The sequence below is a fragment of the Acidovorax sp. 99 genome (assembly GCF_003096455.1).
Lineage (GTDB): Bacteria > Pseudomonadota > Gammaproteobacteria > Burkholderiales > Burkholderiaceae_C > Acidovorax > Acidovorax delafieldii.
The window spans coordinates 505,422-559,395 of the sequence record NZ_QEKU01000001.1 but is presented as its reverse complement, the minus strand read 5'-3'; the positions used below and the strand labels follow the sequence as shown (position 1 = coordinate 559,395).

Annotated in this window: 55 protein-coding genes and 1 pseudogene (2 of these 56 only partly in view); 16 read left to right on the top strand and 40 right to left on the bottom strand. The window is 66.2% G+C overall.

From position 1 onward, the window contains the following. The 5 genes in view from C8C95_RS02750 to cyoA are tightly spaced (at most 8 nt apart) and all read right to left on the bottom strand, a layout consistent with a single transcriptional unit that may run on beyond the window. On the bottom strand, positions 1 to 520 hold the 5' portion of the coding sequence (locus C8C95_RS02750; RefSeq protein WP_116747562.1) for an SURF1 family protein. The gene continues 299 nt to the left of window position 1, outside the view; only the first 520 of its 819 coding nucleotides appear in the window; the start codon lies at positions 518 to 520; its stop codon lies off the left edge, out of view. Beyond that, positions 520 to 942 (bottom strand): cytochrome o ubiquinol oxidase subunit IV, encoded by a 423-nt coding sequence (gene cyoD / locus C8C95_RS02745; RefSeq protein WP_116747561.1) that lies wholly within the window; start codon positions 940 to 942, stop codon positions 520 to 522. Before cyoD ends, C8C95_RS02750 begins: the two co-directional genes overlap by 1 nt. Continuing rightward, positions 943 to 1,578 carry a cytochrome o ubiquinol oxidase subunit III gene (gene cyoC / locus C8C95_RS02740; protein WP_015015041.1) on the bottom strand — a complete coding sequence of 212 codons (636 nt, stop codon included), beginning with the start codon at positions 1,576 to 1,578 and terminating at the stop codon, positions 943 to 945. Next, a complete protein-coding gene (gene cyoB, locus C8C95_RS02735) occupies positions 1,571 to 3,574 on the bottom strand; it encodes a cytochrome o ubiquinol oxidase subunit I (protein WP_116747560.1) in 2,004 nt (667 codons plus the stop codon). The genes cyoC and cyoB overlap by 8 nt, the downstream gene beginning before the upstream one ends. A gap of 8 nt (positions 3,575 to 3,582) precedes the next feature. Beyond that, positions 3,583 to 4,641, bottom strand: a complete 1,059-nt coding sequence (gene cyoA, locus C8C95_RS02730; protein ID WP_116747559.1) for a ubiquinol oxidase subunit II — start codon at positions 4,639 to 4,641, stop codon at positions 3,583 to 3,585. A 261-nt stretch (positions 4,642 to 4,902) separates the two neighbouring features. On the opposite strand from cyoA, the gene C8C95_RS02725 reads away from it, so the two are divergent. After that, the gene (locus C8C95_RS02725) at positions 4,903 to 6,243 is read left to right on the top strand and encodes an MFS transporter (RefSeq protein WP_056065185.1); all 1,341 of its coding nucleotides are present in this window, start codon (positions 4,903 to 4,905) and stop codon (positions 6,241 to 6,243) included. Positions 6,244 to 6,521: 278 nt separating this feature from the next. Here C8C95_RS02725 and tolA read toward each other — a convergent pair whose 3' ends face one another. The 11 genes from tolA to C8C95_RS02670 form a co-directional block, all read right to left on the bottom strand. Continuing rightward, on the bottom strand, positions 6,522 to 7,493 hold the full coding sequence (tolA, locus tag C8C95_RS02720) for a cell envelope integrity protein TolA (RefSeq protein WP_116747558.1): 972 nt from the start codon (positions 7,491 to 7,493) through the stop codon (positions 6,522 to 6,524). 31 nt (positions 7,494 to 7,524) lie between these two features. After that, complete coding sequence (locus C8C95_RS02715; protein WP_116747557.1) at positions 7,525 to 7,947, bottom strand: ExbD/TolR family protein; 423 nt, start codon at positions 7,945 to 7,947, stop codon at positions 7,525 to 7,527. A gap of 15 nt (positions 7,948 to 7,962) precedes the next feature. Then, positions 7,963 to 8,676: a protein TolQ gene (gene tolQ / locus C8C95_RS02710; protein ID WP_015015035.1), complete on the bottom strand. Its 714-nt coding sequence runs from the start codon at positions 8,674 to 8,676 to the stop codon at positions 7,963 to 7,965. Then, complete coding sequence (gene ybgC, locus C8C95_RS02705; RefSeq protein WP_056065182.1) at positions 8,673 to 9,092, bottom strand: tol-pal system-associated acyl-CoA thioesterase; 420 nt, start codon at positions 9,090 to 9,092, stop codon at positions 8,673 to 8,675. Before ybgC ends, tolQ begins: the two co-directional genes overlap by 4 nt. Positions 9,093 to 9,112: 20 nt before the next feature. After that, a complete protein-coding gene (locus C8C95_RS02700; protein WP_116747556.1) occupies positions 9,113 to 10,297 on the bottom strand; it encodes a pyridoxal phosphate-dependent aminotransferase in 1,185 nt (394 codons plus the stop codon). Between the two features lie 119 nt (positions 10,298 to 10,416). Next, complete coding sequence (nusB, locus tag C8C95_RS02695) at positions 10,417 to 10,956, bottom strand: transcription antitermination factor NusB (protein ID WP_116747555.1); 540 nt, start codon at positions 10,954 to 10,956, stop codon at positions 10,417 to 10,419. After that, on the bottom strand, positions 10,953 to 11,417 hold the full coding sequence (gene ribH, locus C8C95_RS02690; RefSeq protein WP_015015031.1) for a 6,7-dimethyl-8-ribityllumazine synthase: 465 nt from the start codon (positions 11,415 to 11,417) through the stop codon (positions 10,953 to 10,955). The genes nusB and ribH overlap by 4 nt, the downstream gene beginning before the upstream one ends. A 19-nt stretch (positions 11,418 to 11,436) precedes the next feature. Then, positions 11,437 to 12,558 (bottom strand): bifunctional 3,4-dihydroxy-2-butanone-4-phosphate synthase/GTP cyclohydrolase II, encoded by a 1,122-nt coding sequence (gene ribBA, locus C8C95_RS02685; protein WP_116747554.1) that lies wholly within the window; start codon positions 12,556 to 12,558, stop codon positions 11,437 to 11,439. 226 nt (positions 12,559 to 12,784) lie between these two features. After that, the gene (locus tag C8C95_RS02680) at positions 12,785 to 13,081 is read right to left on the bottom strand and encodes a 2Fe-2S iron-sulfur cluster-binding protein (RefSeq protein ID WP_116747553.1); all 297 of its coding nucleotides are present in this window, start codon (positions 13,079 to 13,081) and stop codon (positions 12,785 to 12,787) included. Positions 13,082 to 13,093: 12 nt separating this feature from the next. Further along, complete coding sequence (locus C8C95_RS02675; RefSeq protein WP_116747552.1) at positions 13,094 to 13,732, bottom strand: DUF938 domain-containing protein; 639 nt, start codon at positions 13,730 to 13,732, stop codon at positions 13,094 to 13,096. Positions 13,733 to 14,298: 566 nt separating this feature from the next. Next, positions 14,299 to 14,580: a DUF427 domain-containing protein gene (locus C8C95_RS02670; protein ID WP_056064826.1), complete on the bottom strand. Its 282-nt coding sequence runs from the start codon at positions 14,578 to 14,580 to the stop codon at positions 14,299 to 14,301. A 317-nt stretch (positions 14,581 to 14,897) separates the two neighbouring features. Between C8C95_RS02670 and C8C95_RS02665 the strand changes: the two genes are divergently transcribed. Then, on the top strand, positions 14,898 to 15,806 hold the full coding sequence (locus C8C95_RS02665; RefSeq protein ID WP_116747551.1) for an SDR family oxidoreductase: 909 nt from the start codon (positions 14,898 to 14,900) through the stop codon (positions 15,804 to 15,806). A 71-nt stretch (positions 15,807 to 15,877) separates the two neighbouring features. Further along, positions 15,878 to 17,404 (top strand): glutamate--cysteine ligase, encoded by a 1,527-nt coding sequence (gshA, locus tag C8C95_RS02660; protein ID WP_116747550.1) that lies wholly within the window; start codon positions 15,878 to 15,880, stop codon positions 17,402 to 17,404. A gap of 95 nt (positions 17,405 to 17,499) precedes the next feature. Here gshA and C8C95_RS02655 read toward each other — a convergent pair whose 3' ends face one another. Together C8C95_RS02655 and C8C95_RS02650 are read right to left on the bottom strand one after the other, a co-directional pair. After that, positions 17,500 to 17,730 carry an oxidoreductase-like domain-containing protein gene (locus tag C8C95_RS02655; RefSeq protein ID WP_243415614.1) on the bottom strand — a complete coding sequence of 77 codons (231 nt, stop codon included), beginning with the start codon at positions 17,728 to 17,730 and terminating at the stop codon, positions 17,500 to 17,502. After that, positions 17,727 to 17,978, bottom strand: a complete 252-nt coding sequence (locus C8C95_RS02650) for a hypothetical protein (RefSeq protein ID WP_116747548.1) — start codon at positions 17,976 to 17,978, stop codon at positions 17,727 to 17,729. Before C8C95_RS02650 ends, C8C95_RS02655 begins: the two co-directional genes overlap by 4 nt. A 92-nt stretch (positions 17,979 to 18,070) precedes the next feature. Here C8C95_RS02650 and ylqF point away from each other — a divergent pair, with 92 nt between their 5' ends. Further along, entirely contained in the window at positions 18,071 to 19,042 is a 972-nt protein-coding gene (gene ylqF, locus C8C95_RS02645) for a ribosome biogenesis GTPase YlqF (protein ID WP_099730760.1), read from the top strand. A gap of 190 nt (positions 19,043 to 19,232) precedes the next feature. Further along, positions 19,233 to 21,509 carry a GGDEF domain-containing phosphodiesterase gene (locus C8C95_RS02640; RefSeq protein WP_056064812.1) on the top strand — a complete coding sequence of 759 codons (2,277 nt, stop codon included), beginning with the start codon at positions 19,233 to 19,235 and terminating at the stop codon, positions 21,507 to 21,509. A 142-nt stretch (positions 21,510 to 21,651) separates the two neighbouring features. On the opposite strand, the gene C8C95_RS23635 is transcribed toward C8C95_RS02640, so the two are convergent. After that, a complete protein-coding gene (locus C8C95_RS23635; RefSeq protein WP_165836506.1) occupies positions 21,652 to 21,795 on the bottom strand; it encodes a hypothetical protein in 144 nt (47 codons plus the stop codon). An 80-nt stretch (positions 21,796 to 21,875) separates the two neighbouring features. Then, positions 21,876 to 23,063, bottom strand: a complete 1,188-nt coding sequence (locus C8C95_RS02635) for an MFS transporter (protein WP_243415763.1) — start codon at positions 23,061 to 23,063, stop codon at positions 21,876 to 21,878. Positions 23,064 to 23,469: 406 nt separating this feature from the next. Between C8C95_RS02635 and C8C95_RS02630 the strand changes: the two genes are divergently transcribed. Further along, positions 23,470 to 24,492: an OmpA family protein gene (locus C8C95_RS02630; RefSeq protein ID WP_116747547.1), complete on the top strand. Its 1,023-nt coding sequence runs from the start codon at positions 23,470 to 23,472 to the stop codon at positions 24,490 to 24,492. A 384-nt stretch (positions 24,493 to 24,876) separates the two neighbouring features. On the opposite strand, the gene C8C95_RS02625 is transcribed toward C8C95_RS02630, so the two are convergent. Next, positions 24,877 to 28,005, bottom strand: coding sequence for a polymer-forming cytoskeletal protein (locus tag C8C95_RS02625; RefSeq protein WP_116747546.1), 3,129 nt, complete (start codon positions 28,003 to 28,005; stop codon positions 24,877 to 24,879). Positions 28,006 to 28,109: 104 nt separating this feature from the next. Between C8C95_RS02625 and C8C95_RS02620 the strand changes: the two genes are divergently transcribed. Then, complete coding sequence (locus C8C95_RS02620) at positions 28,110 to 29,045, top strand: succinylglutamate desuccinylase/aspartoacylase family protein (protein ID WP_116747545.1); 936 nt, start codon at positions 28,110 to 28,112, stop codon at positions 29,043 to 29,045. Positions 29,046 to 29,114: 69 nt separating this feature from the next. Here C8C95_RS02620 and C8C95_RS02615 read toward each other — a convergent pair whose 3' ends face one another. Continuing rightward, the gene (locus C8C95_RS02615; RefSeq protein ID WP_116747544.1) at positions 29,115 to 30,044 is read right to left on the bottom strand and encodes a DMT family transporter; all 930 of its coding nucleotides are present in this window, start codon (positions 30,042 to 30,044) and stop codon (positions 29,115 to 29,117) included. 212 nt (positions 30,045 to 30,256) lie between these two features. After that, a complete protein-coding gene (locus C8C95_RS02610) occupies positions 30,257 to 30,880 on the bottom strand; it encodes a hypothetical protein (protein WP_133246204.1) in 624 nt (207 codons plus the stop codon). A gap of 96 nt (positions 30,881 to 30,976) precedes the next feature. Between C8C95_RS02610 and C8C95_RS02605 the strand changes: the two are divergent. Next, a pseudogene (locus C8C95_RS02605) lies at positions 30,977 to 31,621 on the top strand (NAD(P)H-dependent oxidoreductase). 34 nt (positions 31,622 to 31,655) lie between these two features. Here the strand turns inward: C8C95_RS02605 and C8C95_RS02600 are convergent. Both C8C95_RS02600 and C8C95_RS02595 read right to left on the bottom strand, forming a co-directional pair. Beyond that, positions 31,656 to 32,606 carry a nitronate monooxygenase gene (locus C8C95_RS02600; protein WP_116747542.1) on the bottom strand — a complete coding sequence of 317 codons (951 nt, stop codon included), beginning with the start codon at positions 32,604 to 32,606 and terminating at the stop codon, positions 31,656 to 31,658. Positions 32,607 to 32,676: 70 nt separating this feature from the next. After that, complete coding sequence (locus C8C95_RS02595; protein WP_116750111.1) at positions 32,677 to 33,480, bottom strand: pseudouridine synthase; 804 nt, start codon at positions 33,478 to 33,480, stop codon at positions 32,677 to 32,679. 271 nt (positions 33,481 to 33,751) lie between these two features. Between C8C95_RS02595 and C8C95_RS02590 the strand changes: the two genes are divergently transcribed. Next, positions 33,752 to 34,087, top strand: a complete 336-nt coding sequence (locus C8C95_RS02590; protein WP_116747541.1) for an ankyrin repeat domain-containing protein — start codon at positions 33,752 to 33,754, stop codon at positions 34,085 to 34,087. A gap of 76 nt (positions 34,088 to 34,163) precedes the next feature. Here C8C95_RS02590 and C8C95_RS02585 read toward each other — a convergent pair whose 3' ends face one another. After that, entirely contained in the window at positions 34,164 to 34,643 is a 480-nt protein-coding gene (locus tag C8C95_RS02585; RefSeq protein WP_116747540.1) for a TerB family tellurite resistance protein, read from the bottom strand. A gap of 124 nt (positions 34,644 to 34,767) precedes the next feature. Between C8C95_RS02585 and C8C95_RS02580 the strand changes: the two genes are divergently transcribed. Next, a complete protein-coding gene (locus C8C95_RS02580) occupies positions 34,768 to 35,685 on the top strand; it encodes a DHHA1 domain-containing protein (protein ID WP_116747539.1) in 918 nt (305 codons plus the stop codon). A 98-nt stretch (positions 35,686 to 35,783) separates the two neighbouring features. Here C8C95_RS02580 and C8C95_RS02575 read toward each other — a convergent pair whose 3' ends face one another. From C8C95_RS02575 to C8C95_RS02560, 4 genes are all read right to left on the bottom strand, one after another. Then, a complete protein-coding gene (locus C8C95_RS02575) occupies positions 35,784 to 37,010 on the bottom strand; it encodes a DUF1501 domain-containing protein (RefSeq protein ID WP_243415613.1) in 1,227 nt (408 codons plus the stop codon). A gap of 11 nt (positions 37,011 to 37,021) precedes the next feature. Continuing rightward, on the bottom strand, positions 37,022 to 38,632 hold the full coding sequence (locus C8C95_RS02570; RefSeq protein WP_116747538.1) for a DUF1800 domain-containing protein: 1,611 nt from the start codon (positions 38,630 to 38,632) through the stop codon (positions 37,022 to 37,024). 175 nt (positions 38,633 to 38,807) lie between these two features. After that, positions 38,808 to 40,100: an MFS transporter gene (locus C8C95_RS02565; protein ID WP_116747537.1), complete on the bottom strand. Its 1,293-nt coding sequence runs from the start codon at positions 40,098 to 40,100 to the stop codon at positions 38,808 to 38,810. Positions 40,101 to 40,247: 147 nt separating this feature from the next. After that, on the bottom strand, positions 40,248 to 40,685 hold the full coding sequence (locus C8C95_RS02560) for a thermonuclease family protein (RefSeq protein ID WP_116747536.1): 438 nt from the start codon (positions 40,683 to 40,685) through the stop codon (positions 40,248 to 40,250). A 663-nt stretch (positions 40,686 to 41,348) separates the two neighbouring features. Between C8C95_RS02560 and C8C95_RS02550 the strand changes: the two genes are divergently transcribed. Then, a complete protein-coding gene (locus C8C95_RS02550) occupies positions 41,349 to 41,843 on the top strand; it encodes a DUF2242 domain-containing protein (protein ID WP_051022730.1) in 495 nt (164 codons plus the stop codon). 44 nt (positions 41,844 to 41,887) lie between these two features. Here C8C95_RS02550 and C8C95_RS02545 read toward each other — a convergent pair whose 3' ends face one another. Both C8C95_RS02545 and C8C95_RS02540 read right to left on the bottom strand, forming a co-directional pair. Continuing rightward, the gene (locus C8C95_RS02545; protein WP_116747534.1) at positions 41,888 to 42,442 is read right to left on the bottom strand and encodes a dihydrofolate reductase family protein; all 555 of its coding nucleotides are present in this window, start codon (positions 42,440 to 42,442) and stop codon (positions 41,888 to 41,890) included. 97 nt (positions 42,443 to 42,539) lie between these two features. Further along, positions 42,540 to 43,430, bottom strand: a complete 891-nt coding sequence (locus tag C8C95_RS02540; protein WP_116747533.1) for a LysR family transcriptional regulator — start codon at positions 43,428 to 43,430, stop codon at positions 42,540 to 42,542. Positions 43,431 to 43,571: 141 nt separating this feature from the next. On the opposite strand from C8C95_RS02540, the gene gstA reads away from it, so the two are divergent. Next, entirely contained in the window at positions 43,572 to 44,180 is a 609-nt protein-coding gene (gene gstA / locus C8C95_RS02535) for a glutathione transferase GstA (RefSeq protein WP_116747532.1), read from the top strand. Further along, positions 44,180 to 44,890, top strand: coding sequence for a glutathione S-transferase family protein (locus C8C95_RS02530; protein ID WP_116747531.1), 711 nt, complete (start codon positions 44,180 to 44,182; stop codon positions 44,888 to 44,890). The genes gstA and C8C95_RS02530 overlap by 1 nt, the downstream gene beginning before the upstream one ends. Positions 44,891 to 44,909: 19 nt before the next feature. Here the strand turns inward: C8C95_RS02530 and C8C95_RS02525 are convergent, their stop codons facing one another. Together C8C95_RS02525 and C8C95_RS02520 are read right to left on the bottom strand one after the other, a co-directional pair. Further along, entirely contained in the window at positions 44,910 to 45,446 is a 537-nt protein-coding gene (locus C8C95_RS02525) for a pseudouridine synthase (protein ID WP_116747530.1), read from the bottom strand. 88 nt (positions 45,447 to 45,534) lie between these two features. Continuing rightward, positions 45,535 to 46,476 (bottom strand): M23 family metallopeptidase, encoded by a 942-nt coding sequence (locus tag C8C95_RS02520; protein WP_116750109.1) that lies wholly within the window; start codon positions 46,474 to 46,476, stop codon positions 45,535 to 45,537. 174 nt (positions 46,477 to 46,650) lie between these two features. On the opposite strand from C8C95_RS02520, the gene C8C95_RS02515 reads away from it, so the two are divergent. Continuing rightward, positions 46,651 to 47,913, top strand: a complete 1,263-nt coding sequence (locus C8C95_RS02515; RefSeq protein ID WP_116747529.1) for a phospholipase D-like domain-containing protein — start codon at positions 46,651 to 46,653, stop codon at positions 47,911 to 47,913. Between the two features lie 152 nt (positions 47,914 to 48,065). On the opposite strand, the gene C8C95_RS02510 is transcribed toward C8C95_RS02515, so the two are convergent. Beyond that, positions 48,066 to 48,314, bottom strand: coding sequence for a hypothetical protein (locus tag C8C95_RS02510; RefSeq protein WP_056064732.1), 249 nt, complete (start codon positions 48,312 to 48,314; stop codon positions 48,066 to 48,068). Positions 48,315 to 48,667: 353 nt separating this feature from the next. Here C8C95_RS02510 and C8C95_RS02505 point away from each other — a divergent pair, with 353 nt between their 5' ends. Next, positions 48,668 to 49,453, top strand: coding sequence for a transporter substrate-binding domain-containing protein (locus C8C95_RS02505; RefSeq protein WP_207780560.1), 786 nt, complete (start codon positions 48,668 to 48,670; stop codon positions 49,451 to 49,453). A 42-nt stretch (positions 49,454 to 49,495) separates the two neighbouring features. On the opposite strand, the gene C8C95_RS02500 is transcribed toward C8C95_RS02505, so the two are convergent. The 5 genes from C8C95_RS02500 to C8C95_RS02480 form a co-directional block, all read right to left on the bottom strand. Further along, on the bottom strand, positions 49,496 to 49,969 hold the full coding sequence (locus C8C95_RS02500; RefSeq protein ID WP_116747528.1) for an SRPBCC family protein: 474 nt from the start codon (positions 49,967 to 49,969) through the stop codon (positions 49,496 to 49,498). Between the two features lie 166 nt (positions 49,970 to 50,135). Next, positions 50,136 to 50,453, bottom strand: coding sequence for a DUF2322 family protein (locus tag C8C95_RS02495; protein WP_116747527.1), 318 nt, complete (start codon positions 50,451 to 50,453; stop codon positions 50,136 to 50,138). 151 nt (positions 50,454 to 50,604) lie between these two features. Continuing rightward, entirely contained in the window at positions 50,605 to 50,934 is a 330-nt protein-coding gene (locus tag C8C95_RS02490) for a hypothetical protein (RefSeq protein ID WP_015014990.1), read from the bottom strand. Between the two features lie 37 nt (positions 50,935 to 50,971). Beyond that, the gene (locus C8C95_RS02485) at positions 50,972 to 51,970 is read right to left on the bottom strand and encodes an FHA domain-containing protein (RefSeq protein ID WP_116747526.1); all 999 of its coding nucleotides are present in this window, start codon (positions 51,968 to 51,970) and stop codon (positions 50,972 to 50,974) included. Next, positions 51,967 to 53,394, bottom strand: coding sequence for a serine protease (locus C8C95_RS02480; RefSeq protein WP_116747525.1), 1,428 nt, complete (start codon positions 53,392 to 53,394; stop codon positions 51,967 to 51,969). Before C8C95_RS02480 ends, C8C95_RS02485 begins: the two co-directional genes overlap by 4 nt. Before the next feature lie 224 nt (positions 53,395 to 53,618). On the opposite strand from C8C95_RS02480, the gene C8C95_RS02475 reads away from it, so the two are divergent. Then, positions 53,619 to 53,974 carry the beginning of a M14 family metallocarboxypeptidase gene (locus tag C8C95_RS02475; RefSeq protein WP_116747524.1) on the top strand. Its footprint extends 583 nt past the window's final position, so only the first 356 of its 939 coding nucleotides appear in the window; the start codon lies at positions 53,619 to 53,621; its stop codon lies beyond the right edge, outside the window.

Genomic DNA, 53,974 nt, shown 5'->3' with positions numbered 1-53,974 from the left:
AGTACCAGCGCTGTTGCGCCGGGTCGTTGGTGCGCAGAAAGCCGCCGCCCGGCTCTGGCATGCGCAACAGCCCCTGGACGGTGGCCGTGCCATCGGCGGGTGGCTGGGCCTCCAGCCATTGGGCGCGTTGCTCCTGGGGTACAAAGCCCCGGTTCACCAGCACCTGGGTACCGTCATCCCGTTGCAGGGCAGTCATTACCCAGAACCCCGCGCCCAGCTCGGTGACCGCCTGCGTCAGCACCGTTTTGCCGGGCAGCCAGTGGCCCTGAAAGACCACCGGCAGGTACTCATGCTGTGCGGCACGGATGTCAGACCATTGCTCCACAGGGGGCAAGGCGGCTGGTGCGGCGTGCACCCGTCGGTCTACTCTTTCGATGAGATCCAGCTTCCAGGCACGGCGCTGGACCTGCCAGGTGCCCAGCGACACAAAGCCCAGGAACAGGGCCATGCCCAGCACCAGCAGGACTGCGCGGCGCAACCCCCGGCGCGGCAGTGCCATGGTGGTGGGGGCTGCAGGCATCAGGGCGTGGAGTGTCCAGGCGCCTCGTGCGTGGGCGGCGTGGGCGTGGGGTGCTCGGGCATCATGTTGGCATTCATGTGGAACATCACCCACAAGGTCCCCGCGATGGCGATGGCTACGAACACCACGGTGAAGATGGTGGACAGCAGCGTCCAGCCGCCTTCGATCTTGCCGTTCATGTGCAGGAAGAACACCATGTGCACCAGGATCTGGATCACGGCGAAGCCGCCCAGCACCAGCACAGCCGTGTTGCGGTCCGCAATCACCTTGGCCATCACCAGCCAGAAGGGAATGGCCGTGAGGATGACGGACAGCACAAACCCCGTCACATAGCCCGAAAAGGTGCTGTGGGGGCCTGCGTCGTGGTGGTGATCGTCATGCCCATGCGCATCGTGCGCGTGTGTTGCGTGTTGTGCGCTCATTTACAGCACCCCCATCAGGTACACAAAGGTGAAAACGCCGATCCAGACCACGTCCAAGAAGTGCCAGAACATGGACAGGCACATCAGGCGGCGGTTGTTCTCGGGGATCAGGCCATGCTTGCCAATCTGGACCATCAGCACCACCAGCCAGATCAGGCCGAAGGTGACGTGCAGGCCGTGGGTACCCACCAGCGTGAAGAACGCCGACAGGAAGGCACTGCGCTGCGGGCCTGCGCCCTCGTGCAGCAGGTGGGAGAACTCATACAGCTCCAGGCCCAGGAAGCACAGGCCAAACACGCCCGTGACCGCCAGCCACAGCAGCGTGCCCTTCACGTCGCCCAGCTGCTTGCGCAGCATGGCAAAACCGAAGGTGATGGACGACAGCAGCAGAAAGGCGGTATTGATGGCCACCAGGGTCAGGTCGAACAGCTGCGCGCCGGTGGGGCCTGCGGCATAGCTGCGGCCCAGCACGCCGTAAGTGGCGAACAGCGCTGCAAAGATGAGGCAGTCGCTCATCAAGTACAGCCAGAAACCCAGGGCCGTGCCGTTTTCAGGATGGGGCTCGTGCGCGAGGTGGTACTCGCGCGGGGCCAGGGCGCCTGCTGCGGCGCCAGCGTGGATGCGGATATCAGACATGGCGGGCCAGTTGGAGTGTGCGGGCTTCTTCAGTGGAGATCACTTCGGATGCCGGGATGTAGAAGTCACGCTTGTAGTTGAACGTGTGGATGATGGCGGCCAGAACGACAGCCGCAAACGAGACGGCCGCCAGCAGCCACATGTGCCAGATCAGCGCAAAGCCGAACACCAGCGACAGCCCCGAGATCACCACGCCAGCGCCGGTGTTGGCCGGCATGTGGATGGGCTGGAAGCCCGCCAGAGGACGCTTGTACCCGTGCTTCTTCATGTCCCACCAGGCATCGATCTCGTGCACCACAGGGGTGAAGGCGAAGTTGTAGTTGGGCGGGGGCGACGAGGTGGCCCATTCCAGCGTGCGGCCGTCCCAGGGGTCGCCCGTCCAGTCGCGCAGCTGTTCGCGCTTGAGGAAGCTGACCACCAGCTGGACCAGGAAGCACCCAATGCCGGCGGCAATCATGGCCGCGCCGATGGCAGCGATCACGAACCAGATCTGCAGCGACTGGTCTTCAAAGTGGTTGGCACGGCGGGTGACGCCCATCAGGCCCAGCACATACAGCGGCGTGAATGCCACCCAGAAGCCCACCAGCCACAGCCAGAACGAGCGCACGCCCCAGGTGCGGTCCAGCTTGTAGCCAAACGCCTTGGGGAACCAGTAGTTGATGCCGGCAAACATGGCAAACACCACGCCGCCGATGATCACGTTGTGGAAGTGGGCGATCAGGAACAGGCTGTTGTGCAGCACGAAGTCGGCCGGGGGCACGGCCAGCAGCACGCCCGTCATGCCGCCGATGGCGAACGTGACCATGAACGCCACGGTCCACATCATGGGCAGCTCAAAGCGGATGCGGCCCTTGTACATGGTGAACAGCCAGTTGAAGATCTTCGCGCCCGTGGGGATCGAGATGATCATCGTCGTGATACCGAAGAAGGTGTTCACGCTCGCGCCCGAGCCCATGGTGAAGAAGTGGTGCAGCCACACCAGGTACGACAGGATGGTGATACACACGGTGGCGTACACCATGGAGGTGTAGCCGAACAGGCGCTTCTTGCTGAAGGTGGCGACCACTTCGGAGAACACGCCGAAGGCGGGCAGCACCAGGATGTAGACCTCAGGGTGGCCCCAGATCCAGATCAGGTTCACGTAGAGCATGGGGTTGCCGCCCAGCTCGTTGGTGAAGAAGTTGGTGCCGACATAGCGGTCCAGTGACATCAGCACCAGCGCGGCCGTGAGCACTGGGAACGACGCAACGATCAGTGCGTTGGTGCACAGGGCGGTCCAGGTGAACACGGGCATCTTCATCAGGCTCATGCCCGGCGCGCGCATCTTGATGATGGTCACGATCAGGTTGATGCCCGAGAGCGTCGTGCCCACCCCCGCTATCTGCAGCGCCCAGATGTAGTAGTCCAGGCCGGTGCTGGGGCTCTGCGCCCCCAGGTTGGACAGTGCCAGCCAGCCGGAGGTGGAGAACTCGCCCAGGAACAGCGACACCATCACCAGCACGGCGCCGGCCGTGGTCATCCAGAAGCTGAAGTTGTTCAGGAACGGGAACGACACGTCGCGCGCGCCGATCTGCAGCGGCACCAGGTAGTTCATCAGGCCGGTGACCAGCGGCATCGCCACGAAGAAGATCATGATCACGCCGTGGGCGGTGAAGATCTGGTCGTAGTGGTGCGGAGGCAGGTAACCCATGTTGTCGCCGAAGGCCATGGCCTGCTGCAGGCGCATCATCACGGCGTCGGCAAAGCCGCGCAGCAGCATCACCAGGCCCAGGATCATGTACATGATGCCGATGCGTTTGTGGTCAATGCTGCAGATCCAGTCGCGCCACAGGGGGCCCCACAGGCGGAACTTGGTGATGCCGGCCAGAACGACCAAGCCGCCCAACACCACGGCAATGAAGGTGGCCAGCACGATGGGCTCATGCGCCATCGGTACGACGTCCCAGCTCAGGCGGCCCAGCGCCCAGTGGGATGGAGAAAGGGTTTCGGAGGACATAGGAGTGCTCATTGACGGATGCTGGCGCCAGTCGTTGGTGCCGGTGCGTTGCGGGTTTCGAGTGCGGCCACCACCTGGGCGGCGTTTTGCACGGTGCAGACGTCCTGGGGCAGGTTCAGCCCTGCAGCGCGCATGTAAGCGTCGCCACCCAGGGCATCGATGGCCATCATGTGGTGCATGCACATCTTTCCGTCTTCGACGCAGCGGTTGAGCACCTTGTCGTACAGGCCTTCTTCCACCGAGGCAAAGCGCTGCACCGGATCACGTTCGCTGGGCTTGACCAGGTTCAGGTAGGTGCCCTTGTCGAGCGGCTTGCCTTCGGTCTTGGCTTTTTGCACCCACTGGGCAAAGTCTTCATTGCTCAGGCCGTGGAACTTGAACGTCATGCCCGAGAAGCCCGCGCCGCTGTAGTGCGACGACATGCCCTTGAACACGCCAGGCTTGTTGATCACCGCGTTCAGCTCGGTCTGCATGCCGGGCATGGCGTAGATCATGCCGGCCAGGTCGGGCACGTAAAACGCGTTCATGGTGGACGTGGCTGTCAGCTTGAACAGGATGGGGCGGTCCACCGGGGCGGCCACTTCATTGACGGTGGCGATGCCTTGCTCGGGGTAGAAGAACAGCCATTTCCAGTCCATGGCCACCACCTGCACTTCGAGCGGCTTCACATCGGCAGGCACGGCGCGCTGCGCGTCGATGCGGTCGAGAGGCCGGTAGGGGTCCAGCTTGTGGGTGCCGATCCAGGTGATGGCGCCCAGCGCAATGATGATCAGCAGCGGCACGGTCCAGATCACCAGCTCCAGAGTGGTGGAGTGGTGCCATTCCGGGTCGTACTCGGCCTCGGTGTTGCCCTGACGGTATTTCCAGGCAAACAGCAGGGTGAGCGCGATCACGGGCACGATGATGATCAGCATCAGCAGCGTGGCGGTGATGACCATCTGGCCTTGCTGGGCAGCGACGTCACCGGCAGGGTTGAGCACGACAGCCTTGCTGCAGCCTGCCAGGCTACCCAGCGCTGTCAGGGCGAGCAGCCAGGTGGGCCCACGAAGTTGGGGAAGTTTGAGCATGTGTAGAGCGCGATCAATGCGTTTCAGGGTAAACGCGGATAACGGGATGTGTGCGAATGTACTAGCGCTAGCTTTTTTGTCGATTGGACATTTTGTCCAAGGTCAAAAGCGCAGACTGTTTTTGCACCAATTTGGTGCAATTGAGGGCTTTGAAGGACATTTCCTGCAACCGGCATAGTGAAACCGCACTTGTGGCCCACAGAAGTTGCGTGTAGAACGGAACGGTCTAAGTTAGCTACACAACGTCAAGGAGCCATGTTCATGAGCAGCCCCGCCACTGCCACTTACCCCGCGGCCGGTTTTCACGAAAGCGCCGCATCTCTCTCGCGGGCTGATACGCATGAGGACGTCACCCCCAGCGAAATCGCTGTGGGCGTGATCATCGGACGCTCGTCCGAGTATTTCGACTTCTTCGTTTTCGGGATCGCCTGCGTTCTTGTCTTCCCGTCCTTCCTGTTTCCCTTCCTGTCGCGCCTGGACGGCACGCTGATGGCCTTTGCGCTGCTGGCCGTTGCCTTCGTGGTCCGCCCGGTGGGTACCGCCATCTCCATGGCCATCCAGCGGCGCTGGGGGCGGGGCACCAAGCTGACCATTGCGCTGTTCGTGCTGGGCGTCTGTACGGTGGGCATGGCCTTTTTGCCTGGCTACAAGGATGTGGGCACTACAGCCATCGTGGCGTTGCTGATCCTGCGTGTGGGCCAGGGCCTGGCGCTGGGCGGTTCGTGGGACGGCTTGCCGTCGCTGTTGGCCATGTCGGCCCCCAAGGAGCGCCGGGGCTGGTACGCCATGATCGGCCAGCTGGGCGCGCCTCTGGGCTTTGTGCTGGCTGCGGGCCTGTTTGCCTACCTGTACAGCAGCCTCACGGTGCAAGAGTTTCTGGCCTGGGGCTGGCGTTATCCGTTTTTTGTGGCCTTTGCCGTGAACGTGGTGGCCCTGTTTGCCCGCCTGCGTCTGGTGGTGGGGCAGTCGTATTCCGAACTGCTCAAGGACCGCGAGTTGCAGCCCGTGCCGGTGAGCCGCGTCATGCGTGATGAAGGCAGCAACGTGTTGCTGGGCGCCTTTGCGGCGCTGGCCAGCTTTGCACTGTTCCACCTGGTCACGGTTTTCCCGCTGTCATGGATCACGCTGTACTCCGACCAGCCTGTCACCCAGATCCTGGGCGTGCAGATCGTCGGCGCGTTCCTCGCGGCGGGCGCCATCATGGTGTCGGGCTGGCTGTCGGACCACTTGGGCCGCCGCAAGTTGCTGGGCGGCATGGCGGTGCTGATTGGCGTGTTCAGCTTCATGGCGCCGGTGTTGCTCAACACCGGCGAGGTGGGGAGCACCATGTTCCTGCTGCTGGGCTTTGTGCTGCTGGGCCTGTCGTACGGCCAGGCATCGGGCACGGTCACGGCCAACTTCTCGCCGCAGTACCGCTACACCGGCGCCGCCCTGTCGGCCGACCTGGCCTGGATCATTGGTGCAGCCTTCGCACCGCTGGTGGCCCTGTATCTGTCGTCGCAGTTCGGTCTGCTGGCAGTGACGGTGTACCTGCTGTCGGGTGTGGCCTGCACGCTGGGTGCGCTGAACCTGAACCGCCGCATGGAGCGGCGCGACCGCTGATTCATGCTGGCGAATTGCTATTGAATGTATAGCTTGCAGCGCATGTTCCACTAGCGCTACCAGCATAAAAGGCTCAAAAAGCGCCCGGTTCTGCCGGGCGCTTTGCTTTGGGGGCTTGCAAGGCACGACTCAGTCCATCGTACCGGGGCACACGGCCACAAGGGCTCAGACGCAGGCGGTCAGCGCTGCTGGGGCGTGGGATCGAGCAGCGCATCAGCAACGAGGCGAGGTCCCACGGCAGAAGTGCAAGCCCCGTGAGGGAGGGGCTTGGGTCCCGCTCAGTCCTGGGGCCTGAAGCCGATGGTGAGGGACGGCGGCACGCGCCCGTCCACATCGCGCGGCAGCGTCTCGGTCTTGTCCAGGGCCCGCAGCACCGCGTCGTCCCAGGCCTTGTTACCGCTGGACTGCACCAGGCGCTTGCCCACGATGGTGCCGTCGGGCGACAGCCGTACCTCGACCTCGGCACGCGGGTTGCCCGAGATAGCGTCCGGGTACACGATGTTGGGCTTGACCTTGGCCGCCACCTTGCCACCGTAGCTGCCGGAGGGGCCCGCGCTGCGCTGGGCCGTGCCTGTGGCGTTCTCGCCCCCTGTGGCCCCGGCCATGCCCTGGATGCGGCGCAGGTTGGCCTCACGCTGTTCAGCCAGTTGCTTGGCCTCGGTTTCTGCCTTGCGCTTGGCGGCCTCGTCGGCCTTGCGTTTGTCTTCCGCCAGCTTCTTCTGCTTGTCCTGCTCGACCTTTTTCTGTTCGGCCAGCTGCTTTTCGCGCTGTTCCTTTTCTTTGTCGCGTTCTTTTTGCAGGCGCTCTTTTTTCTCCTGCTCCAGGCGGTCGCGGCGTTCTTCTTCCTTGCGCTCACGCTCGCGCTTTTCACGCAGCTGCTGTTGCTCGCGGGCTTTCTTTTCCTGCTCCAGGCGCTTTTTCTCGCGCTCGATGGCGATGTCCGCCTCGCGCGTGTCGGGTGGCTCGGCCGCACGCACGGGGGGGGCGGGGGGCGGGGGAGGGGTGACCTGCTGCACAGGCGGTGGTGGCGGGGGCGGTGGGGGCTCCACAGCGCGCGGAGCAGCCTGGGTGGGCACGGCGGCCCACAACTCAGCTTCTACGGCGGGCTGGTCGGCCGTGTTCTTCCAGTTCACACCCCAGGTCAACGCGCCGATCAGCACTGCATGCACCAGCACCGCCAGCGTGATGGCGCGCAGGCGCGCCGGTGGACGGGGCGGGGCAAACTGGTCGCGGTCGGTGTGGGCGTGCATGGGCGTCTGAGCGGTGCCGGGCGGGTTCGGTTCAACCGCCTTGCTTGACCGACAGGCCTACGCGTTGCACGCCTGCCTTTTGCAGGGCGTCCATCGCCTTCACCACGGTTTCGTACTGCACGCCCTTGTCGGCGCTGATGACCACGGCGCTCTCGGGCCCCTGGCCCTTTTGCCAGCGGCTGGCGGCATCGCCAATCTCCCGCTGGTTCAGGCTGCGCGTGGCTTCGGGGGTCTTGAACTGCAGCGTGCCGTCCTTGTTGACGATGACCTGGGCCACCACCTTGGGCGGGTTCTTGCTCTTGCCCACGCTGGGCACATCGACCACGCCGGGGGTGAGCATGGGCGCCGTCACCATGAAGATGATGAGCAGCACCAGCATGACGTCAATGAACGGGACCATGTTGATCTCGTTGATGGTGCGGCGGCCTCGGCCGCGGGATGCCATGGCGGGCATGGGGCGCCTCCCGGATCAGTGGCCCGAGGCCGTGTGGCCTGTGGACGCGGGCTGGGCGCCCAGGTTGCGTTGCAGGATGTTGGAGAACTCTTCGATGAAGGTTTCCTGGTGCGTGGCCACGCGGTCAATGTCGCGCGCAAAGCGGTTGTAGGCGATCACGGCGGGGATGGCCGAGAACAGGCCGATGGCGGTGGCGACCAGCGCCTCGGCGATGCCTGGGGCCACGGTGGCGAGCGTGACCTGTTCCATGCCTGCAAAGCCGGTGAAGGCGTGCATGATGCCCCACACGGTGCCGAACAGGCCCACATACGGCGATACGGAGCCGACCGATGCCAGGAAGGACAGGCTGGACTCGACCACATCCATCTCACGCTGGAAGCTCGCACGCATGGCGCGGCGCGCGCCGTCCAGCAAGGTGCCCGGGTCGGTGATGCGGCGCTCGCGCAGTTTCTGGTACTCACGCATGCCGCTGGCAAAAATGCGTTCCATGGGGCCTGCCTGCTTGGCGTTCTGGGCGGCCGCTGCGTACAGGTCGTTGAGGCTGGTGCCCGACCAGAACTCGCGCTCGAAATCCTCGTTCAGTGTCTTCACGCGCTTCAAGGCAAACAGCTTGCGGAAGATGGCGGCCCAGCTGGCCACCGACACGCCCAGCAGCAGCAGCATCACGAGTTGCACCACCCAGCTGGCGTGCAGCACCAGGGAGATGATGGACATGTTTTGGGAATTCATGGTGTGAGTTGTTCCAGGAGGGTGCTTGGAATTCTGGCGGGGCGCAGGGTGGCGGCATCCACCCATCCGATGCGGATGGTGCCTTCGGTCAGCAAGGTCGGGGGCTGGTCGGTCATCTGCTCTGGTTTCAGGAGCGCCTGCTGCACTATTGTCAACGATGCGCGGCCACTGCTTTGCAGGGCGGCGGTAACAATCAGTTCATCGTCCAGCCGCGCAGGGCGGTGGTAGCGCAGCTGCGCGTCGGTTACGACAAACATGCCGCCGGTTTGTTCCCGCAACTGCTGTTGGCCCACACCCAACGAGCGCAGCCACTCGGTGCGCGCGCGCTCAAAGAACTTGAGGTAGTTGGCGTAGAACACGATGCCACCGGCATCGGTGTCTTCCCAGTAGATCCGGATCGGAAATTCAAACGCCATCGTGGGGTCGCTCGCCTTGGTCATCCGAGCAGCTTGCGCAGCCGCTCCACGGACTCCTGCAATTGCGCCATGGAGTTGGCGGTCGAGAAGCGGATGAACCGCTCGGGCTCGGCCGTTCCAAAGTCGCGCCCCGGTGTCACGGCGATGTGCGCGCGGCGCATCAGCTCAAACGCAAAGTCCCAGCTGCCGCTCACGCCCAGGCGCTGCGCGGCCTGCGTGCAGTCGGCCCAGGCATAGAAGGCGCCATCAGGCATCACGGGCACATTCAGACCCAGCGACTGCAGCGCGGGGATGAAGAAGTCGCGCCGCGCCTTGAACTCGGCACGGCGGCGTTCGTATTCGGCAATGCTCTCGGCCTCGAAGCAGGCCAGCGCTGCATGCTGCGACACGGTGCTGGCGCAGATGAACAGGTTCTGCGCCAGGCGTTCGACCACGGGCACCATGGCCTCGGGCACCACCATCCAGCCCAGGCGCCAGCCGGTCATGTTGAAGTATTTGCTGAAGCTGTTGATGCTGATGATGTTGTCGTCGATGGCGAGCGCGGTGTGCCCAAACTCTTCCTCGTACGACAGGCCCAGGTAGATCTCGTCGATCATCGTGATGCCTTCTTGCGACCGCACCACGTCATGGATGCGGCGCAGCTCATCGGGCGCTATCGAGGTACCAGTGGGGTTGGAGGGCGAGGCCAGCAGCACACCGCGCGTTTTTTCATTCCATGCCGCACGCACCTTGTCGGCGCTCAGCTGGTAGCGCTCTGCCGCCGTGGTGGGCAGCAGCACGGCCTTGCCTTCCGCAGCGCTCACAAAGTGGCGGTTGCAGGGGTAGCTCGGGTCGGGCATCAAAATTTCGTCGCCCGACTCGATGAGCGCCAGGCACGCCAGCTGCAGCGCGGCCGATGCACCGGCGGTGACCACGATGCGGCGCGCAGGCACGTTGACGCCAAAGCGGCTCTGGTACCAGCCGCTGATGCGCTCGCGCAGCGCATCCAGCCCCAGCGCGTTGGTGTACTGCGTGGCGCCGTTGTGCACGGCGCGGGCTGCGGCTTCCTGCACCAGGGGCGGGGCGGTGAAGTCGGGCTCGCCGATGTTCAAGAAGATCATCGGTTCGCGCGTGCCCGCCACCTCGCGGGCCAGGGCCTGCGCGGCCTTGGCGACCTCCATCACATAGAACGGTTCAATGCGCTCGGCGCGCGTGGAAAACTTCATGGAATGGCATCCTGCCCCGACCGGGCCCCTTGTGGACGTGGTGGCGTGAGGGCGTAGAGAGAAAAGAAACCAAGCCGCCCCGGTTCAACGGGCAGGGCGGCAGCGGGGCGGTGGCAGGGTCAGGCAGCGCCCGCGCCTGCGGCCTTGTCGGCCGCCACTTCCACGGCGCGCAGTTGGGGGGCCAGGCCGTTGAGCACGGCGTTCACGTACTTGTGGCCATCCGTGCCGCCAAATTCCTTGGCGAGTTCGATGCATTCGTTGAGCACCACGCGCCAGGGCACATACAGGCAGTTCTGGAACTCGTACACGCCGATCCACATGGTGGCGTGTTCGATGGGCGAGATCTCGGCCATCTTGCGGTCCAGCAACGGGGTGATCAGTGCGTCCATGCTGGCGGCGTGCTCGATGCAGCCGTGCAGCAGTGCGTCGTAATGCGCCGAGTCGGCCTTGTGAAAGCCCGCCAGGTCGCGCGTGAACGCGTCGATGGCCGTGGCGTCGTTGCCGCCCACCAGGTGCTGGTACAGCGCCTGCAACGCGAATTCGCGCGCGCGGCTGCGGTTGGACTTGGAGGCAGCCTTGCGTGTGCCGGTGCTCTTGAGGCCGGTGCGGCTCTGCTTGGGTGGGCGTGCCGACGATGGCGTAGGGGTGTTTTCGCTCATGACAGTTCGTCCAGCAGGTTGGCCATTTCCACCGCCACGCGGGCCGCGTCCACGCCCTTTTCTGTCTGGCGGGCGATGGCCTGTTCCATGTTTTCGGTGGTGATGATGGCGTTGGCAATCGGGATCTGGTAGTCCAGCGACAGGCGCGTCACGCCCGCGCCGGATTCGTTGGCCACCAGCTCGAAGTGGTAGGTCTCGCCGCGGATGATGCAGCCCAGCGCGATCAGCGCGTCGTATTCATCGCTCTCGGCCATGGCCTGCAGGGCCACGGGCACTTCGAGTGCGCCGGGCACCAGCACATGCTTGATATGCTTTTCTTGCACGCCCAGGGCCAGCAGCTCTGCGCGGCAGGCGGCGGCCAGGGTGTTGGTGATGCTCTCGTTGAACCGGGCCTGCACGATGCCGATGTGCAGCTTCTTGCCGTCCAGTTTGTCTGCGGTGCCTTTGTCTGCGCCAAACATAGTGATCCTGTTCCTGTCTTTATTCTTTGGGGATGAAGCCGGTGATTTCGAGGCCGTAGCCGGTCATGCTAGGCATGCGGCGCGGCTGGCCCATCAGGGCCATCTTGTGCACGCCGCATTCGCGCAGGATCTGCGCGCCCACGCCGTAGGTGCGCAGGTCCATGCGGCCGCGCTCGGGCGCCTGGGCGGAGCGGGCGGTGCCTTCAAACTGCGCCAGCAGCTGGGAGGCGCTTTCGCCACAATTGAGCAGTACGGCCACGCCCTTGCCTTGTTTGGCCAGGTATTGCAGGCTGGTGTCCAGGCCCCACGAGTGCATGGAGCGGTTGACTTCGAGCGCATCGAACACCGACAGCGGCTCGTGCACCCGCACGGGCACCACGTCGTCGGCGCTCCACTGGCCCTTGACCAGGGCCAGATGCACGGCCTGGCTGGGTTGGTCGCGGAAGGCGTGGGCGGTGAACTCGCCATAGGCGGTGTGCAGCGTGCGCGTCCCGACCTTTTCGACCAGCGACTCGTTGCGGCTGCGGTATTCGATGAGGTCGGCAATGGTGCCGATCTTGAGGCCATGCTCGGCGGCAAACAGCTGCAGATCGGGCAGGCGGGCCATGGTGCCGTCGTCCTTCATGATCTCGCAGATCACCGAGGCGGGGCTACAGCCCGCCATGGCGGCCAGGTCGCAACCGGCTTCGGTATGGCCTGCGCGCATCAGCACGCCGCCGTCCACTGCCTGCAGCGGGAAGATGTGCCCGGGCTGCACCAGGTCGCTGGGCTGGCTGTTGCGGTCCACGGCCACCTGCACGGTGCGGGCACGGTCGGCGGCCGAGATGCCGGTGGTCACACCCTCTGCCGCCTCGATGGAGACGGTGAACGCCGTGCTGTACACCGTGCCATTGCGCGCGGCCATGGGCGGCAGCTTGAGGAACTCGCAGCGCTCGCGCGTGAGCGTCAGGCAGATCAGGCCCCGGCCGAAGCGGGCCATGAAGTTGATGGCCTCGGGCGTGACATGGTCGGCAGCCAGGACGAGGTCGCCTTCGTTTTCGCGGTCTTCTTCATCCACCAGGATGACGATGCGCCCGGCGCGCATCTCGGCCACGATGTCCTCGACGGGCGAGATCGGCACGGGGGTGAGGGGGGTGTTCATGGAAGGTTGGGGCTTTCTGTGGGAGCCTCTGGCGGTGTGCCAGCTGGCGGTGTGCTGCAGCACAGGTTCCCGTGGCCGAAGGCAGCTGGTGTGCCTCCAAGAAACCGCCCCAAAGAACATGCGATGCGGCGCTGCCGCACGTCAAAGGGGCATCGTGCCCCAAAACCTTGGATTTTAGTGCACCGGGGCTGGTTGCGTGCCTGAAAGGCGCGGCCCCTGACGCAGATCAGATGGCGCTGCCCTGCAGCACCACGTCCGACGTGGGGTAGGCCACGCAGGGCAGCAAGCAGCCTTCTTCCTTTTCTTCGGCCGTGAGGCCTGGCCATTCGATGGCGTAGCGCACGGTGCCCTCGACCAGCTGGCCCAGGCAGGTGCGGCAGGTGCCATTGCGGCAGGAGCTGGGCCAGTCGATGCCGCCTTGCTCCATAGACAGCAGCAGCGGCTGCTCGGGCCAGGCGTCGCACTGGGTGCCGTCGGGCTCGACCTTGGCGATGAAGAAAGGGGCGGCGGTGGGTGTCGTCATGGGCGTGTCACTTCAGGGTTGGTGGGCGGCGTGGGTCCACACCAGCAGCAGGTTGTTGGCGGGCATGGCGTGCCGCGCGGCCAGTTGAAGGCCGGCGTGGGCAGCCACGGCCGTTACGTCTTCGATGCGGCGAATGCCCCAGGCGGCGTCTTGCGCGCGCAGGCTGGCGTCAAAGGCCAGGTTGCCCGGTGCGGTGGGCACGCCGTCTTCGAGGTAGGGGCCATACGTGACCAGGCGACCGCCCTGTGCCAGGTGCCGCGCCGCGCCCTGCATCAGCCCGGTGCAGCAGGCCCAGGGGGCGATGTGCAGCATGTTGGCGCAGTAGACCAGGTCAAACGATGCGGCGCCGAATGCCGGGCCCTCGCTGGGCCAGCGGTCGTGCAGCACGTCCAGCCGCCGTGGCGCCTGCACGTTGCGGGCACCGGCCTGCGCGGCCCAGCCGGTGATGGAGCCAAAGTGCGTGTCGTGCAGGTCGGTGGGCTGCCAGGTCCAGCCGGGCAGGGCGGCTGCAAAGTGCGCGGCGTGCTGCCCGGTGCCACTGGCAATCTCCAGCGCGGCGCCGGTGTTGGGCAGCAACGCCAGCAGCTGCGCCAGGATGGGTCCCTGGTTGCGCTCTGCGGCGGGACTGTGCTGAAGGTACGTGGTGGACACTGGTGGATGGAGTGTTTTTGGCCGCTAGAGCTAGTGGATCATGCGCTGGCAGCTATGAAATAAAGAGCGGCCAACCAAGGGCCGACGTGCACTGTACCGCAGACGATTTACCCATCCGTGCTGCCTGTTTTTTCAGCGGCACAAGAAGTTGCCTTGTAAATCAATGACTTAAGACTGTCATACAAGGCTTGTTCACAGTTATCCACAAGATTGTCCAGTGCGGGCAGGGATAACCGGGGGTTTGGATGCCTGTGAAGGGGTATCGGCCGCACGTGGCAAAGGACGTTCTGCAATTGCCTGTTTTTTGAGCAATGCAAGGATATTCCTTGCAAATCAACCACTTAAGCGTGCCATACAAGGCTTATCCAAGGTTATCCACACCATTGTCCAGTGTGCGCCGGGATAACCCATGCCATGATTTACCGGGTTGCCTAAAAATAGGGCAATGCAGTGCATTTCCTTGCAAATCAAGCACTTGGCGTTGTCATACAGGACTTGCCAAAACTTATCCACACGATTGTCCAGTGCGCGCAGGGATAACCTGCGCAGGGTGCTGGCAGGCCGTTTCAGGCCGTGACCTTCACACCCTTCCAGAACGCGACGCGGCCCTTGATCTCAGCGGCCTCGGGCTTGGGGTCGGCATAGAACCACGCAGCGTCGGTGTTCATCTCGCCGTTGACCAGCAGCGACAGGTAGCTGGCCTGGCCCTTCCAGGCGCAGGTGGTCTTGTGGTTGCTGAACGTGAAGTAGTCGCGGTGCAGCGCGCTTTCGGGAAAGTAGTGATTGCCTTCCACCACCACGGTGTCGTCGCTCTCGGCAACCACCACGCCGTTCCAGATTGCTTTCATGGGAGATCCTTGGGTAAAAATGGCCGATAGCGCAGGTGTTACATGCGCCAATAGCTATCAAAAAATGAGTTCAGGAGGGCTGCGCTGGCCGCTACCCCGGGGCTGGCGCAGGCACCCATTATTCCCAATGTGCCGCGTGGGCGTGTGCGGTGCTCGGCCTGCTTGGCGGGAGGTGGCGGAGCAGCCAGTCGCCTGTGCAACCTGCACGGGCTGCGCTGTGGCTTACAGTGCAGCGCGCGGCGCCAGCCCATTCGGGCAGGTGCCAGAGGTTTTTATTCCACTGACCGATTGACCAAGACAACAGGAGAACCTTCACTATGGGTATTGATTTCCAAGGCCGCGTGGCCATCGTGACGGGCGCGGGCGGCGGCCTGGGCCGCCAGCATGCTCTGGCGCTGGCCAAGCGCGGCGCCAAGGTGCTGGTCAACGACCTGGGCGGCGCGGTGGACGGCAGCGGCGGTACCGTGGGTGCGGCGCAGGCCGTGGTCGATGAGATTCGCGCTGCGGGCGGCGAGGCGCTGGCCAACGGCGCATCCGTCACCGACTTTGCCGCAGTCGAGGCCATGGTGCAGCAGGCCATCGACGCCTGGGGCCGGGTGGACATCCTGGTCAACAACGCCGGTATCCTGCGCGACAAGTCGTTCGCCAAGATGAGCATGGATGACTTCCGCCTAGTGGTGGATGTGCACCTGATGGGCGCCGCCAACTGCTGCAAGGCCGTGTGGCCGCACATGGTGGCCCAGCAATATGGCCGCATCGTGATGACCACTTCGTCCACCGGCCTGTATGGCAACTTTGGCCAGGCCAACTATGGCGCCGCCAAGCTGGCCCAGGTGGGGCTGATGCAGACCCTGGCCATCGAGGGCGCCAAGTACAACATCCATGTAAACGCCCTGGCCCCCACGGCCGCCACGCGCATGACCGAGGGCCTGATGCCCCAGGAAGTGCTGGACGCCTTGAAGCCCGAGGCCGTGGTGCCCGCCATGCTGGTGCTGGCGCACGAAAGCGCGCCCACGCGCTCCATCCTGTGTGCTGGTGCGGGCACGTTCGAAGCCGCCCACATCACCCTCACGCAGGGTATCCATCTGGGCATTGGCGCCGATGTGCCCGAGCAACTGGCGGCCCGCCTGGCCGAGGTGACGGAGCGGGCGGGCGAGCAAGTACCACAAAGTGGCGCAGCGCAGGGAACCAATGAGGTTGGACGCGCTTTGGCCGCAAGGGCTTGACACCCCTCTGGGCGGGCCAGCGCTCAACGTGCTAAGTTCCGGGCCGACAGAAGTTGGATCGGTATAAACATATGAGCAAACTGCACGAGAGACTGGCCGCCTACCCGGCGGACGCCCTGGGGGGGATTCGCCGTGGCATCGAAAAGGAAGGGCTGCGCGTGCTGCCCACCGGCGGCCTGGCCCTCACACCCCACCCGCTGGCGCTGGGCTCGGCCCTCACACATCCCCTGATCACCACGGACTACAGCGAGTCGCAGCTGGAGCTGATCACTGGCGCCCACAAGGGCGTGCAGCAGTGCCTGGATGAGCTGACCGAGGTGCACCAGTTCGTGCACCACACCCTGAAAGACAGCGGCGGCGAGCTGCTGTGGGCCTCCAGCATGCCCTGCGGCCTGCCCACGGACGAGACCATTCCGATTGGCCGCTACGGCAGCTCCAACGTGGGCCGCGCCAAGAGCGTGTACCGCATGGGCCTGGGCCACCGCTATGGCCGGCGCATGCAGACTATTTCGGGCATTCACTACAACTGGTCGCTGCCGGGCGTGGACAGCGAGCAGTATTTCGCGCTGATTCGCAACTTCCGGCGCCACGCGTTTGTGCTGCTGTACCTATTTGGCGCCTCACCCGCCTTGTGCCCCTGTTTTGTGGAGGGGCGCGAGCACCGCCTGGAGCGCATGGAGGGCGGCAGCGCGCTGTACCTGCCCCACGCCACATCGCTGCGCATGGGCCGCCTGGGCTACCAGAGCGACGCGCAAGCCACGCTGGCCGTGAGCTACAACGGCCTCACGGGCTACGCCAACTCTCTGCACGAGGCACTGACCAAGCCATACCCCGCCTACGAAACCGTGGGTGTGCGTAACCCCGGCGGTGACTACAACCAGCTCGGCACCAGCCTGCTGCAGATCGAAAACGAGTTCTACGGCACCATCCGCCCCAAACGCACGGTGCGCACGGGCGAGCGCCCGCTGCATGCCCTGCGCGAGCGCGGGGTCGAATACGTCGAAGTGCGCCTGATGGACCTGGACCCGTTCGTGCCCGTGGGCATCACCGCGCCCACCATGCGCCTGCTGGATGTGTTCTTGCTGCATTGCCTGCTGTCCGACAGCCCGCCCGACACGCCCGCCGAGATTGCCGAACTCAAGCAGAACCAGCACCTGACCGCAGAGCGCGGCCGCGAGCCCGGCCTGCGCCTGTCCCGCAATGGCCAGAGCGTGCTGCTGACCGAATGGGGCGCCGAGGTGCTGGCGGCGTGCGAGCCATTGGCCGCAGCGCTGGACGCCACCCATGGCACCGACGACTACAGCACCGCGCTGCGCGATGCCCGTTCACTGATGGCTGCGCCCGAGCGCACGCCCTCAGCCCGTGTGCTGGACAGCATCGTGCAAAGCCACCAGCACAGCTTTGAAGCCTTTGCGCGCCAGCAGTCCATGGCCGCCCGCGACGCGCTGCTGTCGCTGCCCTGGACGGCCGAGCAGCAGGCACGCTACGTGGCCATGGCCGATGAGTCGATTGCCGCGCAAAAAGCGATTGAAGCGGCAGACACGCTGCCGTTTGAGGAATGGCGCGAGCAGTACATGGCGGTGGAGCAGCTGGGCTGAAGGCGCGATCAGGGGCAGGTCAAATTGATCTGCTATTGAATTGGTAGCTGCTCGGGCGTATTGCACTAGCGCTACCAGCCCAAAACGCTTCAAAGTCAGTCTTGCAGCTGCAGCAAGGCCTCTTGCCGCCAGTATTCGGCGGCGCTCAGAAACCCCTCCCACACGCAGCCGTTGCAGCCCCGCCCGCAGCAGGTCGTAGGCTCGGGCGGCGGGTTGCGCAGCGTGATGCCAAGAGCGGCCGCGCGCTGCTGCAGTACCGCGAAAATGGCTTGCGCCGTGGCGCCGTCCACCGCCGGGGCTGGGGCTGTCTCCTCAGGCAAGGTCACGGCTGGCGGCGCCCCGCCTTGGCGCGGCGCAGGCCGTACTGCACGCCAAACGCAATGCCCAGCACCAGCGCAAACCAGCCCACCAGCGCCACCTGGCCCATGAGGTCGCGCACGCTGGTGGAGCGGGCCACATAGGGCGCCAGCAAGATGACCAGGCCGATCAGGGCCAGGGTCACGCCCTTGAACAGCAGCTCTTTGTCGGCCTTGGTGGCCTTGGGCTTGCGCGAGGTGTCGAGAGGGGCTGGCATGCAGATAAAAACGCCGTGGCGTGGGCAGAAGGAAGACCGCGATTATCCTTGCCACCCTCGGACACCTCAGAACAACGTAGAAAGTACCCCGCATGGCCATCCAGTGGTTCCCCGGTCACATGCACCTGACCCGCAAAGCCATCACCGAACGCATCAAGGACATTGACGTGGTGATCGAGGTGCTGGACGCGCGCCTGCCCGGCTCCAGCGCCAACCCCCTGCTGGCCGAGATCACGGGCCACAAGCCCACGCTCAAGGTGCTCAACAAGCAGGACGTGGCCGACCCCGAGCGCACTGCGCTGTGGGTGGACTGGTACAACGCCCAGAGCGACACGCGCGCCGTGCCGCTGGATGCGTCCGACCCCGCCCCTGCGCGCAAGCTCATCGACGCCTGCCATCTGCTGTCGCCCAACCGAGGAGGCATGGCCAAGCCCATGCGCGTGCTCATCTGCGGCGTGCCCAACGTGGGCAAGTCCACGCTGATCAACACCTTGACCAACAAGCGTCATGCCAAGACGGGCGACGAGGCGGGCATCACCAAGCTGGAGCAGCGCATCACCCTGGCCGACGACTTCTACCTCTGGGACACGCCGGGCATGCTGTGGCCGCGCATTGTGGTGCCCGAAAGTGGCTACAACCTGGCCGCCAGCGGCGCCGTGGGCCGCAATGCCTACGACGAGGAACTGGTGGCGCTGGAGCTGCTGCGCCGCCTGCAAAAACACTACGCCCCCTTGCTGGAGTCCCGCTACAAGCTGGGCCTGCCTGCGGGGGCCGTGGCCACGATGCACGACGAGGAACTGCTCGCAGCCATCGGCAAGAAGCGCGGCGCCATGCTGGGTGGCGGCAAGGTCAACCTGCAAAAGACGGCCGAGATTGTGATGACGGACTTTCGCACCGCCATCCTGGGCCGCATCACTCTGGAAACGCCCGCCGAGTTTGAAGCCTGGCGTGCTGCAGGCCTGGCCGAAGACGCCAAGCGCCAGGCCAAGAAAGACGCGCGTGCCAAGGCCAAGGGCAAGGGCTCTGGCGTGCGCGAGCCTGCGCCGGACAGCGACGCGGACTGATTGATCAGGCCTGCGCCTGCGGGCCTTTAGGCTGCGGCGGCCATTTTGGGCCGAAGCTGGCGACGGTTCTTGGTGACACCGATGCAGATGCCGATGGATGGGCGCCGCAGCCACTCCAGCGGCGTTTTGTTCATAGGCGTTTTCTATGCCTGCGGTTACGATGGTTTCCTCCCCCGTAATTCCCGTCGCCATGGCCGAAGCCCCTGTTGTTCCGCTGCCAGACCACGAAGACGCTACAACGCGCCACCTGGTGCGCGTAGCGGGTTGGTCCGTGATGTTGCTGGGTTTTGTCATCGGCTTTCTGCTGCTGTGGGATCAGCCCGTGCAGCCAGTGCGCGTGGCGCTCAACTTTGTCGCTGGCTGCATTGGCGGCACGGCGCTTCTGCTGGCCCGCTGGCGGCGGTGGACGCTGGCCACCTATCTGCTGGTGTGGGGCGTGTGGGTATCGGTGTCGCTGGTGGCGGCTCGCAATGGCGGCGTGAACGGCCCCAACCTGCTGAACTACCCCGTGATCATTGTGCTGGCCGGATGGCTGCTGGGAGCGCGTGCCACGCTAACGCTTGTGGGGCTCACGGCCCTGCTGTTCCTGGGTTTCATCTGGGCGGACGTTCAGGGGTTGCTCAAGCCCGTTCAGGTGGCCAACCGCGTGGCGGGTGCTGTGTACCTTGCAGGCATTCTGGTGCTGACCGCTGCAGCCACGCTGCTGTCGCGCCGCAACTACATGAGCCGGGTGCGTGAGGCCCAGCAGACTGCGGCCAACCTCGCGGCCAGCGAGGCGTCGCTGCGCAAGCTGTTGCGGGCAGTGGAGCAAAGTCCAGAGGCCATCGTCATCACCGATCTGCGCGAGGACATCGAGTACGTCAACGAGGCCTTTGTGCGCCGCACGGGCTACGCGCGCGACGAGGTGGTGGGCCGCGCCTCGGCAGACTATTCCAGCAACGGCCTGGCGCCCGCGCAGCGCGAGGGCCTGCGCACCACACTGGCGCGCGGTGACAGCTGGGCAGGCGAACAGGTCAACTACCGCAAGGACGGGCAGGAATTGATCGAGTCTGTAGTGGTGGCCCCCATCCGCCAGACCGACGGCCGCGTGAGCCACTATGTGGAGCTCAAGCAGGACATCACCGAACGCAAGCGCGCTGCCGATGAAATTCACCGCCTCGCGCATTTCGACGGCCTCACCAGCCTGCCCAACCGGTCCACCCTGATGGAGCGGCTGCACGTGTTGCGCGGGCGTGCAGGTCGCCCGCCTTCCACCCAGCATGCCTTGCTGCTGCTGGACCTGGACCGGTTCACCACTTTCAACGATGCGCGCGGCAGCGAGATGGGGGACCGACTGCTCTGTGCCGTGGCGCTGCGGCTGTCCGAGATCCTGCCGCCCCAAGACCTGCTGGTGCGCGTGGCGGGCGATGAGTTTGCCGTGGTGCTGCATGGCCTGGGGGTGGATGCCTCGCTGGCGGGCCGGCATGCGCTGGCCTTTGCCGAAAAACTGCAGGCCGCCTTGCTGCGCCCCTTGCGTCTGGAGGGCGATGCGCAGGACGCCCAACTGGGCGCCAGCGTGGGTATCACCCTGTACCCCCAAACGTCGGACGACGGTGCACACGATGCGCTGCGGCGCGCGGGCACCGCCCTGCACCGCGCCAAGCAGGCCGGGGGCGGACGGGCTGCGTTTTTTGAGCAGGGCATGGGCGAGGCCGCCGAGCAGCGCTTTCGGGTGGAGCGCGAACTGCGCCATGCCATTGGCGCAGGCGAGCTGCGGCTGCACCTGCAGTCGCAGGTGGATGTGTCGGGCCAGGTCACGGGTGCCGAGGTGCTGGTGCGCTGGCAGCATCCGCGTGACGGCCTGGTGGCGCCGGGCGTGTTCATTCCGGTGGCCGAAGAGTCCGACCTCATCGTCAGCCTGGGCGAGTGGGTGCTGGCCCATGCCTGTGCGCTGCTGGCGCAGCCGGTGTTCCGCGAGCGGCGGTTGCGGCTCTCGGTCAACCTCAGCGCGCGGCAGTTCCGGCAGGCGGGTTTTGTGGGGCAACTGCGGGCAGTGCTGGCTGCCACGGGGGCCGACCCCCGGCTGCTGACGCTGGAGGTGACCGAAGGCCTGGTGATCGACGACTTTGATGATGCGGTGGCCAAGATGCGCGCCCTGGCCGCGCTGGGCGTGGACATGTCGCTGGACGACTTTGGCACCGGCTACTCATCGCTGGCCTACCTCAAGCGCCTGCCGATCCAGGAGATCAAGATCGACCGGTCGTTTGTGCACGAGGCCCCCACCAATGCCGACGATGGCGTGCTGGTCGAAGGCATCTTGTCGGTGGCACGGCACTTCGGCCTGCGTGTGGTGGCCGAGGGGGTGGAGACCCAGGCCCAGGCCGACTTCCTGCGCCAGCGCGCCCCGGACATCGTGTACCAGGGCTACCTGTTTGGCCGGCCAGAGCCCGATGCACAGTGGCTGGCGCGGTGGGCCCAGCCTGCCTGAGCCCTGCGGCGGCGAGCGCCGAATGAAGGGCTGCCTGATGCGGAATTTCAAACAAAAATAGCTGCAGGCGCTTATGCAATATGCGCCTGAAGCTATTGTTTTGGTAGCGTATTCGCCGGGGCAGGCGGAGTGCTGGTGTGACCTATTTGTTTTTGTCTTTGCCCTTGGGCATGACGGTGGTCATCGGTGGCATGGGCCGGTCCGATGTGCTGTGTTCCTTGGGCGGCGAGGTGTCCTTTTTGGGTTTCTTCGCCATCTTGTTGCTGCGCTGTTCACCTTTGGCCATGGGGCCTCCTTGAAAGGTCTCGGGATGGGACCGTGCGAGGATGGTACGTCACAAATTGCGCTGTTGGCGGCCGCGGGGGGCTACGCGCCTGCGCCTTCTGTAGCCTGCCGCACACCATCACCCAGCGCCCGCACGGCCAGCCGCTGGTCGTAAGCCAGTGCCAGCGCGTTCAGCACCGCAAGGCCCATGCCCAGCGCGCAGGTGGCGCCCCATCCGCCCCACAGCCAGGCCACCGACCCCATCGCCGAGCCGGTGGCCGCACCCACAAAGTAGCTGGTCATGTACACCGCGTTCAGCCGCGCGCGGGCGGTGGGGTCCAGCCGGTAGATCACGTTCTGGTTGCTGATGTGTACGCCCTGCAGCGCCAGGTCGGCCACCAGCATGCCCACCACAAACCACACCAGGCTGCTGGCGCCCAGCCACAGCGCCCCCCAGCCCAGCAGCAGCAAACCTACCGATGCGGCGGTGGCCACCTGCGCCTGCCCACGGTCGGCCATGCGGCCCGCCACATTGGCCATGAGTGCACCAGCCACGCCCGCCAGCCCCACCAGCCCAATGCCGGCGTCGCCCAGTCGGTGTGCAGGCCCCGCCAGCAGCAGCGCCATGGTGGAGAACAACACACTGACGGAGGCAAACGACAACCCTCCCAGCAAGGCCCGGCTGCGCAACCGGGGGTGGTGCAAGGCCAGCGTGCCCAGCGACCGCAAGACCTGTCCATACCCCTGTGTCGGTGCTGAGGTCGTATTGCGGGACATGGGCATCACCCACCACAGCGCCAGCGCCACGGCCACTATGGCGACGCCCGCCACCCGGTACACCAGCGTCCAGCCGCCCACCTCCGACAGCAGCCCCGCCACACTGCGCGCCGCCAGAATACCGGTCAGCAGCCCGCTCATCACCAGCCCCACGGCCCGGCCGCTGCGGCCCGGCGCTGCCAGGGTGGCTGCCAGCGGCACCAGCACCTGCGCCGCCACCGAAAACAGGCCAGTGAGCAGCGTGCCCAGCGCCAGCATGGCGTAGTTGTGCGCAAACCCGCTGGTAAACAGTCCCAGAGCGGCCAGCAGCATCAGTGTGGTGATGAGCCGCCGCCGCTCCAGCAGGTCGCCCAGCGGCACCAACAGCAGCAGCCCTGCCGCGTACGCCACCTGCGCAAGCGTCACGATGAGCGCCGCCGACGCGTCCCGCACTTGCAGCTGCGTGGCAATGGAGTGCAGCAGCGGCTGGTTGAAGTAGTTGCTGCCCGCACACAGGCCGCAGGCCACGGCCATGAGCAAGAGCACCGGCGTGCTCAGGCCGGAGGCGCTGGGTGGTGGCGCATCTGGATGAGCGGGTGCACGGGAGCGGGCTGGGCGGTGGGATGAAGTCATGGAGGGTGCAGGTGCGTGCAGGGGGCGCATGCAACGCTCATGCCATGAGCCAGTGCATGGGTCTCAATTTCCTGTGGGATCCGGTTCGGCATTGGCGAGTGACATGAACCTTGTGCGAGATGTCCAGCACAAAGCCGGTGTGAAACTGTGATGCATTTCGCGAAAGCAGCGCGCTGCGCCATGGCGTCGCATGAAGGCTGGGTGGCCTGCAGCCAGGTGCTCGCCTATGATGGATGCGAGCCCGTCGCCTGTCGCAACGCCGGGTGCAGCTGAGTCAGCGATGCGTGTTTTCAACCGGAGATTGCCCATGAGCATGAAGCTGTTTCGTCAGTGGGGCGCATCGCTGTGCCTCGGGTTCCTGGCCACGGTTAGCGTGTTGCCAACGTTTGCACAGGACCTTGCCGGCGCCAAGGATCACCCCGCCGTGAAACGTTTTGGTGGTAGCACCATCGTGGGCTACGAGGTGCGCAACTTCGACGCCGTGGAGTTCCAGACGTCCACGTTCAAGGAGTTCGACCTGCAGACCTACAAGCGGCGCTACGTGCAGCCGCCACTTGCTCTGGAAGGCAAGCTCACCCGCCTGTGGTACGAGGCCCCCGGTGCCACGCGGTCGCTGGAGCTGTTTCGCAACTATGCCAACGACCTTACGGCCAGCGGTTTCACGGCGCTGTATGACTCCACCCGTGACAGTGCGGCGGGCAGTTACACCAACTTTTTGGCCAACTTCAGCAGTGGCCAGCGCGACTTCATCAAGAACAACCGCAGCGAATACGTGATGTATGGCGCCGATGCGAGCACCGTGCGCACGGGGACCTTCCAGAAGGGCAACACTACCGTGCGCCTGATCTCCATCGACTGGCCTAAGGAAGACGCTACGTACAAATCCAGGCAGGGCGCCTACATCGCAGTGGACATCCTGGAAACCAAAGCCATGGAGCAGAACATGGTGGTGGTCAGCGCATCGGACATCAGCAAGTCCATCACGGCCAATGGCAAGGTCGCCATCTACGGCATCCTGTTCGACACTGGCAAGGCCGACGTGAAGCCCGAGTCCAAACCCTCGCTGGAGCAGATCGCCGCCTTCCTGAAGGCCGAGCCCACTGTCAAGCTGCATGTAGTGGGCCATACGGATAGCGTGGGCAGTTTCGATAGCAACCTGGCGCTGTCCAAGCGCCGCGCCGACGCAGTGGCCGCCGTGCTGGCCAAGGACTACGGCATTGCGGCCAATCGCCTGGTGGGCAATGGCGTCGCGTCGCTCGCACCTGTAGCCAGCAACAACAGCGATGAGGGCAAGGCCAAGAACCGGCGCGTGGAGCTGGTGCCGCAGTGAGATTTTGTCGCTGATGCATGCAGCTGGGTTGGGCTCCTTCAACCTAACCTGGGCACTGCACTTGTCGGTGCCCACTCATCCAACGTCACGCCTTCGCCGCGCGGGCAGAACATCTGCATGAGACTTCTTGTGGCCGGATTGGGCTTGGGCATTGCGGTGGCATCGACAGGCTGCCAACCGCGAGTTGTGGAGTCTTATGACTTCGGCGTTCAGATCGCCAGGCCCGCTTTTGCGACAGAAGAGGACGTCAAGAATCTGGCCAACGCAGAATGTGGACGCGGGCGGGAAGCCGTGTTCCAGCGCTTTCACGGACCTGGTCGGTATGTGTTTTCCTGCAGATCAAAATGAGAGTCTGGTGTTGCTACCGTGGGCAGAATTGCTCTGCTACCACCGCACCGGCCCCACCTCATCCCGCCAAAATATCCACCGCCGCGTCTCCATATACAGTGACGTGCTGATGGAGTAAGGGTCCATGCCCGCCTCGCTGCGTTGCAGCCGCACCAGGTAGCCGCCATAGCTGGCTGCCCACAGGGTTTCTCCATCGGGGGATGCATCGACAGCGCTGATCGTGCTGCCGATGTGGTGGCGCCACAGGGCTTGTCCCTCGTCGCTGATGGCATGCAGGTAGCCGTCCGCATCGCCCAGGATCACCAGGCCCGGCAAGGTGACAGAGGCGTACACGCGGCAGCGTTCGTCCAGTGGTTGGGTGTCCTCATCGGTCGCTTCCGGCGGTGCCGCCCCGATGGGGATCGAGCAGGTACTGCCCCAATACAGATGGCATGAGTTGGCAAACAGGCGTGTGCCGTCGTGCGAGAACACCGCGTGGTGGGGGTAAGACGATAGGGGCTCGTGCTCGGCCGCCACAGCGCCGTGCGCGTCCAGCAGGATGTGGCAGCTGTCCTGGTCACCCACTGCGATGTGACGCTCATCAGGCGACAGGGCCATGTGCAGCATGTCCAGCGCCAGCACGGTGACTGTCTCACCATCGACCTCCTCATCCATCTGGTTCTTGGGCCAGGTGTAGGGGCCATCTTCTTCAAACGTCTGCGGGTGCAGGCGTTGCACTGGGCTGTCGGCACCTCGGTTTGCGGGGTGCAGAAGATACACCCCTGTGGGGTTGCGCAGCAGCACGCGCAGGCCATCGTTGAAGGGAATGATTTCATCGCAGCGCTGCCCCAGCGGGCCTGCCGACACCTGCACCTGCGGGGGCAGGCCTTCGTTGCCGCGCGGCAGGGCAAATTGCGCAATCACAGGGCCATTCCACCCGTGGTGGGTGGTGATGTGCAGGCCGTCGCATTGGGCAAAGCACCGGCGATCGGGCGAGCGGCCCAGGCCCCGGATGGCGGGCAGGGGCGTGTGCTCTGTGCCATGCAGCAACACCCAGCGGGCGTCGCCGTCATGGGCCGCGCCGATGCGGGCGACCACACGGTCATCGTCCAGCACAAACACGGGGCCGATGAATTGGCCGGCCTGGGCGGCACGCGCCACATAGGCATCCGGAGCAAAGGCAAAGCGCTGGCGAAACCGCGTGGCAAGCTCTTCGTCGGCCCAGTGGCTCACCACCCGCGCCAGTTGCAGCACGGTGGGCGCATCGGCCCTGCGCGGGTCTTCGGGCAGGGCGTTGTCGTGTTCTTCGGCGCCGTTGTCCTCATCGCCGCCACTGGCTGTTGCCGATGCCTCGGCGCGGTGGGCATCGTTGGCCAGCTGGTGCGCGCGGATAGCCGCTACGTAGGCTTGCCCATCGGCCTGCCACTGCTCCGACAGCGTCATGAGTTCGACGGGAAACACAGCGGCATCGGGTAGGTCGGGGGGCAATGGGGGGGTAGTCAGCAGTTGCACGGCGGCTTCGATGCGGCGGGCCTCGGCCTGCTGGGCCTGCGCCTCTTCGTGCCGCGCGCGGATGCGGGCCTGCACCAGACCGTGAAAGCGCAGCAGGCGGGCAATGTGGTCGGCGGCGCAGCGGGGCAGGGGGGCGCGGCTGTCGCTCTGGCGCTGGGCGTAGCTGAACTCGACAGCGGCCGGCCCCTCGCGCGCCTCGTCCACATGGATCTGGTAGGCGCTGTGGGCGTTGTCTTCGTCATCGCCCGGCGCGTCATCACCGTTGCGCCAGCTGTATTTGAGCGCGCGGCCCCAGGGTTCGCCGTCGTGCATGCAGGGCTGGCGCGCCCCCACCCAGACCTCGCCCTCCCAGTAGCCGTTGCGGTCGCTGTCCCACCAGTCGTTGTACTGTTCGGTGAACACGGGCAGGCTGGTGAAGGCCTCGATGTGCTCTGCCGTCAATGTGGCCTGCAGGCGCGGGTAGAGCGGGTAGCGTGCACGGTGCTGGCCCACGGCTTTGCGCACGTAGTCCAGCACACCGTGCCAGGCGTGTTCGCAGGCCTTCCAGGCGTCGGGGTCGTGGCCGGGCTCGGCGGGGGGCGCCAGCACCTGCCAGTCGCCGGGCTCCCCCTGCGTGTAGCGGCGATAGAGCAGCGTGCGCTGTGCGACCGTGGGGGCCGCGTGGCGCCACAGCTTTGTGACCAAGCGCTCCAGCCAGTTGCGCGGCGCGGGCACCTGCTCCACCGACAGGTAGAAGTCCCAGGTTTTCCACACCGTAATGAACACGTTGTCGTCGCGCGCGTCGCCTTCTTCGTCCACATGCCGTTGGCACAGTGAGAAATCAGTCTGCTGGAACCAGCCGTAGGCTTTGTGTTCCTTGTGCGCGATCACTGGCGTGTGCACCACGGCCAGGATGTTGTCGATGCTGATGGAGTTGTCTGCGCACAGGTCGTCGGCCACAGGCTGGTCGGCGTGGATGTCTGCGCTGCTGCGCACCGCGCTCTGGCCTGCCCGCACGGCGGCCAGCACCTGGCGGCGGCTGATCATGGCGGCCAGGCCGTCTTCGCCGGCGTCCACGCCCTCGTGGAACTCGGGGGAGAACACGGCACCCACGATCTCGGCCGAGAACTCCGCACGGTGGGGCACACCGCGCACCTCGTCCAGCAAAAACTCCACCTGTTCTTGGCCTTCGATGTGCAGGTGGTACTCGTCGGTGAACAGCGCCACCCGGGCTTGCAGCCCACCACGCACGCGCAGCTCGCCATGGTTGTAGTGGCCCCAAAGCAGGTCATGCACCTGCAGCGCACCTTGCACACACACCAGCTGTCCGCCGATCACGGCGTTCTGCACGTGCAGGTTGCCGTTGACGACCAGGTGCGTCGTGCCATCGGTGTCGGCGCTGGTCAAGGCGCCGTCGATGCGCAGGTCTCCATCCACCACGATCACAAAGGGCGCACGGGGTACGGAGGCCTCATTGGGGCCGTCGGGTTGCTCTTGCAGCCATTGGCGCAGCGGGCTGCCCTGGGCCAGGGGGGCGTCGAGGTGCAGCGCAGGCCAGTGCGCGTCGCCTGTGATCCACAGCGCGGTTTCATCGGCCAGGGCCTCAGGGTCCTGCGCCAGACGCTCGGCCATCCAGCAGTCGCGGGGAATGCGGTGGGCCAGATCGGCCAGTGGGCAAAGTCGGGCAGTGGGCATGGGAGGGGCGCAGGAGGGACTCAACCGGCGGGCATCGTACACCGCGCCCAGCAATGATCCGGCTTTGCGCAGACAATGATGTGTCATCTTATTAATTCATTGCCATGACGCAGAACCCCCCCGTTTTTGAAGTCCTCCCCCGCGACCTCTCTGCCTACCGCCAGGGCAATGTCGGCATCGACTATGTGCACCGCTTCGAGTCGGGCAAGCCTGGCCCGCATGTGCTCATCAATGCACTCACGCACGGCAACGAGATCTGCGGCATGGTGGCGGCCACCCACCTGCTGGACACGGGTGTGCGTCCCCTCATCGGCACGCTGACCGTCAGCTTTGCCAACGTGGCCGCCTACGAATCGTTTGACCAGAGCCGCCCGTTCGAGAGCCGCCAGCTGGTGCACAACCTCAACCGCATCTGGTCGGCGGCCGAGCTGGACGGCACGGCGGACAGCCCCGAGTTGCAGCGCGCCCGCGTCCTGCGCCCCGTGGTGGCAGCGGCCGATCACATCCTCGACATCCACTCCACCAGCCAGGACGTGCAACCGTTCTGGGTGTACCCGGCCTACCCGCGCAATGCGGAGGCGGCGCTGGCCATCGGCCGCCCGCCGGTGCACCTGGTGATGCCCAGCGGCCTGGGCTCGGGCACGCCGCTCATCCAGCACGGCCGCCACGGGCAGGCCGACGGGGGCGGTGTGGCGGTGGTGGTGGAATGCGGCCAGCACTTCCGCCAGTCGGCGGCCGACCTGGCCACGGCCGTGGCGCTGGACTTCCTGGCGCACTTCGGCCTCATCGCGCCGGTGGCTGATCGGCCCGCACCCGCCGAGCAGCGCCGCTATGAACTGCTGGAGACCTGCATGGTGCGCACTACCGACTTCCGCTTCACGCGGCCTGTGCAAGGGTTTGAAGTGTTTGCCAAGGGGGACCTCATCGCCACCGACGGACCGCACGAGATCCGCGCGCTGTGCGACGACTGCACCATCCTCATGCCCACCCGCGAGCCCATCGTGGGCCGCGAGGCGGTGTACCTCACGCGGCCGATCTGAACCGGCTGGTACGACGCCAGACCTGCGGGCGCGTCGTCCGCCGGTCTGGCTGCAACGGCCTGAGGTTGTTCAGGGCGGAACCACCGCCTGTGTGCGCTCCTGGCGCACGAGGTACAGGCCGCTGCCGATGATGATGGCGCCGCCCAGCAGCGTGCTGTAGCCAGGCACTGTCTGCCACAGCACCCAGTCCAGCCCCATGCCCCAGGCCAGGGCCGTGTACTCGAAAGGGGCTACCACCGAGGCCTGCCCGTGGCGAAACGCCTCGGTGATCGCCAGCTGGCCCGCAAACCCGGTCACGGCCAGCCCTGCCACCAGCGGCCAGTGGGCCTGCGCCACGCCCAACCACTGGGGCCATGCCAGCGCACCGGCGCCCAGTGCCAGCAGCGTGGTGGTCCAGAACACCAGGCTGGCACTGGAGTCGGTGCGGGTGAGCATGCGCCCCGTGATGGCCGATACCGCATAGCAGGTGGCTGCTGCCAGCACCGCCAGTGCGCCCAGGGTAAAGAACGCCTCCTGGTTGGGCCGCAGCGCAACCAGCACCCCCACCATGCCCAGCACAATGGCCACCCAGTGAGCGGGGCGCACCTTTTCGCGCAGCACCACGGTGGACAGCGCGGTGATGAGCAGCGGGGCAATGAAGAACAGCGTATAGGCCTCGGCCAGCGCCAGTTCACGGATGGCAAATGCAAACAGCGCCAGCATGGCCACGTTGAGCCCGCCGCGCAGCAGGTGCAGCGGCCAGCGCACCTTCAGCAGCCGGGGCACTTCGCCACGCCACAGTGCGTACAGCGCCACCAGCGGCAGCGCCGCCCAGCCCCTCAGCGCCGCGACCTGCATGGCGGGATAGTGGGCGCTCAGCGTCTTGAGCAGCGCATCCATCAGCGAAAAAAAACCCACCGCAGCCACCATGGCGATGATGCCCCGCAGGTTGCTGGACGGTGCAGCCTGTATGGGCGGGGCGGGCGATGCGGAGGACTGGGAAGGGGCGTTTTCAGCCATGGGGATGCTTTAGATTTTGCAGAGCGTGCGCCACGGCCGACACGGCGTTGGGTGCGGAAGAGGGCTCACAGCTGCCGAATAGGGAAGGCATTGCGGGAGCGCGTCGGCGCCATGGCGGCCGCCGCGCAGAGCAGGGGCAAAAAGTGTAGCGCAGGGGATGGCAGTGAAGTGCCGCTGAACGCAGCGCCGCTTGTATTGCGTGGCGGTCTGCTTCAGGGTGTGCGCCCATCGACTGAAACACCCGGCAGTGCCCCCAGCCGACCACGGTGGATGATGGGGCAGTTGAGCACCACCCGCGTTATCTGCAGCGTGATCTGGCCTTTGTCCTGGGCGTCCAGCACTTCTTCCTCGGACCGCAGGGTGCGAGCCTGCGTGGCATCGACCCAGGTGACCTGAACCAGTTGCCACAACGGGCTGTAAGCCGTGTAGGCATTTGCAGACCCCACAGGGCGGGGAGCGGATGCAAACACGCTGGCCTGCTCGAAGTTGGTGGTGCCGTAGACGCGATCGGTCGCCCCCAGGCGCTGCATGCGCTGCATGCCAGGGGATGTGGATGCCTGCGGGTCGGGCAGGGCGTTGGCCAGCAGCGGCGCGTAGTTCGCATGCTTGGCGCGGGCCATGTCGGCATCGGATGCATCGGTGGTCACATAGAGGACCTCTTGCCCCTCGAACCAGCCACGAAGCAACGGCAGGTGTGCCTTCTCAGGGGGATCGATGGGAGCTGGCGCCGTGCCGCACGCCACCAGGGCGATCAGGACCACTGCCGAAGTAGCCATTCGCAGCCGGGACTGCAGGAACTGCGGGGACAACGTGGTGCAACGGAGAATGGTGCGCATGGTCGGGTCCAGGATCGTGGAATGTTGCGGGAAGGCGTAGAGTCAGACGATAGTGCTTGCAGGCTTTCCGCATCGATGTGGATGAGGAGAACGAACATGGACCCCATGCGCATTCTGTTGATCCAGGGACACCCAGATGCCCTGGCGCCCCACTTGTGCCACGCCTTGTCCCAGGCCTACGCCTAAGGGGCCATGGCGGCGGGCCACGTGGTGAGGCTGGTGGATGTGGCCGCCATTGATTTTGCCCTGCTGCGCAGCCAGTACGAGTGGGAGCTGGGCCTGCTGCCCGCGTCTCTCAAGCCTGCGCAGGCTGACATCGGCTGGGCGCAGCACATCGTGCTGTTCTTTCCGCTGTGGCTGGGCGACATGCCAGCCTTGCTCAAGGGTTTTCTGGAGCAGGTGGCAAGGCCTGGTTTTGCCTTCAACCCCGAAGGCGGCAACCCCTTTGGCCGCAAAGGGCTCACCGGGCGCAGTGCGCGGGTGGTGGTCACGATGGGCATGCCGGCGCTCGTCTATCGCTGGTACTTCCGTGCACACAGCGTGAAGTCGCTGGAGCGCAATATCCTGGGCTTTGTGGGCTTTGTGGGCTTTGTGGGCTTTGTGGGCTTTGTGGGCTTTGTGGGCTTTGTGGGCGTTGCGCCGGTGCATGAGACGCTGGTGGGCAGCGTGGATCAACTGGGCGAGGGTGGGGTTGCCAAGTGGAAGGCGCGCATGCGCGCGCTGGGGGCCAAGGCGGCGTAGGCCACAGGCGCGGCTGGCCGCATCGCCGCGTTCTTCAGCCAAACGTGCGCGCCATGCCCATGGCACCCATGCGCTGGCTGATGGCAAAAAATTCCGCCACGGTGTCTTCAATGATCTGCTGCGCGGTCTTGACGGAGTCAATCAATCCCGCGGTCTGCCCCGCCAGCGCAGGGGCCGCCTCCATGTCACCGTCAAAGTACACGCGCTGGATGCCCGCAAAGCTGTCGGCGGGCATCAGGCCCGCCTCGTGGATGGCCTGGGTGCGCTGCGACTTGAGCGCGCGGATGCAGGGGCTGGCCTTGGTGTTGAGCATCCAGGTGCCGGTCACGCCCGCATCGACGATGGCGTGCTTGTAGTTGGCATGCACGGGGCTCTCGGCGCAGCTCACGAAACGCGTGCCCATCTGCACGGCCTCGGCCCCCAGCGCAAACGCAGCGGCCATCCCGCGCCCGTCGCAGATGCCGCCGGCTGCGACCAGCGGAACATCTACCTGCGCGCGAATGGCCTGCAGCAGCACCAGAGTGGAGACCTCTTCGGGGTTCTTGAAGCCGCCGCCTTCACCGCCTTCGACCACCAGGCCGTCAATGCCTGCGTCCACGCATTTCAGCGCGGCGTCCACCGTGGGCACCGCGTGGTACACGGTGATGCCCGCGTCCTTCAGCGGCGCAATGAACTTGGCCGGGCTGCCCGCTGAGGTGGTCACAAATTTCACACCCGACGCGCACACAAAGCGCAGCATGGCGTCGTCCTTCAAAAAGCGGATGGGCAGGTTCACGCCAAACGGCAGGCCCAGCGCGCTCATCTTGGTGATCTCGGCCTGGCAGTTGGCCGTCTCGCCGGAGGACGTCTCAATGATGCCCAGCCCACCCGCGCGTGACACCGCCGAGGCCAGCTGCGTGCGCGCAATCCAGCCCATGGGCGCCTGGATGATGGGGTAGCGCGCACCGGTGTGGGCAAGGACGCGGTTGGTGGCGGGTGCGGTCATGGGCAAGGTCTCCTGATTTTTTGAGAGCGCCCATTATTTCGACGGGCATGCCGTCGCCGTGTCGCCCGCGTTACGGGGCCGGGACGGGGGTCTCGTGCCAGGGCAGCTGGGCGAACAGGCGCTGCCAGTCGGCGCTGGGGATGGCGCTGAGGCTGAGGTTGGCATCCTCTGCCATGTTGTGCCCAGGCCCCCAGCCCGCAGGCACCGGCCATTGCAGCCCGCTGTCAAATGTCATCGCCACCCCCGACACCGGGTGCGGCACCGTCAACTGCCACGCATGCAGCCACAGCCTTTGCTGGCCCAGCCGCTCGGCCCACCAGCGGTTGAGCGGGCCCTTGCCGTGCGTGGCATCGCCAATGATCGGGTGCGCCAGGTGCTTGAGGTGGCGGCGGATCTGGTGGCGCCGCCCCGTGGTCGGGAGGGCCTCGACCAGCGAGGCGCGCGTGGTGGCAAAACGCGCGTCGCTGGCCTCCGGCAGCGTGAGCTGCGCCAGCCGCCGAAAGCGTGTGTGGGCGTCCTGCACGGCGGCGTCCGCAGGCGCATCGTCGGGCTTCAAGGCGTGGTCCACCTCGATGGCCTCAGGTGCCCAGCCGCGCACCATCGCCAGGTAGCGCTTGTGCGTGGCGCCATGCTCAAACGCCTGCGACAGCGCGCGCGCCGCATCGCTGTGCAACGCCATCACCAGCACGCCGCAGGTGCCCTTGTCGAGCCGGTGCACGGGGAACACATGTTGGCCCAGCTGGTCTCGCAGGGTCTGCATCACAAACCGCGTCTCGCCCGCGTCCAGCCCCGTGCGGTGCACCAGCCAGCCGGCAGGCTTGTAAACGGCCACCAAGTGCTCGTCGCGCCAGAGGATGTGCAGGGGAGGGGGCATGGAGGAATGTGTGTGCGCCATCGCGGGCTAGGGATCCTCTGCACGAATCAAGCGGCAAGTGAGCGCAGCGGATCGGGAGGGGCTGCAAGGCGCAAAACGCAGCAATAGCCGTAGCTATTGCGAGTATTTGCAACGCTGCAGACCGCCCGAGGCCGCTGATGCACACGGCGCGCTGATTCGTGCAGAGGATCCCTAGGGGAAGGCGCGGATTGTGCCGCACGCCCCGCTGCCTACACTGGCCCCGTTCAACCCTTGCAAAGGATGCCCAGGTATGTCCGCAGGAGACTGGAAAGACATGTACGCCGCCGCCGTGGCGGGCGACCTGGCGCTGGTGCGCCACCACATCAGTGCAGGCGTGAACCCCAACTACCAGCATCCCGAGATCCTTTGCACGCCGTTGGTGGCGAGCCTGATCCAGGGCCACCACGAGATCGCCCACTACCTGCTGGCGCATGGGGCTGACCCGGGGCTGCGGTCGGACTTCGACGACATGACCCCACTGGAGGCCGCGCGCCGCTACCGGCGCACCGAGTTCATCGCCTTGCTGCAGGCGCAGGGCGCCAAGGAAGAGCGCAAGCCGTTCTGGTGGCGCTGGTTGCCCATTTAGCCCCCGGGTTGCTTGGCGTCCTTTCCCCAAGGGACGCCACCCGTGCGCTGCGGCGCTTACCGGGGCCGCGCCCGTCTCAATGGGGCGACTGGCCTGCGTGAGCTGCTTCTTTCGCCCTGAGCTTGGCGCCGATGTACTCGCCGTGCGTCACATGCAGCAGGCCGGCCACCTTGCTGATGGTGTGCATCTCGTTCTCGTCCGGGCGTGCGTCTGCGTAGGCGACCTGCCACATGGCTTCAACGAGCTGGATTTTCTCGTCCTGCGTGAAATGCTCGTTCAGCTGGCTGGTGAAGCGCTGGTAGTCGTAGGCGGTTCTGGAGGTGGCTGCGGCCTGTTCCAGCAGGCGCTGCAGTTCATCGTCACTTAGTGCAAATTGCCGGTGCAGTGCGGTTTGCATCACGCTGCGCTCCGCATCGCCCACCGCCGACTGGGTCCGTACCACCTCCACCAGCAACACGGCGGCTGCCAGTTGCACAGACCGCGCACGCTCTGCAGGAGATGGCGTGGGGTTGAATGGGGTGAGGCTTTCAAGCAGGTCTTTGAGGGCTTGGAACATCGTGTGGTTTGCTGGCTGCGTCAGTAGGGTGGAGGCGTTGGGGATGGGGTTGGTTCCGCTGACATGTGCTGGCTGCGCACGTTGCGCTCGCTGCGGCACAAAGCCCCGGCGACAATCGGGGGCCATGACGAAGAAAACCATACTCCCCTTGCAACTGCTGGTTGCCCCCGACAAGAACGACCCCGCACCGCTGATCCTGTACCACGGGCGCAATTGCCCCGATGGCTTTGGTGCGGCGCTGGCGGCATGGCTGTACTACGGCGACCAGGCTGAATACGTGGGGCTGGACCACGGCGATGTCAAGACCGTGGACGACCTGCCGCCCCTGCAAGGCCGCGCGGTGTACATCCTCGACTTCTCGTTTGCCAACGAGGTGATGGCCGCCATCGACGAGCGCGCCGCCAAGCTGGTCATGCTGGACCACCACAAGAGCGCGGCCGAAAAGCTCACCGGCTTTGCCTGCCGCTGCGGTGTGGTGCACTTCGACATGAACAAGTCGGGTGCGCGGCTGGCGTGGGAGTTTTTCCATCCGCACGAACCGATGCCTGCCCTGTTCAAATACGTGGAAGACCGCGATATCTGGAAGTGGGAGTTTGCCGAGAGCTCTGCCTTCCTGTCAGCCCTGGACATGGAAGAGCAAGGCTTTGCGCGCTGGCGCGAGATTGCCGACTTCACGCCCGATCAGCTCCAGCAGTTCATGGTGCGCGGCGAGGCCATGGACCAGAAGTACCGCAAGCTCTGCGCCGACATCGCCGAAGGCGCGCAGCCGCTGGTGTTCAACGGCATCACCGGCCTGATGGTCAACGCCCCCGGCATGTTCCACAGCCTGGTGGGCGACATCCTCTCGGCCAAAACGGGCACCTTTGCGCTGATGTGGAGTGCAGGCGAAAAGGGCGTGAAGGTGGGGCTGCGTGCGCAGCGCAACTTTGACTGCATCGCGCTGGCCGAAAGCATGGGCGGCGGTGGCCATGCGCAGGCCTGCGGCTTCAAGATGAAGGTGGAGCGCCTGCCAGAGCTGCTGACAGGTACCTTCAACGCGTGATGCCCGGGCGATTTAGAGGATAAATCGCCTGTAGCGCTAGAGCTATATGCCTGAGTAGCTATCAAAAATATAGTGAATGATATGGCGCGCCAGCGCGGCTAAACCAGCCGCAGGTCGGCCCCCTGGGTCCCTGGAAACACCCGCGCCACGGCCGCCGGGTTCAGCCCGTACATGCGGGCGAACAGTCCCCCCAACACACTGCGGTAGTCGTTGAGCACGGGGTAGTCGCGGTTCTGGAACAGCGTGGTGGCGGTCAGCGCCTGCTGCTCGCCCGCAATGCGGCCGCCATTCACCCCGCCGCCCAGCACCCAGAACACGGTGCCGTGGCCATGGTCCGTGCCCCGGTTGCCGTTCTCGCGGAAGGTGCGGCCAAACTCGCTGATGACCACCACCACGGTGGACTTCCACGCGGGGCCCATCTCGTCGGCAAAGCCTGCCAGGCCCCGGCCCAGTTCCTCCAGGCGGTTGGCCAGCGTGCCGGTGGCGGCGCCCTGGCCCACATGGGTGTCCCAGCCGCCCACGTCCACAAAGCCGAGCTGGTAGCGCGACTGCATGAGCCGCGCCATGCGCCGGGCCGTGCCCTCAAAGCCCTTGGTACTCAGCGCATTGCGGCTGGCGGCCTCCATCTCGCCCTGCATGGTGCGGGCGACCTCATCGCGGGTGGCAAAGCCTTCGTTCACGGGCGTGGCCAGCGGTGTCCCCCGGTACATGGAGGCGATGAGTTCGGCCTGCCGCGCATCCACACCACCGCGCCCCGCGCCTGCGCTCAGGGCGGTGTTGGGCACATCCACCGCTCCGCGCAGCACCAGGGGCAGGGTGCTGGTGAACGCCATCGGCTGCAGCGCCACCGGGGCACTGTCGGCGCGCGGGTTCAGCTCCGCCACCAGCCGGTTCAGAAAGCCCGATCGGTAGTCGCGCCGCCCGCCCAGGGGCTGGCCCAGCTCAATGCTGTCCTGGGTGTCGAAGTGGCTGCGGGAGAGGTCGTCCGTGCCTGCAAACGGCACAAAGGCGAGCTGGCGCTGCTGGTACAGCGGCAGCATCGATTCAGCGAGTGCCGGATGCAGGCCCCAGTCGGGCGTGAGCGGCAGGGCGCCGCCCTCCTGCCCCGGCCGGGCGATGGCGATGTTGGGCCGCGTCTCATAGTAGTAGCTGCTGGCCGTAGGCACCAGCAGGCTGGCGCAGTCGTAGCCACCGCGCAAGAACACGAGCAGAAAGCGCGTGTCCTGCACGCGGGGTGCGGCGAGCACGCTGGCGCTGTGCACGCCCAGGCCCGCACCGAGTGCGCTGGCGCCCAGGGCCTGGAGAAGGTGTCGTCTGTGCAGCATGAAGCTTCTCCTCAGCCGTGCATGAACTCGGGGGATGCGAGGAACAGCAGATTCCATTCGCGCGGCGAGGTGGCCTGCGCCAGCACGTTGCGCGTGGCCGGGGACCAGGTGGGCTCCATGGCGCGCACGTAGGCTGTCTGCGCCAGGGCGGGCGGCATGCGCGGCGCGGCGCGGGGCGCTGCGTCATCGCTTGCTGGCGGGGCGCCCAGAGCGCCTGCACCCAGGGCCCGCGCCATTTCAAAGCGCGTACTCATCTGTCCCGAGCCCGACCACGACGCAGAGTCCAGCGGGTAGCCGTCGGGCGTGACGCGGCCATACAGGGGCTCGGCCAACCGTTGCAGCCACGCCAGTGCCGGATCGGTGCTGGGCAGCACGGCGTCGCCATGGGCCAGTCGCAGGCCTGCCAGTGCGTAGTGCACCGGGTCCCGAAAACGATGGCCCAGGGACGCGCGGAACTCTGGAGTGTGGAACAGCGTTTCCAGCACCGCCGCAATGTCGCCGTCAGTGCGCTCAAAGCTGCGGGCCAGGGTCTGCAGCAGTGCAGGCGGCGGGTTGTCCCCCACCAGAAAGAGCGCGATCTTGCGCGTGATGAAGCGTGCGGTGGCAGGCGCTCGGGCCAGGCGGTCCAGCGCTTCGTCCACTTCGGCCAGGCCTTCGGCGCGCAGCGGCTGGCCGAGCAGCGTCTTGGGCTCCCAGTCATGCCGCTGGGGGTTGAACTCGAACAGGCCATCGCGCACATAGTGGCGTCGCAGCGCAGGCTTCATGCGTGGGGGCTCGTCGCCTGGCGGCCGCTGCGACACGCCCCCGCCGGTCAGCACGCGGGCCAGCTCCTGCACGTCCTGCTGGCTGTAGCCGCCGTCCACGCCCAGTGTGTGCAGCTCCATCAGCTCGCGCGCGTAGTTCTCGTTGATGCGGCCTGCGGCGTTTTGCGCGTTGTCCAGGTAGCGCAGCATGGCCGGGTGGCGCACGGTGGCGCCCAGCAGGTCGCGAAAGCGGCCCAGTGCATGGGGCCGTATCGCGTGTTCCTCGTAGTCACCCACCAGGGCGCGCAGGTTGCCCTTGCCGGCAAACACGTTGAAGTGGTTCATCCAGAACCAGGTCATCTTCTCGCGCAGCTGGGTGGGCGAATAGAGCGCGCGCAGCACAAACCGGGCGGCCGCCTCCTGCTGCAGGGCGCGCATGTCCTGCTGCCAGGTTTTGAGCGCAGCCTTGCGCTCGTCCTCGGTGGGCAGGGCCTTGGCGGCGCGGTTGCGGGCTTCCATGTCGGCCGCCAGCGCCTCGATGGGGGTGCGCGAGATGGCCATGGCGTCGATCTGTGCCTGGGCTTCGCGGGGCAGTGCGGTGTGGACACCTGGGCGCAGTTGCGCAGCCAGATACGCGCTGATGCCCAAGCCGCCCAGCGCTTGCGTGCCCTGGGCGGTGCAGCCCCAGGTGACGCGGTCCAGCAGGCGTGCCAGGGTGGGTTCGTCGGCCGCGCTCCAGGTGCCCGGGCCTGTTGTGTGGGGCACTGCGGCTGCGGGGGGCGCGGCTTGTGTGGCAAGGGGGGCGCCAAAGACGGCGCAGCCCGCCAGGCCGAGCAGCAGGGTGCGGCGGTGGAGGTGCAGTGGGTTAGTGGGGGTCATGGGGCCTCGCGGGCAGCCAGCCAATGGCTGTCCGCATGGTGCCGCTGCCACCACCCGCATGCAAGCCCGCACGGCGGGTTTTACCTGCGCGACACAAACGCCAGGGAGGATGTATCGAGGGGTATCTCCAAGCCCCCAGACATGATCATGATCGCCTGAGAACAGGTTCTCAGTGTTATGGCGCTGCGCCCGTGGCCTGTGCGGCCTCCTCAAAACGGTCTACCTTGCGCAGGGTCTGGAACGCCATCATCCAGCCACCCACCACACCCAGCGTGCACAGGCCGCCCACGATGGCGGCGGGCACCACGCCCAGCCAGGCGGCGCTCGTGCCTGCGCGGAATTCGCCCAGTTCGTTGGACGAACCGATGAACAGCATGTTCACCGCGTTCACCCGCCCACGCATGGAGTCGGGCGTGGAGAACTGCACCAGCGCGCCGCGGATGTACACGCTCACCATGTCGGCTGCCCCGGCCACCAGCAGCGCCGCAAACGACAGCCAGAACAGCGTGGACAGCGCAAACACCAGGTTGGCCACGCCAAATACCGCTACGGCGATGAACATGGTGCGGCCCACATGGCGGTTGAAGGGCCGCATGCTCAGGTACAGCCCGGCACTGACCTCGCCCACGGCCATGGCACTGCGCAGCGCGCCCAGGCCTGCCGGGCCCACATGCAGCACCTCTTGCGCATAGATGGGCAGCAGCGCCACCACGCCGCCCAGCAGCACGGCAAACAGGTCCAGCGAGATGGTGCCCAGGATGATGGGCCGCGTGCGGATGAAGGTGATGCCCGCGCCAAAGCGCTCGAACATCGTGCCTTGCGCGGGGCCGGGTGCCGTGGCGTGGGCCACCACCACGCGCAGCAGCAGGGCCACCCCCAGCACAAAACACGCGCAGCAGATGGCATAGGTCAGCTCGCCGCCGCCCAGCGCATACAGCAGCCCGCCCAGCAGCGGCCCGCCAATGCTGGCCACACGCATCAGCATGCTGTTGGCGGCGATGGCCTGGGCCAGTTGTGCACGGGGCACGATCTGTGGCAACAGGCTCTGCATGGCCGGGCCCGAGAACGCGCGGGCGCAGCCATACAGCACCAGCACGGCATAAATGCCCGCCACCCCACTGCTGCCGTGGCCAGACAGCCACCAGAGCAGGGCGCTGCACAGGCCGCCCACCGACCAGGCGATCGCCAGGATGCGCTTGCGGTCAAAGCGGTCGATCAGGTCGCCCGCTGGCAGCAGCAGGGCCAGCATGGGCAGAAACTGCGCCAGGCCCACATAGGCCAGTGCCAGCGGCTGCCGGGTCAGGTCGTACACCTGCCAGGCCACCACCACGGCCTGCACCTGGGTGGCGACCACGGCCACCACGCGGGCGATCAGGAAGGAAACAAAACCGGCATGGCGGTAGACGTTGGCAGGTTCGGCGGGCGCGGCAACAGCGGCGCTCGGGGTGATGGGCTCGGGCGTGGGCATGGGTGGGGTCAGCGGGGGGCATTCGCCCAGTGCGGCGATGCCCCCAAACGGCGGGAGGCCAGATGCTAGCGGTTGTCGCGCCGGGTTGCAGTCAAGCGCTGGTAAAGCCACGCAGCGGGTGCCCTGATGGCGCGGTATGCGATGGCCTCAACGACGATGCCGGTGCCGGTAGTCCCACGGCGCCAACGGGCGCTTCTGGGACCACAGGCCCGCGTGCTGCGCCTGCGCAGAACGTTGCAGGGACGCCAGGTGGGGATAGCCGCTGGCGTACGGCGTGTAGACCCAGGCCATGCCAGCGCGCACCTGGGCCGTTGCTACGTCCGTCCCGCCGCAGTGCACCTGCGCCACCATGCGGCCATAGCTGTCCTCGTCCACCGGTTGTAGCGTGGCCCGCTGCCGAAAGCACAGTTGCGCCAGGTGCTGTCGCGACTTCTGCCCAAACGCCTGGCGGGATTCGGGCGCGTCGATGGCGGCGATGCGCACCTTGACCTGCTGGTAGGCACCGGGGGCGCCGCAGCGGGCGGTGAGGGTGTCGCCGTCGCTGATGGCAACGACCAGGCAAAGCAGGGAGGCGGCGAGGGGCACTGGGGCTTGAATGTGGGTGGGTGGACACCGGCGGCGGTGTGGGGGCTGCAGCGGGCTGATTGTGGGCGGATGCGCTACGGCAGCATGCCTTGATAGCTATGAATAGTATAGCGTTTGCGATCGGCTGGAATGGGGTGGCAGGCTGACACAGGGGCTGGCGCGAGGCGCCTGTTCGCTGCTCCGAAGTCCTTCCTGGCACACAACACAACGCCGGACTGTTTTGCTTCAAGGTGTTACCACACCGATGTGTACACGGCGCGAAGAATATGGGGAACCCGGAGCGGTTACTGCCGTCAGACACCCCAGGCGCTGTGACAATGGGGTGCATTGACCAGCGCGTTCGTTTCGCGTTGGTTTGCGCTTGTTATTGTCGGCACTAGTGTGCTGTCCCGTAAATAGCTGCAAGAAATGAAATCGATGGCATCGCGCCCAGGGCAAGGCGCAAACCGCAGTGATAGCCGTAGCTATCGCGAGGAGTTGCAACGCAGCCCTGGGGGTGAGGACGCGATTTCATGTGCAGTTATTTACGGGACAGCACACTAGCCACCCACCACCCAAGGAGTCCCGGTTTTGCGTTTCCCCTGGTCCACAGAATTCCATGCCTCCCCACCCGCGCTGTGGCGCGCCGCCGCCGTGGCCCTGGCCTGTGGCGCGACCTTGGTCATGGCAGGCTGCACCAGCACGGGGGTCAAGACGTTTGGCGTGCAGGAGAACTTTGGCTCGGTCGCCACCTATTCGCGTCTGTTTGATGCCACCCCGGCGCAGACCTGCGAGGCCTCGCGCCGCGCGCTGCTCAGCCAGGGCTACGTCATCTCGTCCAGTTCGGCCGATCTGGTCGAGGGCAAGAAGAGCTTCCAGCCCGAGCCCGAGTCGCACCTGCAGATGGTGGTGCGCGTGGTGTGTGTGCCCGAGGCTAATGACGGCAAGGTCAGCCTGGGCTTTGTGACCGCCACGCAGGACACCTACGCATTGCGCAAGACCAACAACTCCGCCAGCGTGGGCGTGGGCGCCATCGGCTCGGTGTCGCTGCCGTTCTCATCCAGCAGCGAGTCCCTGGTCAAGGTGGGCAGCGAGACCATTGCCAAGGACACCTTCTACGACAGCTTTTTTGACCTGGTCAAACGCTACCTGGTCATCGACCAGGCGCTGGCGGACTGAGCCGCCCTGGCGGGACAGTCGCCCGCCTTCAGGCACTCAGGCACTCAGCGGTCGGAGCGTGGCGGCACCCGGTAGCGCAGCTCGGCAAACACGCCGCCCAGCGTGGTTACGGATTGCAGCTGCAGCGGCGGCTGCACCACGCGGCGCGGAAACAACGGGGTGCCCGCGCCCAGCGTGACCGGCGCCACCTGCACGATCAGCTCGTCCAGCAGGCCCGCATCGTCAAACTGCCCCACCAGGTCGCCCCCGCCCACCACCCACACATTGCGGCCTGCTGCGGCCTGCACCATGGCCTGGTGCACGGGGCGCACATCGCCACGCACAAAGCGCACATCGGCACCCGCAATGCTGCGCAGCGTGCGCGTGCTGAACACCCAGGTGGGCTGTGTGTACGGCCAGGGCTGCCCCGCATCGATGGCATGTTTCAGCATCCATTCGTAGGTGTGTGATCCCATGGCCAGCGCGCCCACGTTGCGGATGAAGTCGGGGTAGCTGGAGCCCTCGATCTCGCCAAATTGCAGCAGCCAGCCCAGGTCATGGTCGGCCGTGGCGATGAAGCCGTCGAGGCTGGACGCGCCGTAGAACTGTGTAGTGGTCATGCCCGGGCACTGTAGGGACCGGCTGCTGACAACGTGCTGGCAGCAGGCGCGGGTGGGGTCTGCCCCGTGCATTCATCGGCCAGAGGCCCCCAGTGACTCAAGGCAGCTGCACCGTCTCCGCCAGGTGCCCGTACACCGCTGCAATGCGCCGCAGGTGCCGCGACTCCGCGTGGGTCAGCAGCCACAGCTCGGTTTCGCCATCGGCCAGCGCGCCCGTGAGCGGGCGCAGGTCGCTGCGGCCCTGGGCCAGAAAGAGGGGCAGCACCCCCACGCCCATGCCCAGGGCCACCAGTTCCATCACGGTGAGCAGGCTGTTGACGCGGTAGGTGGGCTGTGCCCTGGGGTATTGCTTCTTGCGCCAGCGCACCGAGGGGTGGTCGGGCAGGGCGTCGTCGGGCGCAATCCAGGCGGCGCGGCCTGCCTCCACATCTGACAGGGCCAGCGGGCTGGCGGTGCCTGCGTAGAGGGCCGAGCGGATCATGCCCAGCTGCCGCCCCACCAGGTGCTGTGGCGGGCGCTTGGTGGCGCGCACGGCGATGTCGGTGTCGCGCCGCGTCAGGCTCACCAGCTCGTTGCCGGCGTGCAGCTCGTACACCAGGGCCGGGTGCCGGGGCTGCAGCATCTGCAGGGCCGGGGCGATGAGGCCGTGCAGGATGGTGTCGGTGGTGGAGATGCGCACCGTGCCCGACACCTGTTCGGGCTGCGCCTGTGCGGCAGAGCGCGCGGCCTCCAGGGCGGCTTCCACCCGCTCGGCCTGTTCGGCCAATGCCTGGGCCAGTTCCGAGGGACGGTAGCCGGCGCGCGACCGGTCGAACAGCGACTGGCCCAGCCCCCGTTCGATGCGCTGAATGGCGCGGAACACCGTGGACGCATCCACACCCAGCCGCTCACCGGCGGCCGCCAGGGTGCCGGTGCGCACCATGGCCAGCAGCACTTCCAGCTCGGCCGCGCCCAGTTGGTATTGCGCTGATGCAACGGTTGATTTCATGGGTGCTTATTTTGTTTGCGTTGTTGCAAGCATAGATTCTGCCTGTCGCCGGGCCTTGCCGTGTACCGATGGGTGTCTGCGGCTGCTAGTGGGTAGCAACGGCGACATATTCCAACCGTTTTTACAGAAAGCCCCGTTCCCATGAAGCTCTACTACGCCCCCGGTGCCTGCTCGCTCGCCGTCCACATTGCCCTGCGCGAGGTCGGCGTTGCGTTCGATCTGGTCAAGGTGGACCTGGTGCGCCACACCACCGAGACCGGTGCCAGCTACCTCGACATTTCCCCGCGCGGCTATGTGCCCCTGCTGGAGCTGGCCGACCAGTCGCGCCACACCGAAGCAGCGGCGCTGCTGCAGTACGTGGCCGACCTGGACCCGGCGCGCGCGCTCATCGGCCAGCCCGGCTCCAGCGAGCGGCTGGCCGTGCTGGAATGGCTCACCTTCGTCAGCACCGAACTGCACAAGGGCTTCAGCCCCTGGCTGTGGCACAAGGAGACGGCCGACTCCACGCGCCAGGCCGTCAAGGCCAAGCTGGCCGTGCGATTTGCCGAGATGGAGGCCGTGCTGTCGCGCAGCGACTTTCTGGCGGGCGGCTACAGCGTGGCCGACGCGTATGGCTTCACCATCGTCAACTGGTCGCACCTGCTGGGCATCCCGCTCACTGCCTACCCGCACCTGCAGGCCTGGATGGCACGCGTGGCGGCCCGCCCGCAGGTGCAGGCTGCGCTGCGGGCCGAGGGGTTGCTGTCGTGATGGCCCAGACCACAGCGCCCGCTGCGCTCACTCTGGTCTCGCATGCGCTGTGCCCCTATGTGCAGCGCGTGGCCATCGTGCTGCACGAAAAGGGCCTGGCGTTCGAGCGCCGCACCATCGACCTGGCCCGCAAGCCCGACTGGTTCCTGGCCCTCTCGCCGCTGGGCAAGACCCCGGTCCTGCAGGTGCGCGGCCAGAGCCTGTTCGAGTCAGCCGTGATCTGCGAATACCTGGACGAGGTGGCCATGCCCGTGCTGCATCCGCCAGATCCGCTGCAGCGCGCCCGCCACCGGGCGTGGATGGAGTTTGGCTCTGCGGTGCTGAACACCATCGGCGCCTTCTACGCCGCGCCGGATGAGGCCACGCTGCAGGCCCGCGCGCAGGACCTGCGCAGCCGCTTCGTGCAGATCGAAGAGGCCCTGAGCCAGCGCAGCGTGCCGGGGCCGTACTTTGCCGGGCCGGACTTTGGCATGGTGGACGCGGTGTTCGGCCCCGTGTTCCGGTACTTCGACGTCATCGACACCTTGCCGGGCATGGATGGCCTGGCGTTCTGGCACGCCTTGCCGCTGGTGCAGCAGTGGCGTGCGGCGCTGGCGGCACGCCCTTCGGTGCAGCAGGCCGTGGGTGCGGACTATGCCGAGGGCTTGCGGGCCTTTTTGCGTGCGCGTGGGTCAGCCCTGTCGCGGCGCATGCAGGCGGTGGCCGCGTAGACCCCGCACGCCTGCCGGCTCAATCCGCCCAGGTGCCCGGCGCCAGCCCGTCCAGCGTGTACGGCCCGATGGCCGCGCGGATCAGCCGCAGCGTGGGGTGGCCCACGGCGGCCGTCATGCGGCGCACCTGGCGGTTGCGGCCTTCGCGGATGATGAGTTCAATCCAGGTGGTGGGGATGTGTTTGCGCTCGCGGATGGGTGGGGTGCGGTCCCACACCGCAGGTGCGGGCTCCAGCAGCCGTGCGCGGGCGGGCAGGGTGGGGCCGTCGTTCAGCACCACGCCGCTGCGCAGCGCGGCCAGCGCAGCCTCATTGGGGATGCCCTCCACCTGCACCCAGTAGGTTTTCTCCATTTTGAAGCGCGGGTCGGCAATGCGGGCCTGTTGCTTGCCATCGTTGGTCAGCAGCAGCAGCCCTTCGCTGTCGGCGTCCAGCCGCCCGGCCACATACACGCCGGGCAGGTCGATGTAGTCCCTGAGGCCCTGCCACTTGCCCTCGGGCGTGAACTGGCTCAGCACGCCGTAGGGTTTGTTGAAACGGATCAGGCGCGAGGTCATGGGGTCGGTTTCAAGCAAAAAGGGCCGGATGCGCTAGTGCAATATGCGCTGAGTGCTATCAAATGCATAGTAATGAAGCCCTGCGCCATCAGGCCGGCACGAACAGCGCCGGGTCCACCATGGTGCGGTTCAGCATCACGCCCCAGTGCAGGTGCGGGCCGGTCACGCGGCCGGTGGCGCCCACCTTGCAGAACGCGTCGCCCGCCTGCAGCACATCGCCCACGCGCACCTCCATGCTGCTCAGGTGGCAGTACATGGTGAGCAGGCCCTGGCCGTGGTCCAGCCACACCGTGCCGCCGTTGAAGAAGTAGTCGCCCACGTCAATCACCCGGCCCGGCAGCGGCGCCACGATGGGCGTACCGGTGGCGGCGGCAATGTCCATGCCGCTGTGCGGATTGCGCGGCTGGCCATTGAACACGCGGCGCAGCCCGAACGAGCTGGACCGCCGCCCCGGCACGGGCACGCGCATGCGCAGCGATGCCAGCGCCACGCCGGCGGGCTGCTCGGAAAAGGTGGCCATCACCTGGGCCTGGTGGTCGCGCTCGCGTTCGTAGCGGGCCTGGTCCTCGGGCGAGAGGTCCACCGTGCGGGGCGACACCTTCAGGTGCTGCTCCTTGTATTGCTTGGGGGCCACGCTGTAGTGCACCAGGCGTGGGCCGCCGCCGCCCTCGGGCAGCACGCTGATGAAGGCATCGCCCGGCGCTGCCGCCAGCGGTATGCCCACGATGGCCGTCCACTCGATGGCATCGCCCACCACCCGCAGCGGCACATCCACCTCGCCCTGGCGCACCTGCGCCACCGGCCGCGTGGCCGCCGGGCCCAGCGACAGCCGTGCCACGCCGCCCGGCACCTGCAGCGCCTGGGGCCACACCGTGGGCGCGGGTGGCACAGGCTTGGCATGCAAAGGGGCCACCAGGGCAGGCTGCGCCAGCAGGCCCGCCGTGCCGATCAAGGCGCTGCGGCGGGTGATGGAGAGGGCGGGGCGGGCGGAAGCAGGGCGGGCAGATTCAGACACGGCAGAGGAAGGCATGAACAAAAACAAAGTGACTGCGCAAGGGGCTGGTGCGCGCGCAAAGCGCCCCGCTGTCGCGGCCGACAAGGGCGATTGTGCCCCCGGTGTTGGCGGCGTCCGCCTACATCGCGCCTGCATGCCGGCACCTACCATCGCGCCATGCCACCCGCCGCCCCTCGCCGCCGTTCCACCATGCTCACTGTCTTGCTCACGGCCCTGGCCACGGGAGCCCTTGTCTTGTTGGCACTCAACTTCACGGCGGGCGAGAAAAAAGTGCAGCAACAGCTGCCGCGCCTGTACAGCGCCGCCCACCCGCAGTTCGAGCGCGCCCTGGGCAGCCTGCTGGGCCCGGGCATTGTGGGCGGCAATGCGGTGACGGAGCTGCTCAACGGCGACCAGATCTTTCCGCCCATGCTCGCCGCGATCAAATCCGCTCAGAAAAGCGTCACCTTCGAAACCTACATCTACTGGTCGGGCGACATCGGCAAGCAGTTTGCCGACGCCCTGAGCGAGCGCGCCCGCGCTGGTGTGCCCGTGCATGTGCTGCTCGACTGGGTGGGCAGCGCCAAGATGGAAGAGAGCTATCTGGCCGAGATGAAGGCGGCCGGGGTGTTGATTGAAAAGTTCCACAAACCCCACTGGTACAACCTGGCCCGGCTGAACAACCGCACCCACCGCAAGCTGCTGGTGGTGGACGGGCAGGTGGGCTTTACCGGCGGCGTGGGCATTGCCCCGGCATGGACGGGCCACGCGCAAGACCCCGACCACTGGCGCGACTCGCACTACCTGGTGCGCGGCCCCGCCGTGGCGCAGATGCAGGCCACGTTTCTGGACAACTGGCTCAAGGTCACCGGCAAGGTGCTGCATGGCGAGGCGTACTTTCCGGCCATTGCACCGGCGGGTGCGCAGAAGGCGCAGATGTTCTCCAGCTCGCCATCGAGTGGCAGCGAGAGCATGCAGCTCATGTACCACCTGGCCATCACGGCGGCCGAGCGCAGCATCGACCTGTCGGTGGCGTACTTTGTGCCCGACGACCTGACACGCAAGCTGCTGATGGACGCTCTGGCACGCGGCGTGCGCGTGCGCCTGGTTACCCCCGGCGAGCACACCGACACCGAGACCGTGAAGGCCGCATCCCGCGCCACCTGGGGCGAGCTGCTGCAGGCCGGGGCCGAGATTTATGAATACGGGCCCACCATGTACCACTGCAAGGTCATGATCGTGGACCAGTTGCTGGTGTCGGTGGGCTCCACCAATTTTGATAACCGCTCGTTCCGCCTGAACGACGAGGCCAACCTGAACGTGTACGACGCCGCCTTTGCACAACGCCAGACACAGGTGTTTGAAGACGACATCCGACGGTCACGCCGCGTGACCTACGAGGCCTGGCGGGACCGCCCGCTGCGCGAGAAAGTGCACGAGACCTTGACCGGCTGGATGCGGTCGCAGCTGTGACGATGTTTGAATGAAATCAGCCGCTGGCGCCAGTGAACAATGCGCCAGGCGCTATCAAAAGTGTAGTTTCCGGCGGTGGATGCGCGGCGGCGGTTGCGGTGCGCCGCCGGGGCAGTGTTTGCCCTGGCGGGCATCTCCGCCGTGCTTGTGGATCAGTGCGTCACGAACTCGTAGGTCACGGCTTCGCTGTCCACCATGTCGAGGATGTCGTCCAGCACGTCTTCGTCTTCGGTGCTGGCCCACAGGTCTTCGGGGTCTGTGGCAAACAGGGGTTCGATGGCGATGTCCATGAACTTGCCATCGGGTAGCTTGATGACCGGCGTGCCCTCAGAGGTATCGACCAGCTCCCAGTTGTCGGGCACGGTCATTTCGAGCTGGATGGTGACGTTGAGTTTTTTCATGGCGAATCCTTGTTGCAGAACCGGTCAGGGTAACCCAGTTTGGTGCCAGATGGATGTCTGGCGCCGAACGGATATGCCTAATGCGCTATAAAAATTAGAGCATCCAAAGGATTCTCCACTGCAGGCGCTCATGCCTGCGCCGGGCGAACTCCGTGCTCTCGCGTCTGGCATGGGCTTTGCGTCATGCAGGGCGCAACGTGTCGCGATGCAGACCGTGGGCCGCCGATGTGCCCTTGTACTGCGTGCCATTTGCTGTAACGTGTCTGGCCCAGGCCCCTGTGAGTCCGCATTCGCTGCGGGCCACGGAAATGCCTGTTCTTGTCCCATCTTCTGACCCCCTGGAGAACCTGCCCATGATCATCAAGAAAACCCTGGCCCTTGCCGCAGCCGCCGCCGTGGTCGCCAGCCTCGCCTTCAGCCCGGCCGCGCAGGCTGGCCCCCGGCTCGACAAGATCATGGAGGCCAAGGTCATCCGCGTAGGCACGCCGGGTGACTACCGCCCCTTTGCCATCAAGACCGACGCGGGCTACAGCGGCCACGACATCGATGTCATCGAGACCATGGCCAAGGAGCTGGGGGTGAAGATCGAGTACGTGCAGACCTCGTGGCCCAACCTCGTCAAGGATCTGCAGGGCGACAAGTTCGACGTGGCGGTGGGGGGCATCACCCGCAACGTCAACCGCATGCGCATTTTTGACATGCTGCCCGGCTATGCGCCGTTTGGCAAAGTGGCCCTGGTGCGCGCGGCCGACAAGGCCAAATACACCAGCGTGGACGCCATGAACCAGCCCGCCGTGCGCGTCATCAAGAACCCCGGCGGCACCAACGAAACCTATGTGCTGGCCAACCTCAAGGCCGCCCAGGTCAGCACGCACGACAAGAACGCCGAGATCCCTGCACTGATCGCCGAGGGCAAGGGCGACGTGATGATCACCGAGACGTATGAAGCCCTGCACTACGCCAAGGCCGACCCGCGCCTGCACGCCGCATTTGTGGACGCGCCGCTCACGCCCAAGAACTACCTGGGCTTCATGCTGCCCACCGACGACGCTGACTACGTGCGCGTGATGGGCTTTGTGTGGGGCCTGGTGGACAGCCGGGGCACCATCAAGCAGGCCGCAGACAAGTGGCTGAAGTGACGGCTTTGAAGTGACTTGGGTCGGGCGAAGTGGACCTGTGGGCTACTCGCCAGGAATCTCCGGCTCCACCAGCAGCGCCAGCAACTGCAGCGACTCCTGCCAGCCCAGGTAGCACATCTCGGTCGGGATCACGGCCGGGATGCCCGCCTGCACGATGGACACCTCGGTGCCCGTGATTACCTTTCTGAGCTGAATGGTGGTGCGCATCTCGCCGGGCAGGTTCGGGTCGTCAAACCGGTCGGTGTGCACGATGCGCTCGCCCGGCACCAGCTCCACATACTCGCCGCCAAACGCGTGCGTGCCGCCGCTGCTCAGGTTGGTGAACTGCATGCGGTAACTGCCGCCCACGCGCGCATCCAGGCTCAGCACCCGGCCGGTAAAGCCATGGGGAGGCAGCCATTTGCACATGGCGTCGGCATCCAGAAACGCGCGGTAGATGCGCTCGGCCGGTGCGCGCAGCACGCGGTGCAGGGTGACGGTGCCGGTAGCGGCTGCGGAGGGGTTGGGGGTGGTCATGCAGGGTCTCCTCGCGGGAATCGGGGTGGATGGATGACAGCGTGCGCCCCAACGCCATGATGGTCAATGGCCTGGGGCTTTTACGCGTTCACACCTCTACGACGAACGGGCCGGTGCGTTTTCGACAACCGGCCCTTTGCATCACCACATTTTTTGTGGCGCCGGCTCAGGCGGCGACGGTGCGCACTGCAAAGCGCTCGCTGCCCTGCGCCCAGGCCAGCAGCCGGTCGATGTTGGGGTGCTTGCCCGGAAAGGCGCGCGCATCCGCCACATGCTCCGCATACCACTCCAGCCCCAGGCTGGCGGCTGCAGGCGTGATCTGCCCGCCATACAGCGCCGCCAGTGCGGCATACACCACCAGCGACCCGGTCTGGCCGGGCTTGTTCTCGATGGTGGCCAGCACCTGGCCGTCTGCGCCCAGCAGTTGCAGGGCGGCGAGGTGGCTGGCGGAGGGGAGTTGCTTCAGGCGGTCTGCGAAGTTCATGGCGGTCAAATTCAAGTGAAATGAGCCGCAAGCGCTAGAAGATCATGCGCGAGCAGCTATAAAAAAGTGAGTGGGTGAATCAGCGGGGCGGAATCTTAAAGGATGCGCGTGGGGCCCAGACTTTGAACAGGCGCTACCGTTGAGCAGGCGCTCACGCCTGCCACACCCCAAACCCGGCCGAGCGCAGGTCGATGCCAATCTCGATCTCCCGGTCCACTGCCTCCTCGTAGGTCATGGGGTTGAAGCCCTCGTACAGGTCGGGCAGCAGCCGCAGGCCGTACTGCGTCACAAACCGGTTGGCCTGGATGCCCGCCTTGTGCTTGTCAAACCGCACATCCGGGTCCAGCCCCGTCATGCCCACGTACACGCAGGGCTTGCCGTCGATGTAGCCGGGGTTGCACTTGCGAAAGCGCGGCTCCAGCAACACGTCTTTGGAGAGTTCGACCACGTAGACGTGGTGGTGGGGCTTGCGGCGGCGCATGGGGCAATGGCAGGGTAGAAGCAGGCCGTCTGGTCGCCTACTCGTCGTCCTCGTCCGCCAGCCCGTCATCCCGCAGGCGCCGGTCCAGCTTGCCGCGCAGCGCATCGGCGTCTTGCAGGAACTGGTCCACCGGCACCGCAGGGGCCACGCGCAGGGCGGGCGGGAACAGGCTGCTCATGTACAGCTCGTTGCCCAGCCGCATGCGGTTGAGCCACTGCGCGCCCAGCCACGACGGCACGCCCAGCAGCACTACGGCTGCCATGGCCCAGGCCAGGCCCACGCGGCGGCGGGGCAGCACGGTGGCCAGGTGGGCGTACAGCGCGCCGGCCAGCACCAGCACCATCAGCACCGGGGCAAACCGCGACAGCGACTCCAGCGAGAACGTGAACGCCGTCAGATAGCTCAGCAGCTGCACCGCGTCGGCCACCAGCACTGCGGCGCACGCGATGCGCACGTGGCGCCAGAACCGCAGCTGGCTGCCAAACAGCTTGTTGGCCACGGACCACAGGCCCGCCCAGGCCCCCACCACCGCCAGCGTGGTCAGCAGCAACAGGGGCAGCGACTTCAGGTACTGCGCGGCGTCGCGGGCCTCCAGCCACGACTCTCCCAGCCCGGCCAGCAGCACCAGCACCGCCAGCGCTGCCGTGGTGCCCACCGTGCGCCACGGAAACTGCGGCAGCGCCTGCTCCTCGGCAATGGGCGCATCGGCCAGGCGCAGATGGATGTGGGTGTGGCCCAGGTCGATGGGCATGCCATCGGGCCAGTCAAAGCGTTCGCTCTGGGCATGCTGCTTGCGCTGCAGGCGTGCGCCGTTGCGTGTCTCCAGCACCTCGACCTGCACGGTGCGGGGCTCGTCCACCGCGCGGTCAATGCGCAGGTGCCGGGGCGCCACAAACGGGTCGTCCAGCACCAGGTCGCAGTCCAGCGCGCGGCCCACCGTCACGGGCCAGCGGGTGATGGGCGCACGCGCCAGCAGCGCGCCGTGGCGGTCAAACGCCTCGATCAGCCCCAGGGTGGTGGTTGGCATCGCGCTCATGGTGCGGCCTCCCAGCGAAAAGCCTTGAGGTAGTGGCTGGCCAGCTTCATGCCGTTGTCAAACGCAATGCCTTGCACATCCAGGCGGCCCAGCACGCCCCGTGTGGGCTGGTTGACCGAGGTGGCCAGCACCGTCATGTTGTACAGGCCGGTCAGCTTGCGGTAGGCCGACAGGCACACCACCGCCCGCAGCGGCACGGTGCCGGGGTCCACAAACCGCTCGGTGCACTCGGCCGCCGTCTGGTGGCGGTTGCCCCGTGTGGGCAGGCGCTCATTCGCAAAACTTTGCGAGTACATGCGGGCAAACCGGGCGGCGCCCAGCGTGGGCGCGTTGTAGGCCTCGTAAGACAGGCGCACTGCGCCGGTGCTGAAGTCGCCCGCCACCACATCGCTGTCGGCCTGGCACTGCGTGCGCTCCAGGTTCAGCCCGGGGAAGGCCGGGTCACGCCCCGATCCCCAGCACCGCGCTAGCGCATCGTCGGGCACGGGCAGGCGGTAGTTGCCATGGCGCTGCTCGCGAAACGGCGCTTTCAAGAACCGGTCCGTCAGCAGTTGCTGGTGCTCCATCAGCTGCCGCGTCATCTCGGCGTGCGCGGCCTGCGTGATGGGCTGGGCGTTGGCTGCGCGCTGCACCAGGGCCTGCGCAAACTCGGCAGGGATCAAAAAGCTGACCTGCTCACCATCGAGCCGCTTGGCAACGTTCACACCCAACACCCGGCCTGCGTCGTCCACGGCGGGGCCGCCGCTCATGCCGGGGTTGAGCGCGCCGCCAAAAAAGATGCGCGGATAAAAGCTGCGCTTGACCAGCCCGTTGTAGGTGCCCTCGGTCACCGCAAAGCCAATGTCCAGCGGGTTGCCCAGCGAGTAAATGCGCTCGCCCTGTGCCAGCGCGTCAGTGGTGGGCCGAAAGCCCAGCACCGGCGCCGCTGCCGTGCGCCCCTTGGCGCGCAGCACGGCCAGGTCGCGCTGCACGTCAAACGCCAGCAGCTCCACCTCGCCCTCCTGCCCCTCCATCGTCACGTACACGCCCCGGTAGCGCTCGGGCTCCAGCGCGAGCTGGCTGGCCACGTGAAAGTTGGTGACGATCAGCCCATCGGCCGACACAAAAAAGCCCGAGCCAATCGACGCCTGCGTGTTGGCGTTGCGCAGCAGCGTGCGGATCTGCACCAGCTTGTCGCGCGACAGCTCGTAAATGCGCCGCGCATCGCGCGACAGCAGGGCCGCATCGGCCGCTGTGGGCGCGGCGGCTGCGGCGCCCCCCGGTGTGGGTGTTGTGCCATCCACAGGGGCACTGCCTGCCGGGCGCGTAGCCGGGGTGCTGGCAGTTGCGGGTTGGGGGGCGGGCTGTGCGTGCGCCAGCGCACACAGCAGCAAGAGCAGCGACGAGGTCGCCAGCCGCAAGGGCCGAATCGAAGGGAAGGGCATCGCGGTATTCTATGAACGCCCTGCGACAAGCCTTAGAGCGGCTAACAAAACTCTTCTGGCGTCGTTGCTGTGTCTTGTCGTACTGCTCGTACTGCCTGCGACACAGCGCCTAGCCAGAACCGCTTCGCTGAGTTTTGTTAGCCGCTCTTATTGGCGTTGTACGTTCCGTCGGCCCCGTTTGCCGCCGGGCCTGCCATTCACCTGCCACTCCATCCCACGCACCCATGCAACCCACCCTCACCTATCCCATCGGCACGCCCGGCCAAGCCTGGGGCGCTGCAGAACGCGAGCAGTGGCGCGCACGCCAGGTGCGCCAGCGCAGCTACGCCGACGACGTGCTCATGGCCATCGAGGCACTGCGGGGCCGGTTTGACGTGGAGATGTATGGCGACGTGATTTATGCCGACGCACAGCACCCGGCAGAGCGCTTTCCCCTGCGGGCGCTGCGCAGCCGCGATTGGCAGCCCGGCCTGCCCACCGTGCTGGTGACCGGCGGGGTGCACGGCTACGAGACCAGCGGCGTGCATGGCGCACTGCGGTTTGTGGACACGCACGCCGAGCGCTTTGCAGGCCGCGCCAA

What these genes read in the sequence shown, in the direction of transcription:
- cyoD (WP_116747561.1), bottom strand. Translation starts at nt 942, where the DNA reads ATGAGCGCACAACACGCAACACACGCGCACGATGCGCATGGGCATGAC.
- cyoC (WP_015015041.1), bottom strand. Translation starts at nt 1,578, where the DNA reads ATGTCTGATATCCGCATCCACGCTGGCGCCGCAGCAGGCGCCCTGGCC.
- cyoB (WP_116747560.1), bottom strand. Translation starts at nt 3,574, where the DNA reads ATGTCCTCCGAAACCCTTTCTCCATCCCACTGGGCGCTGGGCCGCCTG.
- cyoA (WP_116747559.1), bottom strand. Translation starts at nt 4,641, where the DNA reads ATGCTCAAACTTCCCCAACTTCGTGGGCCCACCTGGCTGCTCGCCCTG.
- C8C95_RS02725 (WP_056065185.1), top strand. Translation starts at nt 4,903, where the DNA reads ATGAGCAGCCCCGCCACTGCCACTTACCCCGCGGCCGGTTTTCACGAA.
- tolA (WP_116747558.1), bottom strand. Translation starts at nt 7,493, where the DNA reads ATGCACGCCCACACCGACCGCGACCAGTTTGCCCCGCCCCGTCCACCG.
- C8C95_RS02715 (WP_116747557.1), bottom strand. Translation starts at nt 7,947, where the DNA reads ATGCCCGCCATGGCATCCCGCGGCCGAGGCCGCCGCACCATCAACGAG.
- tolQ (WP_015015035.1), bottom strand. Translation starts at nt 8,676, where the DNA reads ATGAATTCCCAAAACATGTCCATCATCTCCCTGGTGCTGCACGCCAGC.
- ybgC (WP_056065182.1), bottom strand. Translation starts at nt 9,092, where the DNA reads ATGGCGTTTGAATTTCCGATCCGGATCTACTGGGAAGACACCGATGCC.
- C8C95_RS02700 (WP_116747556.1), bottom strand. Translation starts at nt 10,297, where the DNA reads ATGAAGTTTTCCACGCGCGCCGAGCGCATTGAACCGTTCTATGTGATG.
- nusB (WP_116747555.1), bottom strand. Translation starts at nt 10,956, where the DNA reads ATGAGCGAAAACACCCCTACGCCATCGTCGGCACGCCCACCCAAGCAG.
- ribH (WP_015015031.1), bottom strand. Translation starts at nt 11,417, where the DNA reads ATGTTTGGCGCAGACAAAGGCACCGCAGACAAACTGGACGGCAAGAAG.
- ribBA (WP_116747554.1), bottom strand. Translation starts at nt 12,558, where the DNA reads ATGAACACCCCCCTCACCCCCGTGCCGATCTCGCCCGTCGAGGACATC.
- C8C95_RS02680 (WP_116747553.1), bottom strand. Translation starts at nt 13,081, where the DNA reads ATGACGACACCCACCGCCGCCCCTTTCTTCATCGCCAAGGTCGAGCCC.
- C8C95_RS02670 (WP_056064826.1), bottom strand. Translation starts at nt 14,580, where the DNA reads ATGAAAGCAATCTGGAACGGCGTGGTGGTTGCCGAGAGCGACGACACC.
- C8C95_RS02665 (WP_116747551.1), top strand. Translation starts at nt 14,898, where the DNA reads ATGGGTATTGATTTCCAAGGCCGCGTGGCCATCGTGACGGGCGCGGGC.
- gshA (WP_116747550.1), top strand. Translation starts at nt 15,878, where the DNA reads ATGAGCAAACTGCACGAGAGACTGGCCGCCTACCCGGCGGACGCCCTG.
- C8C95_RS02650 (WP_116747548.1), bottom strand. Translation starts at nt 17,978, where the DNA reads ATGCCAGCCCCTCTCGACACCTCGCGCAAGCCCAAGGCCACCAAGGCC.
- ylqF (WP_099730760.1), top strand. Translation starts at nt 18,071, where the DNA reads ATGGCCATCCAGTGGTTCCCCGGTCACATGCACCTGACCCGCAAAGCC.
- C8C95_RS02640 (WP_056064812.1), top strand. Translation starts at nt 19,233, where the DNA reads ATGGCCGAAGCCCCTGTTGTTCCGCTGCCAGACCACGAAGACGCTACA.
- C8C95_RS23635 (WP_165836506.1), bottom strand. Translation starts at nt 21,795, where the DNA reads ATGGCCAAAGGTGAACAGCGCAGCAACAAGATGGCGAAGAAACCCAAA.
- C8C95_RS02635 (WP_243415763.1), bottom strand. Translation starts at nt 23,063, where the DNA reads ATGGCCGTGGCCTGCGGCCTGTGTGCGGGCAGCAACTACTTCAACCAG.
- C8C95_RS02630 (WP_116747547.1), top strand. Translation starts at nt 23,470, where the DNA reads ATGAGCATGAAGCTGTTTCGTCAGTGGGGCGCATCGCTGTGCCTCGGG.
- C8C95_RS02625 (WP_116747546.1), bottom strand. Translation starts at nt 28,005, where the DNA reads ATGCCCACTGCCCGACTTTGCCCACTGGCCGATCTGGCCCACCGCATT.
- C8C95_RS02620 (WP_116747545.1), top strand. Translation starts at nt 28,110, where the DNA reads ATGACGCAGAACCCCCCCGTTTTTGAAGTCCTCCCCCGCGACCTCTCT.
- C8C95_RS02615 (WP_116747544.1), bottom strand. Translation starts at nt 30,044, where the DNA reads ATGGCTGAAAACGCCCCTTCCCAGTCCTCCGCATCGCCCGCCCCGCCC.
- C8C95_RS02610 (WP_133246204.1), bottom strand. Translation starts at nt 30,880, where the DNA reads ATGCGCACCATTCTCCGTTGCACCACGTTGTCCCCGCAGTTCCTGCAG.
- C8C95_RS02600 (WP_116747542.1), bottom strand. Translation starts at nt 32,606, where the DNA reads ATGACCGCACCCGCCACCAACCGCGTCCTTGCCCACACCGGTGCGCGC.
- C8C95_RS02595 (WP_116750111.1), bottom strand. Translation starts at nt 33,480, where the DNA reads ATGCCCCCTCCCCTGCACATCCTCTGGCGCGACGAGCACTTGGTGGCC.
- C8C95_RS02590 (WP_116747541.1), top strand. Translation starts at nt 33,752, where the DNA reads ATGTCCGCAGGAGACTGGAAAGACATGTACGCCGCCGCCGTGGCGGGC.
- C8C95_RS02585 (WP_116747540.1), bottom strand. Translation starts at nt 34,643, where the DNA reads ATGTTCCAAGCCCTCAAAGACCTGCTTGAAAGCCTCACCCCATTCAAC.
- C8C95_RS02580 (WP_116747539.1), top strand. Translation starts at nt 34,768, where the DNA reads ATGACGAAGAAAACCATACTCCCCTTGCAACTGCTGGTTGCCCCCGAC.
- C8C95_RS02575 (WP_243415613.1), bottom strand. Translation starts at nt 37,010, where the DNA reads ATGCTGCACAGACGACACCTTCTCCAGGCCCTGGGCGCCAGCGCACTC.
- C8C95_RS02570 (WP_116747538.1), bottom strand. Translation starts at nt 38,632, where the DNA reads ATGACCCCCACTAACCCACTGCACCTCCACCGCCGCACCCTGCTGCTC.
- C8C95_RS02565 (WP_116747537.1), bottom strand. Translation starts at nt 40,100, where the DNA reads ATGCCCACGCCCGAGCCCATCACCCCGAGCGCCGCTGTTGCCGCGCCC.
- C8C95_RS02550 (WP_051022730.1), top strand. Translation starts at nt 41,349, where the DNA reads ATGGCAGGCTGCACCAGCACGGGGGTCAAGACGTTTGGCGTGCAGGAG.
- C8C95_RS02545 (WP_116747534.1), bottom strand. Translation starts at nt 42,442, where the DNA reads ATGACCACTACACAGTTCTACGGCGCGTCCAGCCTCGACGGCTTCATC.
- C8C95_RS02540 (WP_116747533.1), bottom strand. Translation starts at nt 43,430, where the DNA reads ATGAAATCAACCGTTGCATCAGCGCAATACCAACTGGGCGCGGCCGAG.
- gstA (WP_116747532.1), top strand. Translation starts at nt 43,572, where the DNA reads ATGAAGCTCTACTACGCCCCCGGTGCCTGCTCGCTCGCCGTCCACATT.
- C8C95_RS02530 (WP_116747531.1), top strand. Translation starts at nt 44,180, where the DNA reads ATGGCCCAGACCACAGCGCCCGCTGCGCTCACTCTGGTCTCGCATGCG.
- C8C95_RS02525 (WP_116747530.1), bottom strand. Translation starts at nt 45,446, where the DNA reads ATGACCTCGCGCCTGATCCGTTTCAACAAACCCTACGGCGTGCTGAGC.
- C8C95_RS02520 (WP_116750109.1), bottom strand. Translation starts at nt 46,476, where the DNA reads ATGCCTTCCTCTGCCGTGTCTGAATCTGCCCGCCCTGCTTCCGCCCGC.
- C8C95_RS02515 (WP_116747529.1), top strand. Translation starts at nt 46,651, where the DNA reads ATGCTCACTGTCTTGCTCACGGCCCTGGCCACGGGAGCCCTTGTCTTG.
- C8C95_RS02510 (WP_056064732.1), bottom strand. Translation starts at nt 48,314, where the DNA reads ATGAAAAAACTCAACGTCACCATCCAGCTCGAAATGACCGTGCCCGAC.
- C8C95_RS02505 (WP_207780560.1), top strand. Translation starts at nt 48,668, where the DNA reads ATGATCATCAAGAAAACCCTGGCCCTTGCCGCAGCCGCCGCCGTGGTC.
- C8C95_RS02500 (WP_116747528.1), bottom strand. Translation starts at nt 49,969, where the DNA reads ATGACCACCCCCAACCCCTCCGCAGCCGCTACCGGCACCGTCACCCTG.
- C8C95_RS02495 (WP_116747527.1), bottom strand. Translation starts at nt 50,453, where the DNA reads ATGAACTTCGCAGACCGCCTGAAGCAACTCCCCTCCGCCAGCCACCTC.
- C8C95_RS02490 (WP_015014990.1), bottom strand. Translation starts at nt 50,934, where the DNA reads ATGCGCCGCCGCAAGCCCCACCACCACGTCTACGTGGTCGAACTCTCC.
- C8C95_RS02485 (WP_116747526.1), bottom strand. Translation starts at nt 51,970, where the DNA reads ATGAGCGCGATGCCAACCACCACCCTGGGGCTGATCGAGGCGTTTGAC.
- C8C95_RS02480 (WP_116747525.1), bottom strand. Translation starts at nt 53,394, where the DNA reads ATGCCCTTCCCTTCGATTCGGCCCTTGCGGCTGGCGACCTCGTCGCTG.